55 protein-coding genes (1 of these 55 only partly in view) are annotated in these 55,572 nt (G+C 66.7%); 15 read left to right on the forward strand and 40 right to left on the reverse strand.

Annotated features, from left to right (window positions below):
- From HV786_RS25015 to surE, 5 genes are all read right to left on the reverse strand, one after another.
- On the reverse strand, positions 1-632 hold a 632-nt coding region (locus HV786_RS25015), incomplete at its 3' end, for a hypothetical protein (protein ID WP_254599515.1).
- Between the two features lie 193 nt (positions 633-825).
- Positions 826-1,605 carry a 3'-5' exonuclease gene (locus HV786_RS25020; RefSeq protein ID WP_056317371.1) on the reverse strand — a complete coding sequence of 260 codons (780 nt, stop codon included), beginning with the start codon at positions 1,603-1,605 and terminating at the stop codon, positions 826-828.
- Positions 1,602-2,459, reverse strand: a complete 858-nt coding sequence (locus HV786_RS25025) for a peptidoglycan DD-metalloendopeptidase family protein (protein WP_175211984.1) — start codon at positions 2,457-2,459, stop codon at positions 1,602-1,604. The genes HV786_RS25020 and HV786_RS25025 overlap by 4 nt, the downstream gene beginning before the upstream one ends.
- Positions 2,460-2,475: 16 nt before the next feature.
- Positions 2,476-3,300, reverse strand: coding sequence for a protein-L-isoaspartate(D-aspartate) O-methyltransferase (locus HV786_RS25030; RefSeq protein ID WP_175211985.1), 825 nt, complete (start codon positions 3,298-3,300; stop codon positions 2,476-2,478).
- On the reverse strand, positions 3,285-4,043 hold the full coding sequence (surE, locus tag HV786_RS25035) for a 5'/3'-nucleotidase SurE (RefSeq protein ID WP_062841180.1): 759 nt from the start codon (positions 4,041-4,043) through the stop codon (positions 3,285-3,287). The genes HV786_RS25030 and surE overlap by 16 nt, the downstream gene beginning before the upstream one ends.
- Before the next feature lie 94 nt (positions 4,044-4,137).
- On the opposite strand from surE, the gene plsY reads away from it, so the two are divergent.
- The gene (plsY, locus tag HV786_RS25040) at positions 4,138-4,776 is read left to right on the forward strand and encodes a glycerol-3-phosphate 1-O-acyltransferase PlsY (protein WP_128829437.1); all 639 of its coding nucleotides are present in this window, start codon (positions 4,138-4,140) and stop codon (positions 4,774-4,776) included.
- 51 nt (positions 4,777-4,827) lie between these two features.
- Here plsY and tsaD read toward each other — a convergent pair whose 3' ends face one another.
- Positions 4,828-5,859 carry a tRNA (adenosine(37)-N6)-threonylcarbamoyltransferase complex transferase subunit TsaD gene (tsaD, locus tag HV786_RS25045; protein ID WP_128829438.1) on the reverse strand — a complete coding sequence of 344 codons (1,032 nt, stop codon included), beginning with the start codon at positions 5,857-5,859 and terminating at the stop codon, positions 4,828-4,830.
- A 110-nt stretch (positions 5,860-5,969) separates the two neighbouring features.
- Between tsaD and HV786_RS25050 the strand changes: the two genes are divergently transcribed.
- Positions 5,970-7,262 carry an NCS2 family permease gene (locus HV786_RS25050; protein WP_128829439.1) on the forward strand — a complete coding sequence of 431 codons (1,293 nt, stop codon included), beginning with the start codon at positions 5,970-5,972 and terminating at the stop codon, positions 7,260-7,262.
- 107 nt (positions 7,263-7,369) lie between these two features.
- Here the strand turns inward: HV786_RS25050 and HV786_RS25055 are convergent, their stop codons facing one another.
- Complete coding sequence (locus HV786_RS25055; protein WP_128829440.1) at positions 7,370-7,726, reverse strand: VOC family protein; 357 nt, start codon at positions 7,724-7,726, stop codon at positions 7,370-7,372.
- A 232-nt stretch (positions 7,727-7,958) separates the two neighbouring features.
- Here HV786_RS25055 and HV786_RS25060 point away from each other — a divergent pair, with 232 nt between their 5' ends.
- On the forward strand, positions 7,959-8,981 hold the full coding sequence (locus tag HV786_RS25060; RefSeq protein ID WP_062841184.1) for an LLM class flavin-dependent oxidoreductase: 1,023 nt from the start codon (positions 7,959-7,961) through the stop codon (positions 8,979-8,981).
- Positions 8,982-9,148: 167 nt separating this feature from the next.
- Positions 9,149-9,523 (forward strand): thioredoxin family protein, encoded by a 375-nt coding sequence (locus HV786_RS25065; RefSeq protein ID WP_006388150.1) that lies wholly within the window; start codon positions 9,149-9,151, stop codon positions 9,521-9,523.
- A gap of 108 nt (positions 9,524-9,631) precedes the next feature.
- On the opposite strand, the gene HV786_RS25070 is transcribed toward HV786_RS25065, so the two are convergent.
- The 17 genes from HV786_RS25070 to HV786_RS25150 all read right to left on the reverse strand — a co-directional run bounded on the left by HV786_RS25070 (position 9,632) and on the right by HV786_RS25150 (position 26,198).
- On the reverse strand, positions 9,632-10,219 hold the full coding sequence (locus HV786_RS25070) for an IMPACT family protein (RefSeq protein ID WP_128829441.1): 588 nt from the start codon (positions 10,217-10,219) through the stop codon (positions 9,632-9,634).
- A 77-nt stretch (positions 10,220-10,296) separates the two neighbouring features.
- A complete protein-coding gene (locus HV786_RS25075) occupies positions 10,297-11,127 on the reverse strand; it encodes a transporter substrate-binding domain-containing protein (protein WP_175211986.1) in 831 nt (276 codons plus the stop codon).
- A gap of 16 nt (positions 11,128-11,143) precedes the next feature.
- Positions 11,144-11,917, reverse strand: coding sequence for an ABC transporter permease (locus HV786_RS25080; RefSeq protein ID WP_076521076.1), 774 nt, complete (start codon positions 11,915-11,917; stop codon positions 11,144-11,146).
- Positions 11,914-12,912, reverse strand: a complete 999-nt coding sequence (locus HV786_RS25085) for an ABC transporter substrate-binding protein (RefSeq protein WP_056317339.1) — start codon at positions 12,910-12,912, stop codon at positions 11,914-11,916. Before HV786_RS25085 ends, HV786_RS25080 begins: the two co-directional genes overlap by 4 nt.
- Before the next feature lie 67 nt (positions 12,913-12,979).
- On the reverse strand, positions 12,980-13,750 hold the full coding sequence (locus HV786_RS25090) for an ABC transporter ATP-binding protein (RefSeq protein WP_128829443.1): 771 nt from the start codon (positions 13,748-13,750) through the stop codon (positions 12,980-12,982).
- Between the two features lie 105 nt (positions 13,751-13,855).
- Positions 13,856-15,082: an MFS transporter gene (locus HV786_RS25095; protein ID WP_175211987.1), complete on the reverse strand. Its 1,227-nt coding sequence runs from the start codon at positions 15,080-15,082 to the stop codon at positions 13,856-13,858.
- 189 nt (positions 15,083-15,271) lie between these two features.
- On the reverse strand, positions 15,272-16,876 hold the full coding sequence (locus tag HV786_RS25100) for an ABC-F family ATPase (RefSeq protein WP_056318719.1): 1,605 nt from the start codon (positions 16,874-16,876) through the stop codon (positions 15,272-15,274).
- A 136-nt stretch (positions 16,877-17,012) separates the two neighbouring features.
- On the reverse strand, positions 17,013-18,074 hold the full coding sequence (locus tag HV786_RS25105; RefSeq protein ID WP_128829444.1) for an LD-carboxypeptidase: 1,062 nt from the start codon (positions 18,072-18,074) through the stop codon (positions 17,013-17,015).
- Positions 18,071-18,574: a tRNA adenosine(34) deaminase TadA gene (gene tadA, locus HV786_RS25110; RefSeq protein ID WP_128829497.1), complete on the reverse strand. Its 504-nt coding sequence runs from the start codon at positions 18,572-18,574 to the stop codon at positions 18,071-18,073. The genes HV786_RS25105 and tadA overlap by 4 nt, the downstream gene beginning before the upstream one ends.
- A gap of 7 nt (positions 18,575-18,581) precedes the next feature.
- Positions 18,582-19,430: an HAD family hydrolase gene (locus tag HV786_RS25115; RefSeq protein WP_128829445.1), complete on the reverse strand. Its 849-nt coding sequence runs from the start codon at positions 19,428-19,430 to the stop codon at positions 18,582-18,584.
- Positions 19,431-19,521: 91 nt separating this feature from the next.
- The gene (locus HV786_RS25120; protein WP_158216733.1) at positions 19,522-20,055 is read right to left on the reverse strand and encodes a hypothetical protein; all 534 of its coding nucleotides are present in this window, start codon (positions 20,053-20,055) and stop codon (positions 19,522-19,524) included.
- Between the two features lie 157 nt (positions 20,056-20,212).
- Positions 20,213-20,554: a monovalent cation/H(+) antiporter subunit G gene (mnhG, locus tag HV786_RS25125; protein WP_056317327.1), complete on the reverse strand. Its 342-nt coding sequence runs from the start codon at positions 20,552-20,554 to the stop codon at positions 20,213-20,215.
- Positions 20,551-20,832: a K+/H+ antiporter subunit F gene (locus HV786_RS25130; protein WP_056317324.1), complete on the reverse strand. Its 282-nt coding sequence runs from the start codon at positions 20,830-20,832 to the stop codon at positions 20,551-20,553. The genes mnhG and HV786_RS25130 overlap by 4 nt, the downstream gene beginning before the upstream one ends.
- Positions 20,829-21,311: a Na+/H+ antiporter subunit E gene (locus tag HV786_RS25135; RefSeq protein ID WP_175211988.1), complete on the reverse strand. Its 483-nt coding sequence runs from the start codon at positions 21,309-21,311 to the stop codon at positions 20,829-20,831. The genes HV786_RS25130 and HV786_RS25135 overlap by 4 nt, the downstream gene beginning before the upstream one ends.
- On the reverse strand, positions 21,311-22,942 hold the full coding sequence (locus tag HV786_RS25140) for a monovalent cation/H+ antiporter subunit D (RefSeq protein WP_128829447.1): 1,632 nt from the start codon (positions 22,940-22,942) through the stop codon (positions 21,311-21,313). Before HV786_RS25140 ends, HV786_RS25135 begins: the two co-directional genes overlap by 1 nt.
- Complete coding sequence (locus tag HV786_RS25145; protein WP_056317316.1) at positions 22,939-23,283, reverse strand: Na+/H+ antiporter subunit C; 345 nt, start codon at positions 23,281-23,283, stop codon at positions 22,939-22,941. Before HV786_RS25145 ends, HV786_RS25140 begins: the two co-directional genes overlap by 4 nt.
- Positions 23,283-26,198, reverse strand: coding sequence for a monovalent cation/H+ antiporter subunit A (locus HV786_RS25150; RefSeq protein ID WP_175211989.1), 2,916 nt, complete (start codon positions 26,196-26,198; stop codon positions 23,283-23,285). The genes HV786_RS25145 and HV786_RS25150 overlap by 1 nt, the downstream gene beginning before the upstream one ends.
- Before the next feature lie 557 nt (positions 26,199-26,755).
- Between HV786_RS25150 and HV786_RS25155 the strand changes: the two genes are divergently transcribed.
- Together HV786_RS25155 and HV786_RS25160 are read left to right on the forward strand one after the other, a co-directional pair.
- The gene (locus HV786_RS25155; protein WP_063955899.1) at positions 26,756-27,742 is read left to right on the forward strand and encodes a Bug family tripartite tricarboxylate transporter substrate binding protein; all 987 of its coding nucleotides are present in this window, start codon (positions 26,756-26,758) and stop codon (positions 27,740-27,742) included.
- Between the two features lie 413 nt (positions 27,743-28,155).
- Positions 28,156-29,124, forward strand: a complete 969-nt coding sequence (locus HV786_RS25160) for a hypothetical protein (RefSeq protein WP_254599516.1) — start codon at positions 28,156-28,158, stop codon at positions 29,122-29,124.
- A gap of 27 nt (positions 29,125-29,151) precedes the next feature.
- On the opposite strand, the gene HV786_RS25165 is transcribed toward HV786_RS25160, so the two are convergent.
- The 4 genes from HV786_RS25165 to HV786_RS25180 all read right to left on the reverse strand — a co-directional run bounded on the left by HV786_RS25165 (position 29,152) and on the right by HV786_RS25180 (position 35,730).
- A complete protein-coding gene (locus HV786_RS25165; protein WP_128829951.1) occupies positions 29,152-30,036 on the reverse strand; it encodes a DMT family transporter in 885 nt (294 codons plus the stop codon).
- Positions 30,037-30,498: 462 nt separating this feature from the next.
- The gene (locus tag HV786_RS25170; RefSeq protein WP_175211990.1) at positions 30,499-33,156 is read right to left on the reverse strand and encodes an AAA family ATPase; all 2,658 of its coding nucleotides are present in this window, start codon (positions 33,154-33,156) and stop codon (positions 30,499-30,501) included.
- A complete protein-coding gene (locus HV786_RS25175) occupies positions 33,153-34,298 on the reverse strand; it encodes a metallophosphoesterase family protein (protein WP_128829449.1) in 1,146 nt (381 codons plus the stop codon). Before HV786_RS25175 ends, HV786_RS25170 begins: the two co-directional genes overlap by 4 nt.
- Before the next feature lie 130 nt (positions 34,299-34,428).
- The gene (locus tag HV786_RS25180; protein ID WP_128829450.1) at positions 34,429-35,730 is read right to left on the reverse strand and encodes a D-amino acid dehydrogenase; all 1,302 of its coding nucleotides are present in this window, start codon (positions 35,728-35,730) and stop codon (positions 34,429-34,431) included.
- Positions 35,731-35,865: 135 nt separating this feature from the next.
- Here HV786_RS25180 and HV786_RS25185 point away from each other — a divergent pair, with 135 nt between their 5' ends.
- The 4 genes from HV786_RS25185 (at position 35,866) to HV786_RS25200 (ending at position 38,091) form a co-directional block, all read left to right on the forward strand.
- Positions 35,866-36,333 carry a winged helix-turn-helix transcriptional regulator gene (locus HV786_RS25185; RefSeq protein ID WP_128829451.1) on the forward strand — a complete coding sequence of 156 codons (468 nt, stop codon included), beginning with the start codon at positions 35,866-35,868 and terminating at the stop codon, positions 36,331-36,333.
- Between the two features lie 148 nt (positions 36,334-36,481).
- Positions 36,482-37,201 (forward strand): DUF502 domain-containing protein, encoded by a 720-nt coding sequence (locus HV786_RS25190; RefSeq protein WP_175211991.1) that lies wholly within the window; start codon positions 36,482-36,484, stop codon positions 37,199-37,201.
- A 23-nt stretch (positions 37,202-37,224) separates the two neighbouring features.
- Entirely contained in the window at positions 37,225-37,482 is a 258-nt protein-coding gene (locus HV786_RS25195) for an RNA-binding S4 domain-containing protein (RefSeq protein ID WP_175211992.1), read from the forward strand.
- 33 nt (positions 37,483-37,515) lie between these two features.
- On the forward strand, positions 37,516-38,091 hold the full coding sequence (locus HV786_RS25200) for a restriction endonuclease (RefSeq protein WP_128829452.1): 576 nt from the start codon (positions 37,516-37,518) through the stop codon (positions 38,089-38,091).
- Positions 38,092-38,116: 25 nt separating this feature from the next.
- Here the strand turns inward: HV786_RS25200 and HV786_RS25205 are convergent, their stop codons facing one another.
- Complete coding sequence (locus HV786_RS25205; RefSeq protein WP_128829453.1) at positions 38,117-38,497, reverse strand: nuclear transport factor 2 family protein; 381 nt, start codon at positions 38,495-38,497, stop codon at positions 38,117-38,119.
- 72 nt (positions 38,498-38,569) lie between these two features.
- On the opposite strand from HV786_RS25205, the gene HV786_RS25210 reads away from it, so the two are divergent.
- The gene (locus HV786_RS25210) at positions 38,570-38,962 is read left to right on the forward strand and encodes a DUF2784 domain-containing protein (protein WP_128829454.1); all 393 of its coding nucleotides are present in this window, start codon (positions 38,570-38,572) and stop codon (positions 38,960-38,962) included.
- Between the two features lie 26 nt (positions 38,963-38,988).
- On the opposite strand, the gene HV786_RS25215 is transcribed toward HV786_RS25210, so the two are convergent.
- The 3 genes from HV786_RS25215 to HV786_RS25225 form a co-directional block, all read right to left on the reverse strand.
- On the reverse strand, positions 38,989-40,116 hold the full coding sequence (locus HV786_RS25215; RefSeq protein ID WP_128829455.1) for an acyl-CoA dehydrogenase family protein: 1,128 nt from the start codon (positions 40,114-40,116) through the stop codon (positions 38,989-38,991).
- Positions 40,117-40,230: 114 nt separating this feature from the next.
- Positions 40,231-42,051, reverse strand: a complete 1,821-nt coding sequence (locus HV786_RS25220) for a glycoside hydrolase family 15 protein (RefSeq protein ID WP_128829456.1) — start codon at positions 42,049-42,051, stop codon at positions 40,231-40,233.
- Between the two features lie 8 nt (positions 42,052-42,059).
- Positions 42,060-42,881 carry a glucose 1-dehydrogenase gene (locus tag HV786_RS25225; RefSeq protein ID WP_128829457.1) on the reverse strand — a complete coding sequence of 274 codons (822 nt, stop codon included), beginning with the start codon at positions 42,879-42,881 and terminating at the stop codon, positions 42,060-42,062.
- A 246-nt stretch (positions 42,882-43,127) separates the two neighbouring features.
- Here HV786_RS25225 and HV786_RS25230 point away from each other — a divergent pair, with 246 nt between their 5' ends.
- Positions 43,128-44,024, forward strand: coding sequence for an NAD(P)/FAD-dependent oxidoreductase (locus tag HV786_RS25230; protein ID WP_175211993.1), 897 nt, complete (start codon positions 43,128-43,130; stop codon positions 44,022-44,024).
- Positions 44,025-44,135: 111 nt separating this feature from the next.
- Positions 44,136-45,191: a GGDEF domain-containing protein gene (locus tag HV786_RS25235; RefSeq protein ID WP_252870455.1), complete on the forward strand. Its 1,056-nt coding sequence runs from the start codon at positions 44,136-44,138 to the stop codon at positions 45,189-45,191.
- A 50-nt stretch (positions 45,192-45,241) separates the two neighbouring features.
- Here the strand turns inward: HV786_RS25235 and HV786_RS25240 are convergent, their stop codons facing one another.
- The 7 genes from HV786_RS25240 to HV786_RS25270 form a co-directional block, all read right to left on the reverse strand.
- Complete coding sequence (locus HV786_RS25240) at positions 45,242-46,213, reverse strand: alpha/beta hydrolase family protein (RefSeq protein ID WP_175211994.1); 972 nt, start codon at positions 46,211-46,213, stop codon at positions 45,242-45,244.
- A gap of 145 nt (positions 46,214-46,358) precedes the next feature.
- On the reverse strand, positions 46,359-48,089 hold the full coding sequence (locus HV786_RS25245; protein ID WP_056317266.1) for an ABC transporter substrate-binding protein: 1,731 nt from the start codon (positions 48,087-48,089) through the stop codon (positions 46,359-46,361).
- Positions 48,090-48,208: 119 nt separating this feature from the next.
- Complete coding sequence (locus HV786_RS25250) at positions 48,209-48,517, reverse strand: DUF2160 domain-containing protein (RefSeq protein WP_056317261.1); 309 nt, start codon at positions 48,515-48,517, stop codon at positions 48,209-48,211.
- A gap of 27 nt (positions 48,518-48,544) precedes the next feature.
- Positions 48,545-49,357 carry a carbohydrate ABC transporter permease gene (locus tag HV786_RS25255; protein ID WP_056317259.1) on the reverse strand — a complete coding sequence of 271 codons (813 nt, stop codon included), beginning with the start codon at positions 49,355-49,357 and terminating at the stop codon, positions 48,545-48,547.
- Positions 49,350-50,240: a carbohydrate ABC transporter permease gene (locus tag HV786_RS25260; RefSeq protein ID WP_128829458.1), complete on the reverse strand. Its 891-nt coding sequence runs from the start codon at positions 50,238-50,240 to the stop codon at positions 49,350-49,352. Before HV786_RS25260 ends, HV786_RS25255 begins: the two co-directional genes overlap by 8 nt.
- Positions 50,237-51,325: an ABC transporter ATP-binding protein gene (locus HV786_RS25265; RefSeq protein ID WP_175211995.1), complete on the reverse strand. Its 1,089-nt coding sequence runs from the start codon at positions 51,323-51,325 to the stop codon at positions 50,237-50,239. The genes HV786_RS25260 and HV786_RS25265 overlap by 4 nt, the downstream gene beginning before the upstream one ends.
- Positions 51,325-52,410: an ABC transporter ATP-binding protein gene (locus tag HV786_RS25270; RefSeq protein WP_175211996.1), complete on the reverse strand. Its 1,086-nt coding sequence runs from the start codon at positions 52,408-52,410 to the stop codon at positions 51,325-51,327. The genes HV786_RS25265 and HV786_RS25270 overlap by 1 nt, the downstream gene beginning before the upstream one ends.
- 221 nt (positions 52,411-52,631) lie before the next feature.
- Between HV786_RS25270 and HV786_RS25275 the strand changes: the two genes are divergently transcribed.
- Complete coding sequence (locus HV786_RS25275) at positions 52,632-53,423, forward strand: DeoR/GlpR family DNA-binding transcription regulator (protein WP_056317250.1); 792 nt, start codon at positions 52,632-52,634, stop codon at positions 53,421-53,423.
- A 92-nt stretch (positions 53,424-53,515) separates the two neighbouring features.
- Positions 53,516-55,114, forward strand: a complete 1,599-nt coding sequence (locus HV786_RS25280) for a glycerol-3-phosphate dehydrogenase/oxidase (protein ID WP_175211997.1) — start codon at positions 53,516-53,518, stop codon at positions 55,112-55,114.
- A gap of 4 nt (positions 55,115-55,118) precedes the next feature.
- Here the strand turns inward: HV786_RS25280 and HV786_RS25285 are convergent, their stop codons facing one another.
- Positions 55,119-55,572 carry the 3' portion of an HD-GYP domain-containing protein gene (locus HV786_RS25285; protein ID WP_128829669.1) on the reverse strand. 146 nt of this gene lie beyond the right edge of the window, so 454 of the gene's 600 nt are visible here — the last part of the coding sequence; its start codon lies off the right edge, out of view; the stop codon is at positions 55,119-55,121.

Below are 55,572 nucleotides of genomic sequence, written 5' to 3' on the forward strand. Positions count from 1 at the left end.
GGGACGTCGCCGGCAGCCGGCGGAGGCGGCGGCGTGCCGGGACGGCCGTCGGCGCCGCGCATGCCGGGATGGCCCTTGCCGTCCGCGCGGCCTTCCATCTTGGCGTGGCGTTCGGCCATGCGCGCTTCGCGCTCCTTGACGATCTTGGTCACCTGGGCGCGCTGCGTGTCGTTCAGGCTATCCCATACGGCCAGCCATTGGTCGCGAACCTGCTTGGCCTGCGGCTCGAACGCGTCGCGGCGCTTTTCCGACTGGTCGATGAGGGCGCGAGGATCGAGCTTGCCGCTGTCCAGCTGCGCCTTGAGCAATTCGTGGCGCTTGCCGCCGGCGGCGCGCATGGCTTCGTGCAGGCTGCGCTGGCTGTCCTGGGCGGTCTTGAAGAGAGCCTCCTGCTTGGCGTCGAGTTTCAGCTCGGCAACCTGTGCCTTGGAGACGGGGCCCAGTCCGGGGATGAACAGGCCGTCGCGCATGCCCTTGTGGAAACCACCGCCGCGATGGCCTTCGTGCATGGCGGCCGGTCCGCCGTCAGCGGGCGGAGGCGGCGCAGCCATGGCGGAGCCAGCCGCGAAACCGCTCGACGCGGCGACGATTGCAAGGACGGCCAGATTGGAGCGGATAGCGAATCGGGACATGTAGGTCTCCTGAAAGTGAAGAAAGCGAGGCCATTGTGCGATCCCGCTGGTTTCATCCAGGTTTCGTTTGCGGCCGTCTTGTTTCAGTCGATTGCTTGCCCCGCAGACGCGAGAACGGGGCCCTCGAAGGGCCCCGTCCGCATGCTGTCCCATTCACCGCAATGGGTCGGCATCAGTAAGCTGCTGGCGACGGTCAGCCCGCGTCCCAGGCCGCCATGTATTCCTTCCAGTGCGGGGCGTCGCTAGCGCCGAGCGTATCGCGCACCAGCGCGATTTCGGCCTCGTAGGCCGTGCGGTCCAGTTCGCCACGCAGGAAACGGAACCGGCAGTAGACCAGCCACGTATTGACGACGTCGGTTTCGCAATACGCCCGCACCTCGTCGGCGCGGCCCGTGCTCCAGGCCTCCCACACCTTGCTGCCGTCCATGCCCAGCTTGCCGGGAAAGCCGCACAGCTTGGCCAGTTCATCGAGCGGCGCGTTGGCGCGGCCGTTGTACTTGGCCAGCACGTCCATCAGGTCGACGTGCCGTGTGTGGTAGCGGGAGATGTAGTTGTTGAACTTGAAGTCGCGGTCTTCTTCGCCCATGTCCCAGTAACGCGGCGCGGGCACGCCCTGGATCAGGCTGCGGTAATGCAGCACGGGCAGGTCGAAACCCGAGCCGTTCCAGCTGACCAGGCGAGGCGTGTAGCGCTCGATGGTCTTGAAAAAACCCGCGAGCAGCGCCGCTTCGGGATCGTCCGGCTGGCCCAGCGTCTTGACGCGAAACCCCTGGTCGTCGCGGAACACGCAGCCCACCACCGCGACCTTGTGCAGGTGCAAGGGCAGAAAGTCGTGCCCCACGGCTTCACGCCGCGCCGTCAACGCACGCTCGACCACTTCCTGGTCGGGCACGTCGGCGCCCCAGCCGTTGAGCTTGCGCAGCCCGTCGGCATCGGGGATGGTCTCGAGGTCGAATACCAGGGTAGGCGTCATTTGGGCGGCAGATATTGCATCGGGTCGACCGGCGTACCCTGGCGGCGGATCTCGAAGTGCAGGCGCGGCGAGGTGGTGTCGCTTTGGCCCAGCTCGGCGATCTTGGCGCCGCGCTTGACCGTCTGGCCGGTCTTCACGAGCAGCGAGCGGTTGTGCGCGTACGCCGTGATGAAGCCGTTCTGGTGTTCGACGATGATGAGGTTGCCCAGGCCGCGCACGCCGTTGCCGCTGTACTTGACCAGCCCATCGGCCGCGGCGGTGATCGGGTCGCCCAGCGCGCCGGCGATATCGATGCCCTTGCTGCTGCTGTTAAAGCCCTGCACGATCTGGCCGTTGGCCGGCCAGGCCCAGTTGATGACGCCCGCATCGGCCGCGCGCGGCGCCGGCTTGGTGTCCACGGGCGCCGGAGGCGCGGTGGGGGTGGCGTCGGGCGCGGGCGTGGTGGCCACGGGTGTTTCGGGCTGGTCCAGCGGACGCGGTTGCGGCTTGGCGCCGGAGATCGGCGCGGTTTGCGCGCCACCGGTGGCGCCGCCGGACATGCGCAGCACCTGTCCCACCGAGATCTGGTTGGGATCGCTGATGTTGTTCCAGCGCTTGATGTTTTCGATGTCGACGTTGTTGGCGCGGGCGATCTTGTAGAGCGTGTCGCCCGGCTTGACCACATAGCTGCCGGACGTCGCCGTCGGCGCGGGTTGCCCGCCGGTCATGTCGACCACGGGGGCACGAGTACCTTTGGATGCGCAGCCGGCCAGGATGGCGAGGCTGAGGACCCCCACTGCAAAGAGCGGGCGGCGCAGGCGCGTCATGGACGCGCCCAAATTCATATCGGTCAGTTGCAACTGCCCGTTGAGCATACGTTTCTCCTGTTGCTCAAGATTGTATTCCGGACCGTAGCGGCACAAAGCGCACGGCCTCTAGTTCGGTTCGTTTCCAGCTTGCCGCGCCCGTGCGTTCGATCAGAACCAGGCGCTGGTTCGAGCCCCCTTCGGGAGCGATGAGACGGCCTCCCGGAGCAAGCTGCGTCAGCAGCGCTTGCGGGATGGCCAGACCTGCGGCAGCCACAACGATAGCATCGAACGGCGCCACGCCGGGCAGCCCCAAGGTGCCGTCGCCATAGATGAGACGGATCCTTGTGGTGAGCCGCAAGGCGCGTAAATGCTCGCGCGCCAGCTCGTACAAACCGCGGATGCGTTCGATGGTGTGGACGTCGCGCACGAACTGCGCGAGCACTGCGGCCTGATACCCGCAACCGGCTCCGACCTCGAGCACACGGGTGGGCGCGCGGTCTTCGCAAGCAGCCGCGATCATACGCGCGACGACCCACGGCTGGGAAATGGTTTGCGAGTGGCCGATGGGCAAGGCCGCGTCTTCGTAGGCTCGGCTGGCAAGCGCCTCATCAACGAACAGGTGGCGCGGCACGGCGGCCATGGCGTTCAGGACGCGCTCGTCCGTGATGCCTTGGGTGCGCAGGCGCTGGACCATGGCCTGGCGCAACCGTTCGGAGTTCAGGCCCAGATTGCTGCCCGCCTGCGGCAGCGGCGCCTGCGATTGCCGGGGAAGCGCGGCAGCGGAAATTCGCGTGTTGCTGTTGGCCGGCGTGTAGCCCGGACCGAGCCGGCCGGCGTCGTGGCGGGCCGGGCTGGCGCGGCTGGCCGCGCCGGGGGTGAGGTCCGGCTGGCTTATCCGTTTGCGCATAGCGGCTCCGCCCAGGTGCGGATCTCGTCAAGCTGGCTGTGCTGCGTCAGGTCCAGGCGCAACGGCGTGACCGACACGATGCCCTGCTCGACGGCATGGAAGTCCGTGCCGGGCGTGGCGTCCGCGGCCAGGCCGACCGGTCCGATCCAATAGACCGTGTCGCCGTAGGGCGTGGTCGTGCGCACGACGGGCTGCGACGGATGCCGCTTGCCCAGCCGCGTGACCGCAAAGCCGTGCATGTCTTCGAAGCGGCGGTTGGGGATGTTGACGTTGAGCAGCACCGGCGCCGCGAGGGGCTGGGCCAGATGGCGCTCGACCACCAGGCGGGCCGCGCGCGCGGCCGATTCGATGTGCTCCCAGCCTTTTTCCGCCAGCGAGAACGCGATGGCGGGAATGCCGAACAGATAGCCTTCGCTGGCCGCGGCGACGGTGCCCGAATAGAGGGTGTCGTCGCCCATGTTGGCGCCGTTGTTGATGCCCGACACGACGAGGTCGGGACGCGCGTCCATGAGACCCGTCAGCGCGACGTGGACGCAATCGGACGGCGTGCCGTTGACCGCGATGAAGCCGTTGGAGGCGGTGCGCACCGACAGCGGCCGGTTTAGCGTGAGCGAGTTGGAGGCGCCGCTGTGGTTGGTCTCGGGGGCGACGACGGTCAAATCGCCCAGCCCTTCCAGCGCCGCCACCAGCGCCTCTAGGCCGGGGGCCGAATAGCCATCATCGTTCGAAACCAGAATTCGCATTGTGCATCCGAAAGAAAATAAAACGCGGGTGACGCTGCGGATTGTACCCGCGGTAGAATCCGCAGCCATTACTACAACAACGGACTCCCTTTCCATGGCGATAACCGAACCTTCCCTGGCGTTTTCCATTGCGCTCGTCGTGCTGGCCTACCTGATCGGCTCCGTGCCGTTCGCCGTGGTCGTCAGCAAGCTGATGGGCCTTCAGGACCCGCGCAGCTACGGGTCCAAGAACCCCGGCGCCACCAATGTGCTGCGCACCGGCAACAAGACCGCTGCCGCGCTGACGCTGCTGGGGGACGCCGCCAAGGGATGGTTTGCGATCTGGCTGGCCGAAAAGCTGGCGCCGGGCATCGGTCCCGTCGCCCTGGCCTGCGTGGCGCTGGCGGCCTTCATCGGCCACCTGTATCCGGTGTTCCTGGGGTTCAAGGGCGGCAAGGGCGTGGCCACCGCGCTGGGCGTGCTGGTGGCAATCCAGCCCTGGCTGGCCGTGGCTACCGCCGCGACCTGGCTGATCATCGCCATTTTCTTCCGGTATTCGTCGCTGGCGTCGCTGGTCGCCGCGTTTTTTGCCCCCGTGTACTACGTGTTCGGATCGGGCCTGGCCTGGCAGGCGCAGCCCGCGCTGGGCGTGGCCCTGGCGGTTATCGGCATCCTGCTGTTCTACCGCCATCGCGCCAACATTGCTCGCCTGATCCAGGGGACCGAAAGCCGCATTGGCAGCAAGAAGAAGTAATTCCCCGAACGGAAATTGATAGAACGGGCGGCCTTAGCCGCCCGTTTCATTTCAGGCGATATCGGCCAGATCCCAGCGAGGCTTGACCGTGAAGCTGTGCGCGCTGGCGTCCAGCGTCGCCAATCCGGCCTTTACCCGCTCGGCCGCCGCGAAGGCGATCATCGCGCCGTTGTCGGTGCACAGCTCCAGGGGCGGAAAGTACGCGCGCGCCTTGAGCGGCTTGAGCGCGGCATCCAGCTTGGCGCGCAGGAGCTGGTTGGCCCCCACGCCGCCGGCCACCACCAGCCGCCGCAGGCCGGTCTGCTTCAAGGCGCGGATGGACTTGGCCGCCAGCACTTCCACGATGGCCGCCTGCGTGGCGGCGGCCAGGTCCGCGCGGGTCTGTTCGTCCAGGCCGCCGTTCTGCTCGGCCGCCTTCACTCGAGTCAGGACGGCCGTTTTCAGACCGCTGAAACTGAAATCCAGGTCGCCGCTGTGCAGCATGGGCCGCGGCAGGTCAAAGCGCGACGCATCGCCGCTGGCGGCCAGCCGGGACAGCGCGGGTCCGCCCGGATAGCCCAGACCCATCAGCTTGGCGGATTTGTCGAAGGCCTCGCCCGCGGCGTCGTCCAGCGTTTCGCCCAGGAGTTCGTAGCGACCCACCCCATCGACCCGCATGAGCTGGGTATGCCCGCCGGACACCAGCAAGGCGATGAAGGGAAATTCGGGCCGGGGATCGGCCAGCATCGGCGACAGCAGATGGCCTTCGAGGTGATGGATGCCGATGGCCGGCAGGCCGCGGGACCAGGCGAACGCCTGCGCCACGCTCGCGCCGACCAGCAAGGCGCCGGCCAGGCCGGGGCCGGCCGTATAGGCCACTGCCCCGACATCGGACATCTGAATGCCCGCCTCTTCCAGCACCTGGCGGGTCAGCGGAATCACGCGCCGGATGTGGTCGCGCGAGGCAAGTTCCGGCACCACGCCCCCATATTCCTGGTGCATGGCGATCTGGGTGTGCAGCGCGTGCGCGAGCAGGCCGCGTTCCGTACAGACGGCTGCGACGCCGGTTTCGTCGCAGGAGCTTTCAAAGCCGAGAATGATCATGGCGGCAGAGTTTACAACTGATGCGAAAATACGCCTGTTCTTGAATGGGACGGGGGATGCGCCCCTGCCCGACACAACCTGAAAATCCTGCAAAAACCCTGGGGACTCGAATGCTGGAGAAGCTATTCAAGCTGCGTGAGCACGGCACGACCGCAAGAACGGAAGTCGTTGCCGGCCTGACGACATTCCTGACGATGTCGTACATCATCTTCGTCAATCCGGACATCCTGTCCTCGACCGGCATGGACCGCGACGCCGTGTTCGTGGCCACGTGCCTTGCCGCCGCGCTGGGGTCGCTGGTGATGGCGTTCATCGCCAACTGGCCGATCGGCATGGCCCCCGGCATGGGCCTGAACGCCTTTTTTGCCTTCACCGTGGTCAAGACCATGGGCTACACCTGGGAGCAGGCGCTGGGCGCCGTGTTCATCTCGGGTGTCATCTTCCTTTTCCTGACGATATCCGGCATCCGGGTCTGGCTGGTCAAGGGCATCCCGCATTCACTACGCAGCGCGATTGCCGCCGGCATCGGGTTGTTCCTGGCAATTATCGCGCTATCGAGCGCCGGGATCGTGGTCGCGCATCCGGCCACCAAGGTCACGCTGGGCAACCTCACGGCGCACGGTCCGCTCTTTGCCATCCTGGGCTTTTTCGTGATCGCATCCCTGGACGCGCTACGCGTGCGCGGCGCCATCCTGATCGGCATCATCGTCGTCACCGTGCTGTCGATGGTGCTGGGCTACAACGAGTTCAAGGGCATCTTCTCGGCGCCGCCCAGCCTGTCGCCCACGCTTTTCAAGCTGGACATCATGGGCGCCCTGCACTCCGGGTTCGTGCACGTGATCCTGGTGTTCGTGCTGGTCGAGGTGTTCGATGCGACCGGCACGCTGGTGGGCGTGGCCAAGCGCGCGGGCCTGGTGCCCGAAGACCGGCCCAACCGCCTGGGCCGCGCGCTGTTCGCGGACAGCACGGCCATCGTGGCCGGCTCGATGCTGGGGACCAGCAGCACCACGGCGTATGTCGAGAGCGCGTCCGGCGTGCAGGCTGGCGGCCGCACCGGCATGACCGCGCTGATCGTGGGCCTGCTGTTCCTGGCCGCGCTGTTCATCTCGCCGCTGGCGGGGGCCGTGCCGGCCTACGCCACCGCCCCCGCCCTGCTCTACGTCGCCGGCCTGATGATGCGCGAGCTCATCGACATCGACTGGAATGACGTCTGCGAGGCCACGCCCGCCGCGCTGACCGCGCTGGTCATGCCGTTCACGTATTCCATCGCCAACGGCATCGCCTTCGGTTTCATCAGCTACGTGGTGCTCAAGACCGCCACGGGCAAGATGCGCGACGTGCACCCGGCCACGTGGCTCGTGGCCGTGCTGTTCGTGATCCGCTACGCGTTCTTCCCGGAATAAGCGGAGTCGCTTGGCAAGGTGTCAGACACCCTGGCGGCACCTTGCCAACTTGGCGGTCACGTCTGGCAGGGGGTCAGACACCTTGAGGCCCGCTCTGGCCGGTTTTTTCATTCGGCCGCAGTCCACACCGCCAATTCGTAGCCGTCCAGATCTGTGAAATGGAAGCGGCTGCCGCCCGGAAAAGTGAATTCGTCGCGGCTGATGCGTCCGCCTGCGGTCAAAATGCGCTGCCGGATCGCGGCCAGGTCGTCGCCGTACAGGATGACAAGCGGACCGCCGGGGCGCACCGCTTCGCCGGTCGTGAAGCCGCCCGTCAGACGGCCATCGGAAAACTCGGTGTAGGCGGGACCGTAATCCGTGAAGGTCCAGCCGAAGACGTCGCCATAGAAGCGCTTGCTGCGGGCAATGTCCGCGACGTTGAACTCGATGTTGTCGATCTGATTGTTCTTGCCTCTTGCGCCCATCCGAGCCTCCCTGTGTGGCATGTGACCCAAAACGCGGCCGAAAAGCCGCGTTTTTTCTTTGGCTATTGTAGGGATCGGAAAATTCAATCAACCCGGCCAAGGGCATGGTTGCTGGCAGGCGCCGTTGAATTCGCCGATACACTCCCCATGTAGATCAGCATATGGAGTTCATTTTGCGCCCTTCCCCCTTCCCCGCGCTGCACGCCTGTATTGACTCGGCAAAGGCGCCCGCATGAGCGCCCTGGCAAACGTCCCCTTTTCCGTGTTGGACCTGGCCCCGATTGTGCAGGGCCGCGATGCCGCGGACGCCTTCCGCAATACGGTTGCGCTGGCGCAGCATGTCGAGCAACTGGGCTACAACCGTTTCTGGCTTGCCGAGCACCACAACATCAACGGCGTGGCCAGCAGCGCCACGGCCGTCCTGATCGGACACGTGGCCGGCCACACCCGCACGCTGCGCGTCGGTTCGGGCGGCGTCATGCTGCCCAACCACGCGCCGCTGATCATCGCCGAACAATTCGGCACGCTTGAAACCCTGTACCCCGGACGCATCGACCTGGGTCTGGGCCGCGCGCCCGGCAGCGATGGCGCCACGCAGCAGGCGCTGCGCCGCAGCCCGCGCAGCGGACTGGAGTTTCCCGCGCTGGTCGAGGAACTGCGCGCATTCCTTGCGCCTTCGCGGCCCGGCCAGCCCGTGCGTGCGATTCCCGGCGAAGGCCTGGACATCCCGATCTGGTTGCTCGGGTCGAGCGACTTCAGCGCGCGCATGGCGGCCGAGCTGGGTCTGCCCTTCTCTTTCGCGGGCCATTTCTCGCCGGAAGGCATGGCCGCAATGCGCTTGTACCGTCACTTGTTCAAGCCTTCCAAGACGCTGTCGCGCCCTTACGCCATGATCGGCGTGCCGGTCATTGCCGCGGAATCCGATGAAGCCGCCCGCTTCCAGTCCACCACGCAGCAATTGAAGTTCCTGTCGCTGGTGCGGGGCCATCGTCTGCAGTTGCAGCCGCCGGTCGAAAGCATGGACGGGTTGTGGAACGAATGGGAGCGTGAAGCGGTCAATCAAAGATTGGGCGCTGCGATCGTGGGCGGCCCGGACACCGTCAAGCGCAAACTCGAAGCGCTGGTCGCGGAAACGCAAGCCGACGAGGTAATGATCGTGTCCGACTTCTACGACATCGCAGATCGCCTGCGCTCGTTCGAGATCGTCGCGTCGTTGAAAAACGGCGCGGGCGTTTCGACTCAATCCGCGGCCTGAGGGCCGCAAACCGCGCTTTGCACAGCGCCAACCATTGCGACGCAGCCTTCACCGGTTCTACTATTGCCTATCAAGCACCTGGCAACTACGCGTCGCCGCAATACGCCGGGACGGAAACCCGGCGTTTTCAGCCACTGCTTTTCGCCGCCCCGCGGCAAGGATTCCACATGAGTATTGTTGAACTCACCAAAGACAGCTTCCAGGAAGCCATCACGCCCGACGGCACCCTGATCGTCGATTTCTGGGCGCCCTGGTGCGGCCCGTGCCGCGGCTTTGCCCCGGTCTTCGAACAGGCAGCCACCGAGCATCCGGACGTCACGTTCGCCAAGGTGAACACCGATGTGGAGCAGGAACTGGCCGGCGCGCTGGGCATCCGCTCGATTCCCACGCTGATGGTCTTCCGCGAAAAGGTCCTGCTGTTCTCGCAACCGGGCGCCTTGTCCGGCGGCCAGCTCAATGAGCTGCTCGCAAAGATCAAGGAAGTGGACATGGAAAAGGTCCATCAAGAAATCGCCGCGGCGCAAGACAGCCAGGACGCGTAAACACCAAGGGGCCCTCACCGGGCCCCTTCCTTTTGCACTAGGGCAGTGCAGCCCCACCGTTGCGCAAGCCGTGGCGCATCCCGGCCTGCGCTCACGCGCGCGGCTGGGCTAGGACACCACCTCCCACCCGGACCGGCCACGCGTGATGTTGGCCGCGGTGACTTCCAGGTCCGGCAGGGCCGCGCGCGGCACCGTGAACGTGAGCACGACGCCATCGGCGTTGTAATCTTCCTGCCCGATGGCGGCGCCTGCCTGCGCCAGCCGCGATTTCAGCAGCGCCATGTCCGCAAAGCCGCAGGCACAGCGCACGGTCGCAAGATCGACGATCTCGGTGCGCTCTCCCAACCGCAGGCAATTGGCCGCGCATCCGCCGTAAGCCCGCACCAGTCCGCCCGCACCGAGCTTGATCCCGCCATACCAGCGGACCACCAGCACCGCGACACGATCCATGTCCTGGCCTTCGATGGCCTGCAGGATCGGCCGGCCGGCCGTGCCGCCGGGCTCGCCATCGTCATTGAAGCGGTATTCCTGACCGATGCGGTACGCCCAGCAGTTGTGTGTGGCCTCGGGATCGCTATGCTCGGCAAAGAAGCGCATGGCGTCGTCGATCGTGGCGACCGGCGCGGCATACGCGGCAAAGCGGCTTTTCTTGATGTCTTCCTGGTAGGTGCAGGGAGCGGTCAACGTGTGCGTCATGCCCGGCATTGTAAGTGCGCGGATCGCGTGTCCGCAGCCCGGGCGGCGTGGCCGCGCGCAGAGGCCACGAGGCGGCATCAGCCGTGGCAGTCGGGGACTTCCTGATCCAGATAGACGTCGAAGGCGACGTCGCGCGCCCATTTCGTGGTCATGGCCTTCCACGCGCCGGCGCGGTCCCAGGCGCGCATCTCCTGGCCGAGCCAGGCCCGCGAGGCTTCGTCCCGCGCAGGCACAAGCCACACGCGCTCGTGGCGGGCGCCATCCGCGGCAAGCGTCGAGGAGAATTTCTTCCATTCCGGAAAGCGCATGAGGGGCTCCCACACGGCGTCGTCGACCAGGCCGATGTCGCACTCGCCTTCGCGCACGGCGACGAGCGCGTCCGAGGGCACGCGATAGGTCTTGACGGCCGCGCCCCAGCTTTGCGCCAAGGCTTTGGCCTGCGTGGCCGCTTCTGCCATGCACACGCTGCGGCCCTGCACGTCGGCGGGCTTGCGCAGCCGCGTATCGCTGCGGATCACCGCCTTGGGCCGCGCGGCATAGCCGGTGGCTTGCACCGCGACGGTCTGCGGCTGTCCGTCGGCATTGTCGGCCAGCACCAGATCCACTTCGCCGGCGGCGAGCGCGCGGGCGGCGTCGCGCGCCGAGACCTGCACCAGACGCACGGGCAGTTTCAGGCTTGCGCCCAGCTTTTCGGTGATGGCCGCATCCAGCCCTTCCGGCGTGCGGATCTTGGCGCCCGCGGCGGGCGGCGGGGCCAGGTACGGCACGCCCACGACCAGTTCGCCGCGCGTGCTGGCGGCTGCGAAGACCTTGGGCTGAACCGCGGGCTGCACCGCGGGCTGGGCCTGCGCCAAGCCTGCGGCCAGCAGGCCGGCGGCAAGGACGAGTGGACGGATGCTGGACAACATGACGGGCTTTGCGACCTTAGACGTACTGGTAACGCAGCAGGCGATGCTTGAGGTTTTCAAGCACGAACTGGTCGATCAGGGCGGCCAGCACGGCGATGACGAGGATGTTGGTCATGACCCCCGTCATGTCGGCGATTTCGCCCGAATAAGCCAGCGACCGGCCCAGCCCCTTGCCGAAGCCGATCAGCATTTCAGCCGAGATCAACGCCCGCCAGGCATTGCCGAAAGCCAGTTGCGCGCCGGTGATGAGTTCGGGCATGACCGCAGGCAGATACACCCGCTTGACCAGCCCCCAGCGGGTCGCGCCCATGACGCGCGCCGCCGACACGTGCACGCGCTGCACGGATTCGGTGGCGTTCATCACGCTGAGCGCGGCCGGGAAAAACGCCGACAGCGCCACGACCACGATGATGGGCGTATTGCCAAAGCCCATCACGATGAGAAACAGCGGCACCCACGCGATGGACGGGATCGACTGCAGGATGACGATGGCGCTGCGCAGGACTTCGCGAAAGAAGAACAGCACGGCCGCCACGAGGCCGAAGCCGACACCGGCGGCCAGCGCCAGCCCGTAGCCCGCGCCCAGCCGTCCCAGCGTGCCCATGAGGCTTTGGTGGAACGACTGCTTGCCCAGGTCTTCGAACAGACGTTCGACCACGGCGGGCACGCCCGGCATCAGGAAGTCGGGCAGCGCGAAGGCCGCCAATTGCCAGAGGGCCAGAATGAACAGGACGCCTAAAACGCCCGCAATATGCTTGCGGGCGCCGGTCACTCGGGTAGACGCGCTCAAAGCTTGCGAGCCTCTTGCCAGGACAGGTCGACGATGCTGGAGACGTCGTACGGCTTGCCGTCGCGCGTCTTGAGCGATCCCTGGGCTTGCAGGATGTCAGCGATTTCCTGCATGCGCGCCGTGTCTTTCTCGGTCAGCTTGGGCGTGAACACCTGCGTGCTGATGGCTTCGGAAATGACCGTTTCGCGCGGCAGCTCGCCACGGTTCAGCGTCTTGAGCGTGGGCTCTGCAATGAAGTAGGACGCGATCAGCTTGGAAGCCTGCGCGGGTTCCTTCTGCAGCAGCGTGATGGCCTGGTTCTGCGCGTCCAGCGCCTTCCAGACGTCGTCCTTGCGCTTGGCCAGCGTTTCGCCCGACGTGATCACGACCATGCACGGGAACGGCCACGCCTCGCCCACTTCATAGATCTGCTTGACCGGCGCAATCAGCTGCGCGATGCGGTCGTAGGGTTCGAAAAGGAAGGCGGCGTCCACGCGCTTGCCCACCAGCGACTGCACGGCCACGGCCGGGCTCACGCCCATGACGTTGACGTCGTCGGCCGTCAGGTTGCCCGACTTGAGCACGACGCCCTTGAGCACCACGTCAGCGGTGCTGCCTTCGGCCTGCGAGGCCAGCGTCTTGCCCTTCAGGCCCGCGATGTCCTTGATGCCCGAATCGTCGCGCACGATCAGCGAGTGATAACCCTGCTGCGCGCCGCCCACCACCTTCAGGTCCGCGCCCTTGGAGGCCCAGGCGACCGCGTTGGTAAAGCCCAGCACGCCGATGTCGAGCTGGCCGCCGACGATGGCCTTGATGAGGTCGGTGCCCGATTTGAATTCGATGAGTTCGGAATCCAGGCCGGCCTTTTTGTAATAGCCGCCCTCTTGCGCGACGATGGCCTGCGCGTCATCCATCACGCGCAGGTAACCCACGCGGAACTTCTCGGCGGCCATCGCGGGGGCAGCCGCCAGCAGCGCCGCGGCCAGCGGCAGGGACAACCATTGCTTCAGTTTCATCAGGAGCTCCAGGAAATTCAGGAAGCGGCCGCGCCCGGGCGTGGCCGCAGGATATTGGTATGAAGGATCAAGCCGCCAGCGCGATGTCCGAGTGCGCGTCCGCGCCACCGACCCCGATGCCCAAGAGGCGCAGGATCTCGCGCTTTTCAGCAGCCAGGAAGGACAGGTCGTGCGTCTTGGCGCGATGCGCCAGGTTGAATTCGCGCAGCACCCGCGCCGGGCGCGGGCTGAAGACGACGATTCGGTCGGCCAGGAACAGGGCTTCGTCGACATCGTGGGTCACCAGCAGCACGGTGGGCTTTTCCTGCGCGATGAGCTGGCGCAGCACATCCTGCAGGGCCAGACGGGTCAGCGCGTCCAGCGCGCCGAAGGGTTCATCCATCAGCATGGTCTGCGGTTGCGCGATGAACGCGCGGGCCAGCGCGGCGCGCTGGCGCATGCCGCCGGACACCTGATGGGGATAGTAGTGTTCGAAGCCCGCCAGGCTGACGCGCGCCAGCCACTCGCGCGCAGCCTCGCGGGCGCGCTTCTTGGGTGTGTTCTGGAATTCCAGCGCCAGCGACACGTTGTCTTCCAGGGTCAGCCAGGGATAGAGGGCGTGTTCCTGGAACACCAGCGTGCGGCTGGGATGGGGGCCGGCGACCTTGTTGCCGTCGGCCAGCACGCTGCCCTGCGTGGGCACTTCCAGCCCTGCCGCCAGATGCAGCAAGGTGGACTTGCCGCAACCGGACGGGCCAACCAGCGCGACCAGCTCGCCGGTCTTGAATTCACTGGTGAAGCCGTCGACGACGGGCAAGTCGCCGAACTGCTTGTGGACGTTGTCGAAAATAAGGTTCATGGACGAATCGTCAGGGCGCGAGAAAACGAGCCTCAAATCTAACAATTCGTTATATGAATCCAAACGATCAATATCGAATGTCTTAACTTCTTCCAGTAATAACGATCAGGCTGACGAGGCCGTCGCCTCTGCACGCGTGGCGGCCCGTTGCAATCCGAACGCAATCAGCAAGCCCATCGTGACCGACAGGGAGGCCGCCAGGAAGATCGCCGGATAGCCGAATCCGCTGGAGATGTAGCCGGCGATGGGACCGGTCACGCCCAGGGCGAGATCCAGGAAGGCCGAATAGGCGCCCAATGCGGCGCCGCGGCTGCCGGCCGGCACGCGCGCCACGGCTTCGACGCCGATGGCCGGAAACACCAGCGCAAAGCCGCTGCCGGTAAGCGCGGCGCCCAGCAGCGCCATGCCTGGGTTGGGCGCCAGCCACAGCAGCAACAGTCCGGCGGCCTCCACCACGAACGATACCTGCGCGACCCGGAAGCCGCCAAAACGGGTGATCGTGCCGGCAAACAGCAGCCGCACACCGATGAAGGCGCCGCCGAACGCGCTGAGCGCATTCGCGGCGCCCTCCCAGGAGGCGCTGGCGTAATACAGGGCGACGAATGCCGCCAACGTGCCAAAGCCCACCGACCCCAGTCCCAGCGCCATGCCGTGCGGAAACACCCGCAGCACCACGCTCTTGAAGGCCATCCGGTGGCCGCCCACGATGGCGACGGCGGGACGCACCATGGCCAAGCCCAAACCCGCCAGCCCCAACAGCAGCACCGCGCCGCCCAGCGCGCCCATGCTCCAGTGCTTTTCAAGCTGCACGCCGAGCGGCGCGCCGAGCGCCAGCGCACCATAGGTGGCGATGCCATTCCACGAGATGACGCGTGCCGTGTGCAGCGGTCCTACCCGCGCAATGGCCCAGGTGGCCGAACCGGTGCCCACCCAGCTCTCGCCGAAGCCCAGCGCCAGACGGCTCAGGATGATGGCCGCCAGACTCAGCCAGGCGGTGCGCTCGAAGGCATAAGCCAGCAGCAGGAAGACGCCACTGATCGCGCAGGCGGCCATGCCGATGACGACGGTCTGCTTGGGGCCCACCATGTCGGCCATCCGGCCAGCGTGCGAGCGGCTGAGCAAGGTCGCCACGTACTGCACGCTGATCGCCAGGCCCGCCAGCACGGAGCCATAACCCAGGTCGCCGTGCACGTAGCCCGGCAGCACGGCCAGCGGCAGGCCGATGGCCAGATAGCAGATGAAGGTGAAGAAGGCGATGGCTACGATGCGGGCCGTCAGGGTGAACGTGCCGATCTGCGCGCCATCGGGCGCGGCATGCTTAGAGGGAGACATTTGGGGACAAAGGCAGGCCTGGCCGGACAGGCGCCAGGATCGGGGCGGATGATAGCGCAGCGCGGTTTGCGGCCGGCTGAATGCGCGCGCCGCGGCTGGCGCGCTGGGCCGCAGGCCAGAAGGCAGGCGGGCTCAAATGCAGAAGCGGCGCACGAGTCCGTGCGCCGCTTCTGGCGAACCGTCCGGGAATCAGGCCTCGATGCCGCGCGAGGACAGGTAGTCTTCGTAGCCGCCGCGGTAGTCGACGATCTCGCCCGAAGGCAGGATCTCGATCACGCGCGTGGCCAGGCCCGACACGAATTCGCGGTCATGCGACACGAACACCAGCGTGCCTTCGTACTTTTCCAGCGCGAACTGCAGCGATTCGATCGATTCCATGTCCAGGTGGTTGGTCGGCTCGTCGAGCAGCATGACGTTGTGCCGGCCAAGCATCAGGCGGCCGAAGGTCATGCGGTTCTTTTCGCCGCCGGACAGCACCTTGGGCGCCTTGGGCAGGTCGTCCGCCGAGAACAGCAGGCGGCCCAGCACCGAACGGATCGACTGGTCGTCGTCGCCCGGCTGGCGGTGGTCGCCCATCCAGTCCAGCAGGTTGATGTCGGTCTGCAGGAACTGATCGGAAACGTCCTGGGCCATGTAGCCGAGGTCGGCATTGTCCGACCATTTGACCGTGCCCGAATCGGGCTGCAGGTCCTGCGCCAGCAGACGCAGCAGCGTGGTCTTGCCCACGCCGTTGGCGCCGATGATCGCGATCTTCTCGCCGGCGTCGACCATGGCCGAGAACTTGGTGATGACCGGCGCGTCGTAGGCCTTGGTCAGGTTTTCGACGGTGACGGCCAGGCGGTGCATGACCTTGTTCTGCTCGAAGCGGATGTACGGATTCTGGCGCGACGAGGGCTTGACCACGACCTGATCGGCCTTGATGCGGTCGATCTGCTTCAGGCGCGACGTGGCCTGGCGCGACTTGGACTTGTTGGCCGCAAAGCGGCGCACGAAGTCCTGCAATTCAGCGACGCGTTCCTTGGCCTTGGCGTTGTTGGCGACCAGGCGCTCGCGGGCCTGGGTGGAGGCCAGCATGTAGTCGTCGTAGTTGCCGGCGTAGATGCGGATTTCACCGTAGTCGACGTCGGCCATGTGCGTGCACACCTGGTTCAGGAAGTGACGATCGTGGCTGATGATGATCATCGTGCTCTGGTAGCCGTTGAGCACGTTTTCCAGCCAGCGGATCGTGTTGATGTCCAGGTTGTTGGTGGGTTCGTCCAGCAGCAGGACGTCCGGATTCGAGAACAGCGCCTGCGCCAGCAGCACGCGCAGCTTCCAGCCCGGCGCCACTTCGCGCATCGGCAGGTTGTGCTGGTCGACGGCGATTTCCAGGCCCAGCAGCAGTTCGCCTGCGCGGGCTTCGGCGGTGTAGCCGTCGTACTCGGCGAACTTGGCTTCCAGGTCGGCCGCGCGCATGTAGTCGTCTTCGGTCGCCTCCGGGTTCGCGTAGATCGCGTCGCGCTCGGACATGGCCTGCCACATTTCGGTGTGGCCCATCATCACCACATCAAGCACGCGCACGTCTTCGAAGGCGAACTGGTCCTGGCGCAGCTTGCCCAGGCGCACGCCCGGCTCAAGCGCGACGTTGCCGCCGGAGGGTTCGAGATCGCCGCCGATGATCTTCATGAACGTAGACTTGCCGGACCCATTGGCCCCGATCAGCCCGTAACGGTTGCCTTCCCCGAACTTGACGCTGACGTTCTCGAAAAGGGGCTTGGGACCGAACTGGATGGTGAGATTGGCGGTGGATATCACGGTGTATGTACGTTTGAAGGCGCCCGAAGGCGCATGCGGGAAAACCTGCTAGTGTAGCAAACGTGGTGCGGCCCCTATTTGGGACTTCGGTTGCGACCGAAGGCGGCCGCCGGAGCGCCGGCCGCCGGATCGCGCTTTAGTGATGGTGTTCGTCCAGCACCAGGTGAGCCAGGCCCTTCTCGGTGGCGATCCCGACCTTCTGGCCGATCGGCAACGTGGCCTTGGTGGCGACGTGTCCATACGGCAGCCCGGTAATCACCGGCACCTTGACCGTCTTGCGCAGCCAGGCCACAACCTCGTGCAGATCGTACCCCTTGTCGTGCGGAGCCAGCTTGTATTCGGTAAAACGGCCCAGCACGATCGCCTTCTGGCGCGCCAGGATGCCGGCCTGCCACAGCTGGATCAGCATGCGTTCGACACGGTACGGATGCTCGGCCACGTCTTCAAGGAACAGGATGCCGCCGCGGATCTTCGGCATGTAGGGCGTGCCCAGCAGCGACGTCAGCATGGCCAGGTTGCCGCCCCACAGGATGCCGCGCGCGTCCACCGGGTCGGCGTCCTGTGTTTCGAAGCTGAGGATCTCCAACTCGCCGCGCATCAGTTCGCCGAACAGCGCCTCGGTCAGATCATCGACCTTCTTGCCGCCGAAGTCCTGGACCGCGGTGGCGCCGGTGTAGCTGACTGCCCCGGTCTGCGCCAGGAGGCCCAGGTTGAAGGCGGTGAAATCGCTCATGCCGACAAAACGCTTGCCGCTGTCGGCCATCGCCTTCCAGTCGATGGCGTGCAGCAGCCGGCCCAGGCCGTAACCGCCGCGGGTCACCATGACGATCGGCAGCTTCTGCTTGGCCGCGCGCGTCAGGCTGGCCAGCCGCTGCGCGTCGGTGCCGGCAAACCGCTGATGTTCGGCCAGCGCCGTGCGGTCCAGCGCTGTCTTGAAGCCCTGCTGCTCCAGCCGTTCGCGCGCCAGCGTCACGGTGGCGGGATCGCGCACGGCGGACGACGGGGAAATCAGGTAGATGCCGCGGGCGTCCGGCTGCGGGCCGTGATGGTGGTCGTGGTCGTGATCATGGCCGCATGCGTCGCCGCAGTCCGGGCCGTGATCGTGCGGATGATCGTGGGCCGCGCGGACATCGGCCTTTGCGCGGCGCGCCTTGGTGGTGGGCTTGGCGGCAGGCTTGGCGGCTTTGGGGGTACTCATGCGATGGATTCCTTGGCGCGGCGTTCGCGGAAGAACCGGCGCAGCAGATCGCCGCAGGGTTCGGCCAGCACGCCGCCGGTGACTGAAGTGTGATGATTGAGCTTGGGCACGGATCCGACGTCCAGCACGCTGCCGCAGGCGCCGGTCTTGGGATCGTAGGCGCCGAACACGACACGGGCCAGGCGCGCGTGCAGCATGGCGCCGATGCACATGACGCAGGGCTCGAGCGTGACGTAGACGGTGATGCCGGGCAGCCGGTAGTTTTCAAGCTGGCGGGCGGCGCCGCGCAAGGCGACGATCTCGGCGTGCGCGGTCGGGTCGTGGTCGATGATGGTGCGGTTGTAGCCGCGCCCCAGGATGTCGCCCTGGGCAGAGACGACCAGCGCGCCCACCGGCACCTCGCCGATGTCGTACGCCGCCTGGGCCTGTTCCAGGGCCAGGGTCATGAATCGGGCGTCCTGCTCGGTCCAGGGCGGGACCACCGCGGGCGCGGCCAGCATGGCCGGGTCAGCCACGGTACACCCGCGACTTCAGCGCAATGCGGCCGGCCAGGCTGGTGACGGCCTCTTCGAGCCACTGATAGAGCTCGGCCTGCTCGTCGTAGCGGGCCTGGTTCAGGTTGGACACGCGCCCTTCCTCGATGAAGCCCCAGGCGCGGCTGCGCTTGTCGCGGTGCTTGGGGTCCCAGACCCCGAAAGCGAAGCCGCCGGCGCGGCGGATCAGCGAAAAGCACGGAATGTCCGTGTAGCCATCGCCCACGAAGACCATCTGGTCGAACGGGATGCGCAGCCTGTCCTCGGGAACCTTGCGGTTGACCTCGAACGGCTTGTTGCGGAAATCGCGGCCGATAATGCCCTTCTGGATATGGAAAAGGTAGCGGGTCTTGTCGGTGAAACTGACGACGCGCCGCGGGAACGCAATGCCGCCGTCGTCGCCATAGACGAATTCCGAGGCCCAGATCTCGGTGAACTCATGCGCGATGGGCGTGGCGCGCACCACGTCGCCGATGCCGCTGGAAATCAGGTAGAACTCGAGTTGCACCTGCGGATGCTCGGCGCGCACCGCCGCGCGCAGCCGCTGGAACAGCGTGGATACGCCGTCGTGCAGATCGAGGCGCGCGCCCCAGTCTTTCAGGCGCTGCTGCGTGATGAGCCCGTGCCGTCCCTGGCGGGACAGTTCGATCATCTTGTAGAGATAGGCGGGGACGGGATCCCAGTCCTGCTGGAACAGCAAGGGATCGACCTCTTCCTTCCAGAACGAGGCCGTGTCCACGCCGATGCTGTCCAGAAAGCCGGACGTGCTGTCCGAAGCCAGCGTGTCGTCGAAGTCGAAAATCAGGGCGATGACGTCGGACATGAATATGCGTGAGAAAAGGCGACAGCCGCCATTTTGCCTGATTGCGGCAGCGGCTGCGCCCTCACGCCATGCCCGATATGACGCCGGCGACTTACTGGCGGATCGGCGCGCTCATGGTTCCCGTGCCCGGCGCGGGAGCCATGCCGGGGGCCGGCGCCATGCCCGGGGCGGGAGCCATTCCGGGTGCGGGTGCCATGCCAGGGGCCGGGGCCATGCCCGGGGCGGTGCCTGCGGGCACTTGAATCACGGTTTCGCGCAGCACACCGCCGCCCTGGACGCTACCGCGCACGTTGCTGGGCGAGGTCATCTGGGTGACGCAATTCTGGCGCTGTGCTTCCGGCAGGCGGCTGCAGCGGGCCAGCATGTTCTGCTGAAGTTGTTCAGGGCTGTCGTCCCGCAGATTCTGGCGGTTGCGCTCCTGGCGCGCCGCGCCGGCTTCGCGCAGGCAAGTGTCCAGCGGTTGGCCGGTCGTGCCGCTCTTGCAAGCCGCGACGTCCTGCTGGTAGCGCGACTGCGACGAGTCGGCGTTGCCGGCTTGCGCGTGCGCGGCGCCGGCGGCAAGCATCAGTCCGGTCGTGCACAGCATGGCGGCGAGGCGCTTCGTAGGCAGGGAAACAGAAGTCATGGTCAGCTCCTTTAGAAGAGATTGAACCCGGGCGACTCGGTCTTGCGCCGTGTCGCCCACTGACATCACTATCCCATGACCTGGCGATGGGGGACATAACCAGCGACGTGAATTCGTAAGGTTACGTTTCAACGCCAATCGGGGTCGCCCCCCCAATTCAGCGCGCGTCTTTGTCCGCTTCAGCCTTGGTGAGGCGGTTGCGATAGGTCGCGGCGCGCATCAGCAGCATGGCCGTGACGGGCGACGACACAATCAACAGCAACGTGATGATGACCTCGTGAAACACGGGCCGCGCCGACAACGCCGAGAAGACGAGGATGGAAGACGCCAGCACGCAGGCGCAGCCCATCGTGTTGCCCAGCGTGGGCGCATGGATGCGCGACTGGAACGTGCGAAAGCGCAGCAGGCCGGCCGAACCGGTCACCGCCAGCAGCCCCCCCAGCACCAGCAGGATGCAGGCCGGAATGCCGGCCCACAGCGGGATATCGACGTCCATCATGGCTCGATGACCTCGCCGCGCAGGAGAAAGCGCGCCATTGCGGTGGAGCCCACGAAACCGAACAGCGCGATCAGCAGCGCAATGTCGAAGTACACGGACGTGCCGGACCGGATGCCGAACACCAGCATCGTCAGCATGCCGTTGATGTACAGCGTGTCCAGGGCCAGGACGCGGTCCTGGGCGGTGGGGCCGCGCAACAGGCGGATGGTGGCAAACACCATGCCCAGCGCAAAGCAGAGCAAGGCAAAGGATGCCGCCCAATACAGTACGGAATTCATTCGAACATCTCCATCAACGGGCGCTCATAGCGCTGCTGCACCAGCTCGATCCACTCATGTTCGTGCTGCAGGTCAAGCACATGCAGTTTCAGGCTGTGGTCTTCGGTCAGGTCCACCCAGACGGTGCCGGGCGTATAGGTAACGATGCAGGCCAGCATCGCCAGACCATGCGGGTCGCGCATGGTGAGCGGGATCAGGATGAACCCGGGTGAGAATTCATTGCGGCGCGGATTCAGGATCAGCCGCGCCACCGCGATGTTGGACTTGATGATGTCCAGCGTCACGCGCAGGAAAAGCGGTATCACCTTCCAGAGGCGGCGCGGGCGCGCCCGCAGCGGTCGCAGGCGCGAGGCGGCCCACGTGAACCACAGCGCCAGCGCGATGCCCAGCGCGATCTGCCCCGCGGACATGCTTTCGTTGAGCACCAGCCACAGGACAAACAGCAGCGTGGGCAGGATCAGGAAGTAAAGACGGCGCATCAGCCTCCTCCCTTGACGCCGCGCACGGTCTGCGCGGACATGACGGCGTCGATGTAGGACGCGGGCTGGTCAAGCGAACGGGCCGCGTCGTCCAGGTAGGCGGACACTGGACCGGCGCCCGCGGCCAGGGTCACGCAAAGCAGCACCAGCGCCGCGACCGGACCCGCTTCGATCACGCGAAGGCGCGGCGTGCTGCGGTCGTCGCTGGCCCAGAAAATACGGATGCCGGTGCGGCCCAGGCCGATCAGGCCAGCCAGACCAGACACCAGCACGGCCGCCACGAGAATCCAGGCGTCCATGGGCGGCGCCGATTCGGTGGCCGCCGAGACGGCCGCCGACAACAGCGAGAACTTCGCGACGAAGCCGGACAGCGGCGGCAAGCCGGTCACCAGCAAGGCGCACGAAATGAAGGCCAGGCCCAGGAACGCCATCGCGGCGGGGATCGCCACGCCGACCACGTCGTCGGATCGGTTCACAGAGGTTGGATCATCCAGATCGAAGGCGTCGAGCGTAACCGCGAGCACGTTCGCGCCGAAGCTGCGGGTGCGTTCGATCAGCTCGGCCAAGAGGAAGAACGCGCCCGTCGTCAGCACCGAACTGATCAGGTAGAACAGCGCAGGACCGGTGAGCGTGACGCCCGGCATGCCCAGCGCGGTCAGCAGCGTGCCGGCCGACACGATGACGCAGTAGCCGACCATTTTTTCCAGTTGCTGGGTGGCCAGCAGCCCCAGGGCGCCGAACAGCAGCGTGGCCAGTCCGGCGGCAAACATCCAGTCCAGGCTGAAGGCCGCGGGCGCGCCCGTGGGCAACAGCAGCGAGCCGATGCGCAGCAAGGCGTAGATGCCGACCTTGGTCATGATGGAGAACATCGCCGCGACGGGCGCGCCAGCTGACCCATAGCCCTTGACCAGCCAGAAGTTGAGCGGCCAGGCGCCCGCCTTCACGAGGAACGCCACACCCAGGATGGCGGCGCCCGCTTCGAACAGCATGCGTTCGGCGCCCGTCAGATTGCCCGCGCGCAAGGCCAGGTCAGCCATGTTGAGCGTGCCCGTCACACCGTAGATCAGCGCAATGCTGATGAGCAGCAGGAACGAAGCCACGAGATTCACAGCGATGTACTGCAGGCCGGCGCTGACGCGCGCCACGCCGGACCCATGCAGCAGCAAGCCGTAGGACGCGGCCAGCAGCACCTCGAAGAACACAAACAGGTTGAACAGGTCGCCGGTCAGGAAGGCGCCATTCAGGCCCATCAGCAGGAACTGGAAGAGCGAGTGGAAATGCACGCCCGCGCGGTCCCACCGCGCCAGCGCGTAGACCAGCGTGGCCAGCCCCAGCACCGCCGTCAGCGTCAGCATGACCGCGGCCAGGCGATCAACCACCAGCACGATGCCGAACGGCGCCGGCCAATCGCCCACCAGGTAGGCCCCTACGCCGTTTTCCCAGACGCCGGGCACGCCCCCGCCTGCGACGAACAACAGGGAAATCGCGGCCGCCAATTGGGCAAGCGTGGACACAAGCGCGATGCCGCCGCGCGCGTAGCGGCTGGTGTCGGCGAGCAGCAGCATCGCCGCGCCCGCGACCAGCGGAATGATGATAGGCAGAACCGGAAGATGTTGAAGCCAGAAACTCAAGATTGGGACTCCCGTCCATCAACGTGGTCGGTACCCGTAAGGCCCCGCGAGGCGAGCAGCACAACCAGGAACAGCGCGGTGGTGGCAAAACCGATGACGATGGCGGTCAGCACCAGCGCCTGCGGCAGCGGATCCGCATACCAGGAAGGATCATGCGCCATGGCGGGATCCACCACCGGCGGCTTGCCGGAGGTGAGCCGGCCCATGCCGAAAATGAAAAGGTTGACCGCGTAGGAGACCAGCGACAGGCCCATGATGAACTGGAACGTCCGGGGCCGCAGCAGCAGCCACACGCCCGAGCCCGCCAGCACGCCGATCGCGGCTGCGTATATCAATTCCATCAGGCTTCTCCTGTTTGAGCGGCGGCCGCCTGGAGTTCGGCGGCGGCCTTGCGTTGCGCGCGCAGCGATTGGTGGGCAAGCGCCACCAGCACCAGCACGGTGGATCCCACGACCAGCATGTAGACGCCCAGGTCGAACAGCAGCACGCTGGACACGTGAACATGGCCGATCAACGGCAGCGCGACATCCCAGGCCAGCGCGGCGAGGAACGGCTTGTAGGCCAGCCACGCGCTCACCGCGGCGACGCCTGCAGACAGCAGCCCGATGCCGATCCAGTTCTGGGGATTCAGGCGGCTGCGGGATTCGACCCAGTACACCCCGCCCACCATGTATTGCAGGATGACGGAGGTGGCGAAGATGAGGCCGCCGACGAAGCCGCCGCCCGGCTGATTGTGGCCGCGCAAGAGGAAGTACACGGAAATCAGCGCGGCAACCGGCAGCAGCAGGCGCACCAGCACGGCCGGCACCATCATCGAGCCCGCGGGCACCACCGACTTGATGTCGGGCGCGTCGGGGATGCCGCCGTCCTGGTCCATCTGCTGGCGCGGAATGTCCGCGCTCTCGGCGGCCGGGCGGAACCGGCGCAGCAGCGCGTAGACAGTCAGCGCCACGATGCCCAGCACGGTGATTTCGCCAAACGTATCGAAACCGCGGAAGTCCACGAGGATCACGTTGACCACGTTGGTGCCGCCGCCGTCGGGCAGCGCCCTGTCCACGAAGTAGGACGAAATGGGATTGGTCTGGGGCCGCGCCAGCACCGAATAGGCCAGCGCCGACATGCCCGTGCCGGCCGCCACCGCCAGCAGCAGGTCGCGCAGGCGGCGCCCGCGCGCCAGCACCGTGGCCTTCAGGCTTTCTTCGTCGTCCCGCACGATGCGCCGCGGCAGCCAGCGCAAGCCCAGGAGCAGCAGCACCACCGTCACGACTTCGACGGACAACTGGGTCAGGGCCAGATCGGGCGCGGAGAACCAGACAAAGGTCAGGCAGGTGATGAGCCCTGCCCCGCCGGCCAGCGCCAGCGAGGCCAGGCGGTGGTACTTGGCCTGGAACGCGGCGGCGAGCGCGCAGGTGCCGCCTACGATCCACAGCAGCGCGAACACCGGATCGACGGGCGTCAGGCGCACCGCGCCGTCCAGCCAGCCGCCCGCGCGCAGCGGCAGCCACGCGACGAACAGCGTGCCGACCACGATCAGCACCATCTGCACCTGCAGGCGCGTGGACGACACCCACCGCAACAGCCAAGCGGCGGCAACGCTGGAACCGTCCAGCAGCGCCTCGAACGTGCGGCGGCCATCCAGGCGGTAGATGAACGGCACGCGGCCCGGATTGGCGCGCTGATGGGCACGCAGGGCCAGGTAAAGCAACACGCCGGCCGTGGTGGCGACCAGGCTCATGGCGAGCGGCAGATTGAAGCCATGCCAGACGGCCAGGCTGTAATCGGGCATGTTCTCGCCCAGGATGCTTTGCGCCGCGGTGGCCAGGAACGGACCCACGGTCAGGCTGGGGACGATGCCGACCAGCAGGCACATGAGGACCAGCAGCGCGCTGGGCAGCAGCATCCAGCGCGGCGGTTCGTGCGGTTCGCGAGGCAGGTCGGTGGCCGGCGGGCCGAAGAACACCTGCAGGATGAAGCGCAGCGAGTACGCCACGCTGAACGCGCCGGCAATCGTGGCCAAGAGCGGCAGGCCAAGCTGCACGTAGCGGTCGGCGCTGACGAAGGTGGTTTCGGCAAAGAACATTTCCTTGGACAGGAAGCCGTTCAACAGCGGCACGCCCGCCATCGAGGCGGCGGCCACCATCGCCAGCGTGGCGGTGATGGGCATCGCCTTGTACAGGCCGGACAGCCTGCCCAGGTCGCGGGTGCCGGTTTCGTGGTCGACCACGCCCGCCGCCATGAAGAGCGAGGCCTTGAACGTGGCGTGGTTGATCATGTGGAAGATGGCCGCCACCAGCGCCAGGGTGCTGTTCAGGCCCAGCAGCAACGTGATGAGCCCCAGGTGGCTGATCGTGGAGTAGGCCAGCACCCCTTTCATGTCCTGCTGGAAAATGGCTGCGTAAGCGCCCAGCACCAGGGTGATGAGCCCAAGGCCGCCGATGATCCAGAACCATTCGTCCGTGCCCGACAGCACGGGCCAGAAGCGCGCCAGCAGGAAGACGCCCGCTTTGACCATCGTTGCCGAATGCAGGTAGGCCGACACCGGCGTGGGCGCGGCCATGGCATTGGGCAGCCAGAAATGGAATGGGAACTGCGCGCTTTTGGTCAGCGCGCCCAGCGCCACCAGCACCAGCACGGCCGGATACCAGGGGTCGGCCCGGACCAGGTCGCCCGACGCCAGGACGCGATCCAGGTCATAGCTGCCGACGATGTGGCCCAGGATCAGCACCCCGGCCAGCAGACAGAGACCGCCCGCCCCGGTGACCGTTAGCGCCATGCGGGCGCCCCGGCGCGCGTCCAGGCGATGGTGCCAGTAGGCGATCAGCATGAAGGACGCCAGGCTGGTCATTTCCCAGAACAGCACGAGCTGGATCAGGTTGCCCGAGAGCACCACGCCCAGCATGGCGGCCATGAAGGCTTGAAAGAAGGAGAAGAAGCGCGGCACCGGGTCTTCGGGCGACATGTAATAGCGCGCATACAGCACTACCAGCGCGCCCATGCCCGAGACGATCAGCGCGAACAGCCAGGCGTAGCCGTCCATGCGCAGGGTGAATTGCAGTCCGAGGGCGGGCGCCCAAGGAATGTCGGCCCGTATGACGCCGCCGTTGGCGACGTCGGGATACAGGGTCGCGATCAGAACCACGCAGACGAGGGCGATGAGGCCAGCCAGCCACGCCTCGGCGTTGCGGGCGTTGGAAGGCAGCAGCGCGGCGCACAGGCTGCCGGCGAACGGCAGAGCGAGGATCAGGATCAGCGACATGGCGTTCCGAAAATGTCCGGGCCCCCTCCCGCCAGCGCAAGGCAGCGAGAGACGAAACAGACCGGGGATTGAAAAACGGACGGAACCCTGGCCCGGTGCGTCGCTGCACTACACGTTGCCCCGTGGGGACATCAACCAACGCCAATTGAACGGCGCAGACAGAAACAAACGCAATAGCTTTCTTGCAAGACCGGGCAAGAATCTCATCCGAAAAATATCAGATTCTTGTAAGTTATGCAGAGATTTATGTGAGTAATCAGCTAATGACAGCAAGATGACTGCGCAGCATTTGCGCACTGAAAGCGTATCGAAAGGCGCTCAACTGGCTGTCAGACACACTTTTTCCTGTAACTTCATCCATCTTCGCGGAAATGGAAAACGTCTGAAAATTTTTGCCTTTCATCATGACAGGGACAATCCCAAGTTGACCGTGGGGACATACCTGTGTGGAATTGCGGCCACGAGGCGTGGGCTTGCCGGCACCCCCCGGCATGCGCGCTTCACCGAAGCCGGTCCAAGAAGCCGGCCGGCTCGGAACAACAATATGGAGAAGACTCTTGAACGTGTTGTCACATGCCAAAGCCGCCCTGGCCCTTGCCATCGCCGGCGTCTGCTTGACCTCCGCCGCTCAGGCCGCCGATCCCTACCCCAATAAACCCATCCGGCTGATCGTTCCGTTCGCCGCGGGCGGCACGACCGATATCGTGGCCCGCGTGGTGGCTGAAGGCCTGGGCCGTGAGCTCGGCCAGCCCGTGGTCGTTGAAAACCGGGGCGGCGGTGGCGGCTCCATCGGCGCCGACGCCGTGGTGCGCTCCGCGCCCGACGGCTACACGCTGGGCGTGGCCACGGTGAGCACCATGGCCACCAATCCGGCCACCAATCCCAAGAACCCGTACAACCCGCTCAAGGACTTTGCGCCGATCACCAACATGGTGAACGTGCCCAACGTCATGACGGTCAACCCCAGCGTGCCCGCCAAGACGCTGGCTGAATTCATCACCCTCCTGAAAAACAACCCCGGCAAGTACAGCTATGCCTCGTCGGGCGCGGGCGGCATCAGCCACCTGGACGGCGAACTGTTCAAGTCGCTGACCAAGACCGACATGGTCCACGTGCCCTACCGCGGATCGGGCCCGGCGCTGAACGACGTCATCGCCGGCCAGGTCAATGTGCAGTTCGACAACCTGCCCTCCTCGATGCCGCACATCCAGGCGGGCAAGCTGCGCGCGCTGGCCGTGGCGGCACCCAAGCGCCTGCCCGCCCTGCCCGACGTGCCGACGTTCGCCGAAGGCGGCCTGCCCGACATGGACAACATGGCGTGGTACGGCCTGGTGGCGCCCGCCGGCACGCCGCAAGCGGTGATCGACCGCGTCCACGCCGCGGCGGTCAAGGCGCTGAAGGATCCGAAGATCGCCCAGCGCCTGGCCGACGGCGGCTCGCTGGTGGACGGCAACACGCCGGCCGAATACGCCGCGCAGATCAAGCGCGAACTTGAACTGCGCCAGCGCATCGCCAAGGACCGCAACATCGTCCTGACGAACTGATAACCCAGTTCGACATGAAGGGCGCCAACGCCGCTTGGCGCCCTTTTTCGCATCCTGCGCCGCTTGACGGCAATTGCCCGGGTGGTAGCATCTGCCCCGTGCAATCCGACATATCCTCCCTCCCCTGCGTCACCTGCGCCCTCTGCGCCCTGCGCTCAACGCTGTTGAGTTCGCAGGAGGTCGCCGCGCGTTCCGCTTACGCGCGGTCCAAGCCCGGCTAATCGCCCGCCTTTCCCCTTTCTGATTTCCTTGCTCCGGCCCGTTGCCGGCTGCCTGCGCACATCCACGCGCGCCGCAGCCTGAAACCGGCCGGCGGGCGCACTGCCGCGTGGCGGGCGCCCGTCCCCATTTCGCCTGCGCACGCCTTCACGAGAGCTGGCGCGGCGGCCACGCACCGTCTTCGATTCAGCGCCATGCAACTCACCAAGAAATTCGTCAAAGCCAAGAACCCCTGCGCGGGCGGCTACAAATGGTTCCTTCGCGACCACAACGGCCAGGGGGATTACCAGGCCGTGCTCGACGCGCTCGTCGCCGACGGCCGCGTCGGCGATGCCTGCTGGCTGCTGGATCAGTTCGGCCCGACCGACGCCGTGCTGCGCCTGGACACGCTGGACGCGAACGCCATCGTGTTCGCGGGGACGCTGGAAGTGCGAATGGGCATCAACGTGGATACGGTGGTGCGCGCCGGCCGCAGCATTGTCACGGGCGGCGGCATCCGGGCGGGCGAATCGATCGTCGCGGGCGAGAACATCACGGCCGGCGGCAACATCGCCAGCGCAGGCAACCTGCGGGCGGGCGGCGACGTGGCAGCCGACTGGGGCATCGAGACAGCCACCCGCCTGGACTGCGCCGGCAACCTGCGCGCCAAGTGGGACATCTGCGCAGGCCAGGATCTGGCCGTGACCGGCCACCTGCACGCCGGCCAGGACATCAGCGCGCAAGGCGCCATCAAATGCGGGCAAGGCATCAAGGCGGGCGGCAGCGTCCGCGCGGATCAGGAAATCCAAGCTGCCTGCGGAATACAGGCAGGCGGATCCATCCAGTGCGGCGATCATCTTGCCTGCGGGTGGGGCTTGATCGCCGGCGAGGACATCCGCGCCGAAGGCGCCATCCGGGCGGGTGAAGGCGTGCACGCGGCGGGCATCATCGAGGCCGGCCCGGGACACGGCGTCTATGCCGGCCTGAGCGTGCGGCTGGACGCGTGGGACCTGTGCGCGCGGGTCGTGGCGCAGACGCGGCCTGCTCAGCTCGTGAGCGGTCATTGGGCGGGGCCGGACGGCGCGCTTGACGCGCCCGCGACGGACACCGCACCGCCTTGGAACGGCTGGATGGACGTCGGCGCGGCAAACGGCACGGTTCCGGGCGGCGGCCCGCGCGCCTGAAAGCCGTGCCAGCGCCTGCCGAGGGTGCTATCGCTGCTGCCCCTGATCGTTCCCCGACGCCGGATGGCGCAGGACGAGCATCAGCCCCGCCAGGATCGCGGCCATGCCCGCCATGCTGAGCGCCGGCAGGCGATTGCCCAGGATCAGGTAGTCCAGCGCGGCCGTGCCCACCGGCACCAGGTAGAACAGGCTGGTCACGTTGACGAGGTTGCCCGCCTGGATCATGCGGTAAAAAAGCAGCGTGGCGCCCACCGAGATCACAAGGCCCATCCAGATCAGCGGCACGATAAAGCCGACGCTCCAATCGGCGTGCAGCGGCTGGAAAGGCGCAAACAGCAGGCACAGCACGAGGCTGACCGCGTACTGCAATGGCATCACCTCCATTGGCGCCTGCCGGACGCGCTTTTGCAGCAAGGCGCCGCCCGTCATGCTGGCCAGCGCGGCGCAGGCGTAGGCGATGCCTGCCACGGACAAGCGTGTCAGCGCGATGCTTTGATACACCACCAGCACCAACCCGGCCAGCGCCAGGCAAAGCCCTGCCAGACGCGCCGGGGCATAGCGGCGCTCGGTCAGCGCCAGCGTCAGGATGGGTTGCGCGCCAAGCAACGTGGCCAGCACGCCCGGCGTCACGCCGTGATCCAGCGCGAGCAAATAGCAGATGGAGTAACTGCCGATCAGCAGCGCGCCCGTCGCGGCCACCTGAATTCGCGTGCCGCGCTGGGGCAGCCATCGCCGGCGGGGTGCGCAGATCAGGAGCAGCGCCACCAACGCAAGCAGGAAGCGGCACAACAGGAATCCAAAGGCGGAGGCGTGCGACAGCCCCCATTTTGCGAAGATCGCGCCGCCGCTCCACAGCAGCACGAACAAGGTGGTGGACGCGCGGGCAGTCCACACGCTTCGGTTGATGGACATGAGAAATCACCTGTCTGAATGGCAACAGACTCCAGCCCGGCGCGCGATGACACGCGCTCTCGGGCGCGCGCTGCTCAGACGGCAGACGTCATGCGGCTTGCGGCGCGGCGCGAGGGGTCAGGCGGGAGAAGGGAAAGCGGCAGGTCAGCCGACGACGGCCGACACGGGGCCGTGCACAGCCAACCCTGGCGGGCACACGCCCGACACGACACCGCTGGGCGGCGAGGCGGGCGGCGGCGGCGCCGCGTTCTTGACAGGAGAGACTGCCGGGGGAGAACCGGCAGAGAAGAAAGCCGGCACGCGTGCGCAGGCAAGACCGGCGCGGACGGCGCGGGCAAGCATGGCGAGAGGCGTGTGATCAGGCATCGGGGCAGCCTACCGGCCGCGGCCCGAAGCGTCAAGCGTTGGCGTGGGTCTTGGCGTAAGCGTTGGCGTTGGAATCAACGCCAACGCGCCCCGCCGCTATCCGATCCGGCGCTGCTCCACGCCCATGTCCCGCCATGCCTCGCCGTGGCAGGTGAACATGAGGATCTGGTGCCGGGTGGCGGCGTCAAAGAGCGCCCGCTTCATGAAGTCGCGACGCGCGTCGTCGGTGTGCACCAGCGCATCGTCCAGCAGCAGCAACGTGGGCCGGCCGGCCTCGCGCAGCAGATCCGCGTAGGCAAAGCGCGCCAGGATGCCAAGTTGCTCGCGCGTGCCGAAGCTGAGCGCCTCCAGCAGATCCTCGCCGTCGCCGCGGCGCAGCGCCGTGGGCAACAGCGCATCGTCCAGTCGCAGCGCGGCGTCGGGAAAGAGCAGCGCCAGATAGTGGTTGAGCCGCCGGGCAAGCGGCGCCTGCAGGCGCTGCGTGGCCGCGGCGCGTTTGTCGGCCAGCAGCTTTTGCAGCAGGTCCAGCGCGGCGGCGCGCCGCGCGAACTCGTCGCGGCGCCGTTGCAGGCGCTCGCAGGCCGCCTGCATTTCGGACAGGCGTTCGCCCAGTCCCTGCGCCCCGGCCTGATCCAGCTTGCCCTGCAACTGCAGGATGTCGCCGTGGCGCTTGTGCTGCGCATCGCGTTCAATGGCGGCGGATTTCTCGAACCGCTGCACGTCCTGCTCGGCCAGTTCGGGCCGGTGTTCGGCCAGCGCGGCACGGGCCTCGCGCACGCGCGCATCGAGCTGGTCGTGGGCGCTACGCACTTCAGCGAGCCGGCCGGCGCGCGCCTGCCGTTGGGCCACGCGTTCAGCGGACTGCAATTCGGCGCCCCGGGCAGTCGCCTGCCCTTCCAGCAACTGGGCGCGGGCCGTGTCGGCGTCCAGCGCGCGCTGCGCATCGGCAACCGCCTTTTCTGCCTGGGCCGCGACGGCTTCGGCTTCGCGCAGCGCCTGAATGGCGTCCGGCAGGCCATCATCGTCTGCGCCGGCAGTACCGATCAGAGCGCCATCGTCCAGATCCTGTGCGGGCGGCAGCTTGGACAGCCGTTCCTGCAACTGCGCCAGACGCGCCAGCGCTTCGTCGCGCTGCGTGCGCAGCGCATCCACGCCGCGCGGCGCGTGAATGCTCAGGGTTTTGCGCATGCCGTCCAGCTCGCGCTGCAACGCGGTGTAGCGGGCGTGGCGTTGCTCGGCGTCAGTCAGCGTGTCGACGCCCACCCGCTTGAGCAACACGGCACATGCCGACTCCGCGCGCGCCAGGTCACGCTGCAGGGCCGGCAGATCCTGCCCGCCGGGTTCGATCTGCAGGCGGCCCACGCCGGGCAGGTCGAGTTCGGCCGCGGCTGTCAGCAGGACCTCGCCCGAGCCGCTGACCGCCTTGCCATCGAGCAAAGCTTGCGCGCCGGCATCGAGCCGATAGCGCAGGCGGGTGGCCACGGCCTGTTGCTGCAATTGCAGATTGCCCAGTTCGCGGCTGGCCTTGCGCAGGGCTTCGATTTCGGCGTCGGAGATCTCCAGGCGCACGGTCTCGGTCTTGAGCGCGGATCCTTGTTCGATGAGGTGGGTGACCGCGATCAGGGCGGTGTCCAGGCGTTCGATCTCGGGCGTGAGCTGCGCCAGCTGGCGGTCCAGATCCCGGCGGTCGGCTTGCGCCTGAAGCTGCGCCACGCGACGGCGCGCGGCCTCCAGGGCGGCCGCATGCGACTGCCGCTGCTGCTGGGCGCGCACCAGCGGCTCCTGCATTGCCTGTACATGGGCGTGCGCGGCGCGCGCATCGCGCAGCAGCGACTGGTAGTCGGCTTCGTCCTGCTGATCGCGCCGGACCTGGTCCTGCAGCAGCGCAAGCGTCTGCGCTGCCTGCGCCTGCTCGCGTTGCAACCCGTCGAAGGCTTCACGCTCCTTGGCCAGCGCGGCCAGCCGTGCGCGGGCCTGCACAGCCTTGGTCTCGAAATCCTTCCAGGGCTGCTCGGCCTGCGCGCGTTCATGATCCCGCCGCAACTCGGCCAGGCGGTCGACGTCGGCGTTCAGTTGCGCCATGGCCTGCGCGCACGCATCGCGATCGGACGTGGCGCGCGCAAGCGCGTCCTCGGCTTCCTTGTAGCTGCCCTTGGGCCGGCCGTTGCGCGCGTCCAGCAACGCGGCGCGCTCAGCCGAGACGCGGTCGAACAGACGATCGCCGTCGCTGGAGGCCAGCTCGCCGGAGAGCTGCGTCAAGGCATCGCGCAGATGCGAGCCGGCGTAGCCCGCAGCTTCGTGCAGGTTCTGGCCGTCGCCCTGGCGTATCCAGAGCAGGCCCGGCACGCCGGCCAGGTCGGGTTTGCTCTGGCCGCGTCCGGGCAGTTCAAAGCCCAGCAAGACCGCCAGCGCGTTTTCGGCCTCTTCGCCGTCCAGCCGCTGCGCGCCGTCGTCGACGACGAGTTCGCAGCGGGCCTTGGACAGGAACTGCTTTTTCAGTACATAGGCGTGATCCGCGTGCGTGAAGGCCAGCTCCACGCTGGGGCGCGCGCCCGACTCGCCGTGCGGCGCCAAGTCGGCGACCTTGCTGGTGCTGTAGCGTTCAAGGAACGCGGCACGGATGGCGGCGGCAATCGTGCTCTTGCCGGCCTCGTTGGGGCCGACAAAGAGGTTCAGGCCGTCTTGCAGATTGTCCAGCGACAACGGCTGGCGGAACTTGCGGAATTCTTCGAGGGCGATGCGGGAGATCTTCATTTGGCGGCTCCCGGCGCAGCGGTTTCACGCTGGAAGCGCAGCAGCAGGCGCAAGGCCTCGCTGGCGACGGCGGACTGGTCGTCTTCGGCCTGCGTTGCCTGTGTTGCCTGCAGCGCCTGCAGTTGCGCGGCGACCTCGCCCACATAGCCGCTGGCGCGCAATTGCGCCAGGTCGGCCTCGTCGGGTTCGAGCCGCACGCCCGACAGATCCGGCAGCAAGGCCCGCACCTGCGCGGCGGCTTCGCCTACCGCCTTTTGCAGCGCGTCCCAGGTTTCAAGGTTGACGTGGCCCTGCACATCCAGGCGCAACACATCGTCGGCGCGCAGCGCCGCCATGCGCTCGGCCAGCGCTTGCGCGTCCGACGAGAGGCTGAGCGTTTCGGTCCAGGCCGACCAGCGGTACCGGCCCGTGGCGATGCGTTCAACCAAGGGCGCCATGCCGGGCGCGCCGATCTGCACGTCAAGCACGTAGCCGGGCTCGTTGCCCCTGAAACGGTCCTGTTCGGGCGTGCCGGCATACCAGGTACGGGCGTCGATGGACAGGCAACCGTGCCAATCGCCCAGCGCCAGGTAATCCAGACTGGCGCGGTCCGCGCGATCGGGCGCGATGGGGTTGGTGGCGTCGATCGTGTCGGGCAGGCGGCCGGCAACGCTGCCGTGCGCCAGGCCCACGCGGATGCGCCCGGCTGGCGTTTCCAGCGTGTCGAAGGCCTGCGTGACGTCGTCGTAGGTATGGCGCTGCGTGAGCGGGGCCGCAAGCACGGCGAGGTTGGCCTGCGGCAGATCCACGACGCTGGTGACAAGCGGGACATGCACGTTGGCGGGAATGCAGCCCAGCTGCATGGCGCGGCTCCAGACGCTGTCGGCCAGCGCGGCATCGTGGTTGCCCGCGATCATGACCCACGGCCCTGTGTAGGCAGACATGGCGGTAAAAAGCCGGCGAATGGTGCGATCCGAGACCGCTTGCGTGTCGAAGACGTCTCCGGCGACCAGCACGGCGTCCACACGGCGCTCGGCGGCCAGGGTGGCGATGCGGGCCACGACCTCGAAGCGGGCCTCGGCCAGCATGGCGGCATCGTCGGTTTCAAACTGGCCGTACTGACGGCCGATCTGCCAATCGGCAGTGTGCAGGAAATGGGTCATGCGGCGATTTTGGCATAAAGCGGCGGGCCTTCCTGGCCCTCGCCGTGCTCAATTCAGCACACACAAAAAGACGCGGGCCGCATCGAAGCGGCCCGTCGGGGTGTGCGCCGCCAGCGGCGCGGTGGGCGGATCAGGCGCCCTTGCCGTCCAGCACCAGTTGCTGACGGGAAGCGGCGCGCCGGTCGTAGCGCGACAGGCCAAGCCCGTCGGTGCTGATCGCGGGACGCTGGCCCATGACGAGGTCGGCGACCAGCTTGCCGGAACCGCAAGCCATGGTCCAACCCAGGGTGCCGTGGCCCGTGTTCAGATAGAGGTTGCCGTAGCGCGTGGCGCCGACAACCGGCGTGCTGTCCGGCGTCATGGGACGCAGGCCCGTCCAGAACTCGGCCTGGGCCACGTGACCGCTGCCCGGGAAAAGGTCGTTGACGACCAGTTCCAGCGTCTTGCGGCGGGCGTCCTTCAGGCGCAGGTCAAAGCCGGACAGTTCCGCCATGCCGCCCACGCGGATCCGCTGGTCAAAGCGCGTGACGGCGACCTTGTAGGTCTCGTCCAGAACGGTCGACACCGGCGCGGCGGCCTCGTCCTTCATGGGGATGGTCAGTGAATAGCCCTTGACCGGATACACCGGCAGGTCCAGTCCCAGGGGTTCCAGGAAACCGCGGGTGTAGCTGCCGAAGGCCGCCACGTAGCGGTCGGCCGTCAGGACCTCGTTGCCCACGCGCACGCCGGTGATCTGGCCGCCGGCCGTGTTCAGCCCCGTGACGCTTTGCCCAAAGCGGAATTCCACGCCCAGCTCGGCCGCCATGTCGGCCAGCCGGCGGGTGAAGAGCTGGCAGTCGCCGGTTTCGTCGTTGGGCAGGCGCAGACCGCCGGAAAGCTTGTGGGCGGAATTGGCCAGCGCGGGTTCGGCCGTCACGAGGCGGTGGCGGTCCAGGAGTTCGTAGGGGACGCCCACCTCTTCGAGCACGGCGATGTCGCGGCGCGCGGCCTCCATCTGGGCGTCGGTACGAAACAGCTGCAGCGTGCCCCGGGCGCGTTCTTCATAGTGGATGCCGGTGGAAGCGCGCAATTCGCGCAGGCAGTCGCGGCTGTACTCGGACAGGCGCAGCATGCGTTCCTTGTTGACGGCATAGCGGTCGGCCGAGCAGTTGGCCAGCATGGCGGCCATCCACTTCAGCTGATACAGGCTGCCGTCCAGGCGGATCGCCAAGGGCGCGTGCTTTTGAAACAGCCATTTGATCGCCTTGAGCGGAATGCCGGGCGCTGCCCACGGGGTGGAATAGCCGGGCGAGACCTGTCCGGCATTGGCGTAGCTCGTTTCCTGCGCAGCCGCGGGCTGGCGGTCCAGCACGGTCACTTTGGCGCCCTGCCGGGCCAGGTAATAGGCAGTGGTGGTGCCGATGACGCCGCTGCCAAGGACGATCACATGCATGATTCTTTCCGATAGTTGGTTTTGCCTGGGAATTTCGGTAGTCTATGACCCCTTCGACAGTGAAAAACACTGAAGATTTTGCTTTACCAGTGCTTTTTCTCGGGCCACCCCCTTTTTTTGACCCGCAAAAGTGAAATGCGCGACCTCGACCGAATAGACCTCAAAATCCTCGATATCCTGCAGCGCGAAGGCCGGATTTCGGTCACCGAATTGGCAGAGCGCGTCAGCCTGTCGGCCACCCCCTGCTCCGACCGCGTCAAGCGCATGGAGCGCGAGGGCGTCATCACGGGTTACCATGCGCGCGTCAATCCGGCGGCGCTAGGCAAGAACCTGCTCGTCTTCCTGGAGATCAAGCTGTCGGCCAAGTCGGGCGACGTCTTCGACAAGGTCAAGCAAGAGCTGCTGTACGTACCGGAAGTCATGGAGTGCCACCTGGTGTCGGGCGACTTCGACTATCTGGTCAAGGCCCGCCTGACCGAAATGAACGAGTACCGCCGTCTTTTGGGCGAAATCCTCAAGCGTCTGCCCGCCTCCGCCGAATCGCACAGCTACATCGTGATGGAGGAGATCAAGGAGACGCTCTTTCTGCCGGTGGACCGCTAGGGCCTGTTCACACTAAAAGATGGGATGCGCCCTGCCCCGGCCACCTGCGGCCGCCGGGTTGTTACCGAAAAAACCGTTGGCGGCTGCTATGCTGCGGCCCTCCCGGCGAACCAATGCGTTCGTCCGCCCCCTTTTTTTGCTCTTGCCTATGACCCGTCTTTATAAATACTTCTTTCGCGGCCTGATCACCGTCCTGCCGCTGGCGCTGACGATCTACCTGCTGTATCTCTTTCTGGCCTGGACGGAAGGCGTGGCGCTGACCTTCCTGCGTCCCTTCATCGGCGGCTTCTACGTGCCGGGCATGGGGCTGGCGCTGGGGATCCTGGGCATCCTGGCCATCGGCTATCTCGTGTCCAAGCAGCGCGTGCAGCGCGTTTTGACGCTGGTCGAGATGCCGTTCACCAACCTGCCGGTGGTCAAGAGCATCTATTCGTCGCTCAAGAGCTTTGCCGACTACTTTTCGCCCAGTTCCAAAAACACCGCCCAGCAGGTCGTCGTCCTGCGCATCCCGGGCCAGCAACTGGAGTTGGTGGGCCTGGTGACCCGCCGCGGCACGGACGGCCTGCCCGAAGGGTTCACGCAGGGCGACCGCGTCGCGGTCTACCTGCCGATGGGCTACATGATCGGGGGCTACACCGTCTTCGTGCCGCAGGAATGGGTGCAGCCCATCCAGATGTCCGTCGAGGAAGCCATGCGCTCGTCGCTGATCGCCTGGATGGCGCGCGCCGAAACCGGCAACAACCGCCCCGTGCCTCCCGCCGGCCCGCAGGCGCCCGCGCAGGCCCCGGGCGCTGCCCCGGCCGCCACTTCGGCAGCCAACCCCGCCGCCCCGGCCAATCCCGGCAACCCCGGCAACGGCCCGGCCTGACCCCGCCGCTTCGAAACCCCATCATGTCCATCATCGAATTCACGCTCGCCGAAGGCAGCCCCTATATCGAGATCAACCAGCTGCTGAAGGCGACCGGCCTGTGCGACAGCGGCGGCGCCGGCAAGATGCTGGTGGCGGACGGCCAGGTCAGCGTCGGCGGCGTGATCGAAACACGCAAGACGGCCAAGATCCGCGATGGCCAGATCGTGACCTGCGGCGGCGTGCGCATCGTGGTCCGCGCCTATGCCGGCCAGCATGACGACGCCGACGACAGCGCCTGATTTCCTGTTGACACCCATTCGCCGCGAGCCCTCATGAAACTGAAGATGTCCCAGAACTCCATTTTTGCCGTGCTGCTGCGCTCGCCGTGGTGGATGAGCGCCGGCGTGGCCGTGCTGCTCAGCGCCGGCGGCTTTGCCGCGCTGCCGCTGGAGTATGCCGCGATGGGCGTCTTTGCCGCGGTGCCGTTCGCCGTGATTTCCCTGATGGCGGCCTACAAGCAACTGCGCGCCCCGTCCGGCGCGCGTGTGCAGGCGGTCACCGAAGCGGTTGCCGCGATGTCGTGGGCCGACTTTTCAAGGACCGTTGAAGCTGGGTTCCGGCGCGACGGCTGCGAGGTCGAGCGCCTGCAAACGCCCGGCGCCGATTTCGCGCTGACCAAGGACGGCCACGTGGCGATCGTCAGCGCCAAACGCTGGAAGGCCGCCAGGAACGGCGTGGAGCCGCTGCGCGAACTGCAGGCCGTGCGCGAAAAGCGCGGCGCGCGCGAAGCCATCTACATCGCGCTGGGCGACGTATCCGACAACGCGCTGCAATACGCGAAGGCGCAGGGCGTCTCCCTGATGACGGCGCCGGAACTGTCCAAGCTGCTGCGCGACCTGAAAGCCTGAAAACCCGAATGCCGCCCGGCGCGGCCTACACCACCATTACCGACGTGGCCGCCACGACGCGCCACGCGCCCGATGCCAAATCGGGCGCCCAGGTCCGCATGAAGCGAAACGTGCCGTTGGCCGGGATCCCGTTGTAGCTGCCCGAGATGCGAGCCAGCACCGACACCACCGCGTAATCGCTTCGCGGCAGGATGCACTGCTCGGACAGATCCAACGCGTGAATCTTGAGTAGTCCGCCGCGGTGCGCGTCCAGGTCGTCCTTGCGCGTGACCGTCCAGCCCATGTGATTGACGAACAGCAGCTCCGGATCCAGCAGCGCCTCGAGCGCGGCAATGTCCGAGGACAGCATGGCCTGGCGCAGCCGTTCCTCGGCGGCCTGGATTGCGGCGGTGATCGAAGCGTGCATGGCGTGGGTTCCGGGAGTATCTTGGGGTGAAAACACGATTTTCGGCCCGAACTATACCTACGATTTTTCAAGATGACCTATCGCCTGCTTGCCGACCTCGTGCTGCTCATCCACGGACTGTTCGTCGCGTTCGTGGTCTTTGGCGGCCTTCTGACGTTGTGGAAACCGCGCATGGCGTTCTGGCATCTGCCAGCGCTGGCCTGGGGCGCGCTGGTGATCGGCATGGGCTGGATCTGCCCGCTGACGCCGCTGGAGGTGTCGCTGCGCGAACGGGCCGGCCAGGAGGGCTACGCGGGCGGCTTCATCGAACACTACATCCTGGGCATCATCTACCCTGAAGGCATCACCCGGACCACGCAGATGCTGCTGGCGGCGCTGCTCATCGTGGGCAACCTTGTCATCTACACCGTGTGGGCGCGGCGCCGGGCAGGTGCGCGGCGTGAGGCCGCGGCGGCCTGCAGATAAGGGGCGCCGCGGCGCTTCCCGTTGCGCTACAGGCTACGCGCGATCACCAGGCGCTGGATGTCGCTGGTGCCTTCGTAGATCTGGCAGACGCGCACGTCGCGATAGATGCGCTCGACGGGAAAATCCTTCAGGTAGCCATAGCCGCCCAGCGTCTGGATCGCCGCCGAGCAGACCTTCTCGGCCATCTCGGACGCAAACAGCTTGGCCATGGAGGCCTCGGTCAGCGCCGGCCGGCCCGCTTCGCGCAAGGCCGCGGCGTGCAGCACCATCTGGCGCGCGGCGTGGATCTGGGTCGCCATGTCCGCCAGCCGGAACGACACGGCCTGGTGTTCGATGATCGGTTTGCCGAAGGCCTGGCGGTCGCGGGCGTAGTCGCGCGCGCATTCGAAGGCGGCGCGCGCCATGCCGACCGATTGCGCCGCGATGCCGATGCGGCCGCCCTCCAGATTGGACAGGGCGATCTTGTAGCCCTCGCCTTCCTCGCCCAGCCGCCAGGCGGCCGGAATGCGCATGTCCTCAAAGGCAATCTGGCAGGTGTCGGACGCGTGCTGCCCGAGCTTGTCTTCCACCCGCAGCACTTTGTAGCCGGGCGTGCTGGTGGGCACGATGAACGCGGAGATGCCGCGCTTGCCCGCGTCCGGGTCGGTGACCGCGAACACGATGACGGTCTGCCCGTTGCGGCCCGACGTGATGAACTGCTTGGCGCCATTCAGGATGTAGTCGCCGCCGTCGCGCCGCGCGCGGGTATGCAGGCTGCTGGCGTCGGACCCGGCCTGCGGCTCGGTCAGCGCGAACGCGCCGATGTGTTCGCCGCGCGCCAGCGGACGCAGGAACTGCGCCTTCTGTTCGTCGTTGCCGAACTTCAGAATGGGCATGCAGCCGACCGAGTTGTGCACGCTCATGATGGTGGAGCAGGCGCCGCTGCCCGCGGCGATTTCCTCCAGCGCCACCGCGTACGCGATGTAGCCGCTGTCGTTGCCATCCCACGCTTCCGGCACCAGCATGCCGAAAAATCCCAGTTGCGCCATCTCGGCGATGGCATCGGCGGGATAGTGATGCTCGCGATCCCAACGCTCGGCGTTGGGCGCCAGGCGCTCCTGGGCAAACCGGCGCGCCATCTCCTGGACGCTTTGCTGTTCGTCGGTCAAAAGCATGCTTGTCTCTCCTGCGGCAGCCGGCGGGCAAGCCGCGGCGCGCGATTCTTGTGGTGTGCACGCGCGGCGCATGACGGAACGCGCCGCGTGATTGCGAGAATACACCGGCGCAGGCTAGGCCCGGGGCGCATCCTGTTCCGCGCGCTGCTGCGCCGGCCCCATCGCGCGGCTCAGGTTGTAGGCCGTGTTCACCAGCCCGATGTGCGAGAACCCCTGCGGAAAATTGCCCACCAGCCGGCGCCGCACCACGTCGTATTCCTCGGACAGCAGCCCCAGGTCGTTGCGCAGCGACAGCAGGCGGTCGAAAAGCCGCTGCGCATCGCCCAGCCGCCCTTGCATCACGTAGGCATCCGCCAGCCAGAAGCTGCAGGCCAGGAACACGCCCTCCTCGCCTTCCAGGCCATCGTCGGTGTCCTGGACGGCGTATCGGCGCACCAGCCCGCCGTGCATGAGCTCACGCTCGATCGCGTGCACAGTGCCCGTCACGCGCGGGTCGTTGGGCGGCAGAAAGCCCACCTGCGGGATCAGCAGCAGGCTGGCGTCCAGCGCTCGCGAGCCGTAGCTCTGCACGAAGCAGCCGCGCGTGCGGTCGTAACCGTTCTCGCAGATGTCCTTGTGGATGCGTTCGCGAATCCGGCGCCAGACATCCACCGGCCCCTTCAATCCCCAGCGCTCGCAGGCCTTGACCGCCCGGTCGAACGCCACCCAGCACATCACCCGCGAATGCGTGAAGGCGCGGCGTTCGCCCCGCACCTCCCAGATGCCGTGGTCCAGTTCGCGCCAACGCTGCTCCAGCGGCTTGAGCAGCACGTTCTGCAGGCGCCAGGCCTCGGCCAGCGGCGCCAGGTCGGCAACGCGGGCCGCATACAAGGTGTCGATGAGCTCACCATAGATGTCGAGCTGACTCTGCCCGGCCGCACCATTGCCCCGGCGTACGGGCCGGCTGCCCTCGTAGCCGGGCAGCCAGGGGATTTCCAGCTCCGGCAGCCAGCGGTCTCCGGCGATGCCGTACATGATCTGCAACTGGTCGGGGTGCCCGGCCACCGCGCGCAGCAGCCATTGCCGCCATGCCTCGGCTTCCTCGCGATACCCGGCGTTGAGCAAGGCGTACAGCGTCAGCGCCGAGTCGCGCAGCCAGCAATGCCGGTAATCCCAATTGCGGCCGCCGCCCAGCTGTTCGGGCAGCGAGGTGGTCGGCGCGGCGATGATCCCGCCGGTGGGCTGGAACGTCAGCAACTTCAGCGTGATCAGCGAGCGCACCACCGCGTCGCGGGTGCCGTCGCCCGGTCCGTCCCAATGGCAGCGCTTGGACCACTCCTGCCACCACGAGACGGTGCGGTCCATGCTTTCGACCCGGTCGGGCACGAACCGGGGCGTGCGGTGCGAGCGGTGATACGACAGGGTGAACGGCACGACGCGCCCGGGATGCACCGCAAAGCGCGCGGTCGTCTTCATGTCGTGGCCTTCCAGCTCGATGGGCGTGTGCAGCTCGACCGCGTCCGGCCCGGCGATGGCGTTGAGCCCGTAATCGCGCCGCCGCACCCACGGCACGCTCTGGCCGTAGTTAAAGCGCAGGATCAGCTCCATGTCCATCTGCACGTGGCCGGACTCGCCGCGCACGATGCGCACGACATCCACCCGCTCGTCGTCGTCGCTGAGCGGCATGAAGTCTTGCACCAGCACGGACCCCGTGCGGGTCTCGAAACGGGTTTCCAGCACCGCGGTGTCGGGCACGTAGCGGCGCGACGTCGCGCGGACCTTGCCGTGCGGCGCAATGAGCCAGCGCCCATGGCTCTGGTCGCCCAGCAACGCGGCAAAGCACGCGGGCGAATCGAAGTGCGGCAGGCACAACCAGTCGATCGAGCCGTCCCGCGCGACCAGCGCCGCGGACAGCATGTTGCCGATGAGGCCGTAATCCTCGAGCGGTTTGGACATGCCGTTCCTCAACCCGCGCCGCGGAATTCGGGATACAGCGTCATGCCGCCATCCACGAAGAGCGTGGTGCCGGTGACGTAATCCGACGCATCGCCCGCCAGCCACACGGCGGCCTGTGCAATGTCCTCGGGCTCGCCGATCCGGCCGTAGGGGATGAGTTCCAGCAGCTTGGCCAGCGCCTGCGGCGTGTCCCACGCCGGCTGGTTGATCGCGGTGCGAATGGCGCCGGGCGCAATGGAGTTGACCCGGATCCGATCCGGCGCCAGTTCCTGGGCCAGCGATTTCATCAGCAGCGAAATGCCGCCCTTGGAGGCCGCGTAGTTCACCTGAAACGCCCACGGGATCACTTCGTGGACCGAACTGATGAACAGGATGTTGCCCACAGAGCGCTTTTGGCGGGCGGGATCCGGGGCCTGCGACTTGAAGGCCCGGGCCGCCGCCCGGGCGCAGAGGAAGTGCCCGGTCAGATTGACGTCGATCACCCGCTGCCAGTCCGCGAGCGTCATGTCGGCGATGGGCGACGGGTGCTCGACGCCCGCGTTGTTGACCAGGATATCCACCCGGCCGAAATGCTGCACGGCCTGCTCGAACAGATGATCGACGTCGGCTTCGCGGCTGATGTCGGCGGCCGCCGCCACCGCCGTGCCGCCGCTGCGCTGGATCGATTCCACCACCGCCGCGCCGCGGGCCTGCGAATCGCCACCAGCCCGGTGGTTCACCACCACCCGCGCACCCGCTTGCGCCAGGCCGATTGCCACGGCGCGCCCGATACCGGAAGACGCGCCCGTCACCACGGCCACGCGGCCGTCCAGGTCAGTCGTGTGCTGCATGCCAGTCTCCTTGGCGGTCGGCATGGGCCGGCCGCCGGTGTAGAGGAATCCAGGGTAGTCCCGCGCAAGGGGCCGGCGCAACCCGGCCGTTTCGGGACGACGGACAGCAAGCGGCATTCCTCAAGGCAACGCTTAATGCAACACCATAAGTTGCATAACAAGCCGACGGCTTCTATCATGCAACTTTCAAAGTATCGAAACCTCGAATCTCAGCCCCTGAGTTCAGTCCGTTCCGGAGGATCCTTCATGCACTACGACGTCATCATCATCGGCGGCAGCTTTGCCGGCCTGTCCGCCGCCATGCAATTGGCGCGAGCCCGCCGGCAGGTACTGCTGGTCGATGCCGCCCGGCCCCGCAACCGCTACGCCGCGCACGCACACGGATTTCTGGGCCAAGACGGCGTGCCGCCGCAGGAGATCGTGGCCAACGCCCGCGCGCAGCTTGCGCGGTATCCAACGGTGTCGTTCCTGGACGGCGAAGCGATTCAGGCGCTGGCGCAGGACGGCGGTTTTGCCGTCGTCATGGCCGGCGGCGAGCAGGTGCGCGGCGCGCGCCTGATCCTGGCGACCGGCATGCGCGACGAACTGCCGCCACTGCCCGGATTGCAGGCGCGCTGGGGCCAGACCGTGCTGCACTGCCCGTACTGCCACGGCTTCGAGGTGGCGGGCGAACCGCTGGGCGTGCTGGCCGCGCATCCGATGTCGGTTCACCAGGCGATGTTGCTGCCCGATTGGGGCCCGACAACCTACTTCACGCAGGGCCAGTTCGAACCGTCGCCCGAGGACGCGCGCCATCTTGCCGCGCGCGGCGTCCGCGTGGAACGCACGCCCGTCGTGGCGCTGCGGGGCGACGCGCCAGCCCTGACCGGCGTGGTGCTGGCCGACGGCCGCGAGGTGCCGCTACGCGCGCTGTTTGTCGCCAGCCGCGTCCACATGGCCAGCCCGCTGGCGGGACAGCTGGGCTGCGAATTCGACGAGGGGCCGCTGGGGCCAGTCATTCGTGTGGACGACATGAAGCAGACGACCGTGCCCGGCGTGTTCGCCGCGGGCGACGCGTCGACCCCGATGTCCAACGCCACGCTGGCCAGCGCCTCGGGCGTCATGGCGGGCGTGTGCGCGCACCGCTCGCTGGTCATGTCATGACGTCATGCAGGCGGGGCCCTGGCCCGTGCATAATGGCGGGATTGCCGGCCCGCTCTCCGCATGGAGCACGGGCCGCATGTTCATCCGACCATGCATCCAGGAGCAGCCGTGCTGGATCCCATCCTCGCCGAACTTTCCACTACCCTGCCCGCCGCCAAGTCGGTCGAGCAGTTGACGCGCCCGCTGCTGGACATGCTGGGCGCTGTAACCGGGCTTGAATCGACGTACCTCACCTCGGTCGACCTGAAGGCCGAGCTGCAACACGTGCGCTACGCGCGCAACGTGGGACACCTGCAGATCCCGGAAGGCCTGTCAGTGCCCTGGGACGACACGCTGTGCAAGCGCGCGCTGGACGAAGGCCGCATGAGCACCAGCAACGTCGCGCAGTGCTGGCCCGACTCGGCCGCGGCCCGGCAATTGGGCATACAGACCTACGTCAGCACGCCGGTGCGCGCCGACGATGGCGCCTTGTACGGAACGCTGTGCGCCGCCAGCGCCCGCCGCCACGACATCAGTCCCGAGGCCGAAGCGGTGCTGAAACTGTTTTCCAGCGTGATCGCCAGTTTCATCGAGCGCGAAATGCTGGTTGAGCAACTGCATGCCGCCAACGTGCAGCTCATGTCGTATGCGCTGACCGACACGCTGACGGGCCTGCCCAACCGGCGCGCGCTTTACGAAGCGCTGGACCGCCTGTTGGCGCGGGCCGTGCGCGAACACGGCAGCGTGCTGGTCGGCGTCATCGACCTGGATGGGTTCAAGAGCATCAACGATACGTACGGCCACCAGGCGGGCGACACCTTTCTGCAGGAAGTTTCGCGGCGCATGGCCGCGGCGCTGCGCGGATCGGACATGCTGGGACGCGTGGGCGGTGACGAGTTCGTTCTGATCGGCCCCGGCCCCGCGCTGATCCGCAAACTGTCCGACGCGGGCGGCGTGGCGCAACAGGCCGAAGCCGAAGACGCGGCGCGCGCCATGGAAGAACGCGTACTGGCTGCCACGATGGGTCGCTATCCGCTGGGCGAAACCACGGTGGCCTATGAGGGCGCCAGCGCCGGCGTAGTGGCGCTGGACCCCACCGGACTGGACGCCGAAGCGGCCGTCCGGCTGGCCGATTCGCGGATGTATGAAATCAAGCAGGCGCGCCGCGCGGCGCGCACCATTCACTGATTGGCCGCGCGCCGCATCGGCCTTCGATGCGCCGGCGCGCGGGCGCGCGCCTATTGCAGCTGCGCTTTAAAGAACGCCGTCACGCGGGCGTTCAGGTCCCGGTGGAATGCGGTGCGGTCAAAGCCTGCCTCATCGCGGCAGATGCCGGGCGATGCCTCGGCCTGTTCGGCGCCGCACGGCGCAAGAAACGCGAAATGTCCGGCGCCGGCGGCCACCTGGTAATCCGGCGCGGCGCCCAGGCCCTCGCGCACCGCTTGCACGCTGGCGGGGCTGACGCCATCGCCGCCCTGCGCCGACGCCCAGAGCTGAATCGGCAGCGACACGCGCTTGAGCGCATCTTCCGGAAAGACGTTGAGCGGATCGGCAATGACCGCCGCCTTGATGCGCGCGTCCTGCGGATACGGTTGCTGCGGCACCCGGCCCGCCGCGATGTCGCGGCACATGGGCAGCGATGCCTGGCCGTCACAGATTGCCAGCCCCGACGCCAGGTCCGGCACCGCACCCGCCAGCACCAGGCCTGTGTAACCGCCCCGTGAAAAACCAAAGAAGCCGATCTTGTCGGGATCCAGCCTTGCCTTGTCGGCCCACGTGCCGGTCATGTAGTCGATCAGACGGCGCACTTCGCGCGGCCGGGTGGAAAAAATGGACAGATAGCCCTGGCGCGACTTGTCCTGCGCGTTGTCGCCCACGTGATTGATCGCCGCCACCACGAAGCCCGCATCGGCGAGCGCGGCGGCGGTGTCATGGTGACTGAGGTACGAGCCCGCCGAGCCGTGCGACATAACGATGAGCGGGTAGCGGCCTTCGGGCAGCTTGCAGCCCTGCACGCCCTGGATGGTGACGCGGCCCACCTTGATCTCGCCGGCCGGTTCGGCGCAGGGCGTCCAGATCGCGCCTTGCAGGCCAGGACCGTTCTGGTCCATGGGCAGGTTCAGGCGTTGAAAACCGGCGGCGTGCGCAATGCCGGCGGACAGGGCCAGCGCAGCAGAAACCAGGGAGACGGCGAGCTTGGAGACGGGCATGCAGGACAGGATTCGTAGAGGGGCGCGGCGCGCGGATGGCGCGATTGTGACATGCGCGATCCCCCGGCGGCGCGAGGCCCGGACGTGCAAAAAAGAACGCCACAGGCAGCCTGTGGCGTTCATGCGTTGACGGCAGGTCAGGCGCTTACCGCACCTTCCCCGCCTTCCACGCCGACAGCAACTGGTCGTACGGGATCGTTTCGCCCTTGGGCTTTTCATTGGCCAGCTTCTTCCACGGCGCGTGCTGGTCGGACAGCCACTTGCTGGGATCGCTCTTGGGATTGAGCTTGGGCGCGCATTGAGCCATCCCGGCCCGTTCAAGCCGCGCCATCACCTGATCCATTTCGTTCGCCAGATTGTCCATGGCCGCCTGCGGGGTCTTTTCGCCCGTGACCGCGGTGGCGACGTTCTTCCACCACAGCTGCGCCAGCTTCGGATAATCCGGCACGTTGGTGCCGGTCGGCGTCCACGCCACGCGCGCCGGGCTGCGGTAGAACTCGATCAGACCGCCGTAGTTGGCCGCGTTCTTGGTGAAGAATTCGCTATTGATGTCGCTGTCGCGGATGAAGGTCAGGCCCGTGATCGACTTTTTCAGCGACACCGACTTGGACGTGACGAACTGCGCATACAGCCACGCGGCCGCCATCTTGTCGGGGTTGGTGGACTTGAAGAACGTCCACGATCCCACGTCCTGGTAGCCGTTCTGCATGCCGTCCTTCCAGTACGGACCATAGGGCGACGGGGCCATGCGCCACTTCGGCGTGCCGTCGTCGTTCACGACCGGCAGGCCCTTCTTAGTCATATCGGCGGTAAAGGCCGTGTACCAGAAGATCTGCTGCGCGATCTGGCCCTGCGCCGGCACGGGCCCCGCCTCCGAGAAGGTCATGCCCATGGCCTGCTGCGGCGCGAACTTCTTCATCCAGTCGATGTACTTGGTCAGCGCGTACACGGCGGCCGGACTGTTGGTGGCCCCGCCTCGCGAGACCGACGCGCCGACCGGCGTGCATTTGTCGTCCGCGACGCGGATGCCCCACTCGTCCACCGGCATGCCGTTGGGCAGACCCTTGTCGGCCGCTCCCGCCATGGACAGCCACGCATCGGTGAAGCGCCAGCCCAGCGACGGGTCTTTCTTGCCGTAGTCCATGTGGCCGTAGACGCGCTTGCCATCGATCTCCTTGACGTCGTTGGAGAAGAACGTGGCGATGTCTTCGTACGCGGACCAGTTGGTGGGCACGCCCAGTTCATAACCGTACTTGGCCTTGAATTTTTCCTTCAGATCCGGGCGGGCGAACCAGTCGGCGCGGAACCAGTAGACGTTGGCGAATTGCTGGTCCGGCAACTGATACAGCTTGCCGTCGGGCGCCGTCGTGAACTTGGTGCCGATGAAGTCCTTCAGATCCAATCCGGGATTGGTCCATTCCTTGCCCGCCCCGGCCATGTAGTCGGACAGCGGCAGGATGGCGCCATAGCGGTAGTGGGTGCCGATCAGGTCGGAATCGGAGATCCAGCCGTCGTAGATGGACTTGCCCGATTGCATGGACGTCTGCAGCTTTTCGACGACGTCGCCTTCCTGGATAAGGTCGTGGTTGACCTTGATGCCGGTGATCTCGGCAAAAGCCTTGGCCAGCACCTTGGATTCGTACTCGTGCGTGGTGATGGTTTCGGACACCACGCTGACCTCATTGATGCCCTTGGCCTTGAGCTTGGCCGCGGCATCGATGAACCATTTCATTTCGGCCATCTGCTGTTCCTTGGACAGCGACGACGGCTGGAACTCCGAATCGACCCACTTCTTCGCCTCCGGCTCGCCGGCCCAAGCCCCTGACGTTCCGATCAGGGCGATAGCGGCCGCCATGGCGTGCATGCGCAATTTCATGACCTGTCTCCTCGATAAGTCTTCCCCTATCGTGCTGCGGACCGCTGGCCGGGGAAGACGCTGGCCGATAGTCCTTTTCCTGACTGCCCGAAACCGACGAAGGGTCTGGCTCCCTTCTCTCACCCTTTTTTCATGATGAAGGCCAGCAGCAGCATGGACAGCACGAAGCTGATCCACACCGACGGCGGCTGATCCAGTGAAAACCACTCGACCGCTTTCTGGCCAAACCCCAGGAACGCCAGGTTCAGCCACGCCGCGGCCATCAGGCCGATGAACAGCCGGTCGCCGCGCGTGGTGCGCAGGGGCAAAAAGCCCTTTCGCTCCTGCGTGGGCGACTTCAGCTCCCAAATCGTCATGCCGACCAGCATCAGGACGATGCAGCTGAAGAACACGGCGACCGGGGTGGTCCACACCATCCAGCTGAACATGGCTGCGCCCTCCTGTTGTCCAGATGCCTACACGCGGCCCATCGCGAAGCCCTTCGCGATGTAGTGCCGCACGAACCAGATGACGATGCCGCCCGGCACGATGGTCAGCACGCCCGCCGCGGCCAGGACGCCCCAATCCATGCCGGAGGCCGACACGGTGCGCGTCATGGTCGCGACAATGGGCTTGGCATTGACCGAGGTCAGCGTGCGCGCCAGCAGCAATTCCACCCAGCTGAACATGAAGCAGAAGAACGCCGCCACGCCGACGCCCGACTTGATGAGCGGCAGGAATATCGTCAGGAAAAAGCGCGGGAACGAATAGCCGTCCACGTAGGCGGTCTCGTCGATCTCGCGCGGCACGCCCGACATGAAGCCTTCCAGGATCCACACCGCCAGCGGCACGTTGAACACCAGGTGCGCCAACGCCACGGCCAGGTGCGTGTCCATGAGGCCGAACGAGCTGTAGAGCTGAAAGAACGGCAAGAGGAACACGGCGGGCGGCGTCATGCGGTTGGTGAGCAGCCAGAAGAACACGTGCTTGTCGCCGATGAAGCGGTAGCGCGAAAACGCGTAGGCGGCCGGCAGCGCCACGCCCAGCGAGACGACCGTGTTGATGACGACGTAGATCAGCGAATTGATGTAGCCCGAATACCAGGCCGGGTCCGTGAAGATGGTGCGGTAGTGCTCGAAGGTGAAGTCACGCGGCCAGAGCGTCAGCGTGCTGACGATCTCGGTGTTGGACTTGAACGACATGTTCAGCATCCAGTACAGCGGCAGGATCGCGAACACCAGGTACAGCGTCAGGAAGGCGCCGCGCCACCAGGAGGATTTCTCACGCATTTGCCCGCTCCTCGTCGAAGCCGCCCGTGGTGCCCGCGCGCTGCATCCAGTTGTAGAGGATGAAGCACAGCAGCAGGATGATCAGGAAATAGATGATCGAGAACGCCGCCGCGGGGCCCAGGTCGAACTGTCCCACGGCCTTCTGCGTCAGGTATTGCGACAGGAAGGTGGTGGCGTTGCCCGGGCCGCCGCCGGTCAGCACGAAGGGCTCGGTGTAGATCATGAAGCTGTCCATGAAGCGCAGCAGCACCGCGATCATCAGCACGCCACGCATCTTGGGCAACTGGATATAGCGGAAGACGGCAAAGCGCGAGGCGCCGTCGATCCGCGCGGCCTGGTAGTACGCATCGGGGATGGCGCGCAGCCCCGCGTAGCACAGCAGCGCCACCAGTGGCGTCCAGTGCCACACGTCCATTACCAGCACGGTAAGCCAGGCGTCGACGTCGTTGCCCGTGTAGTTGTAGTCCACGCCCAGCCACGACAGCGTGGCGCCCAGCAGGCCGATGTCGGTGCGGCCGAACACCTGCCAGATCGTGCCGACGACATTCCACGGAATCAGCAACGACAGCGCGATGATCACCAGCACGGCCGACGCGCGCCAGCCGCTGGCGGGCATCGACAGCGCCAGCAGGATGCCCAGCGGGATCTGGATCAGCAGCACCGCGAACGAGAACCCGATCTGCCGAAAGAGCGCGCCGTGCAGCTCCTCGTCCTGCAGCACCGCGGCGAACCACTCGGTGCCGACGAAGACGCGGCGCTCCGGCGAGATGATGTCCTGCACCGAATAGTTGACGATGGTCATCAGCGGCAGAATGGCCGAGAACGCCACGCACAGCACGACCGGCATGACCAGGAACCAGGCCCGGTGATCGGTGGGTTTCATGGGATCAGCACCTCGTCGCGGTAGAAGCAGGTATGCGGGTTGAGCACGGACAGCCAAACCGTGCCGCCCTTGCCTTCGGTGACGATGTTGCTGCCCAGCCGGGCGCGCACTGCCGTGCCCTCGAAGTCGGCGACCAGCAGCGTGTAGGTGCCCACGTCCTGCACGCGCTCCACGCGCATCGGCACGGCGCCGGGCGCCCCGGCCTCGGCCAGCCGCAGGTATTCGGGCCGCACACCCAGCTTGACCGGCCCCGCGTCCCGCAGCTTGGCGGCCACGGCCTCGGGCACGCCGTCCAGGTGGCGCTGCCCCACCATCAGCGCGCTATCGCGCCACTGCGCGGGCAGAAAGTTCATGCCGGGCGAGCCGATGAAATGGCCGACGAAGGTGTGCGCGGGCCGCTCAAAGAGGTCGTCCGCGCTGCCCACCTGCACCGCGCGGCCCCGCGCCATGACCATCACCTGGTCGGCAAACGTCAGCGCCTCGGTCTGGTCGTGGGTCACGTAGATCAGCGTCAGCTTGAATTCGTGGTGAATTTCCTTGAGCTTGCGCCGCAGCTCCCACTTGAGCTGCGGGTCGATGACGGTAAGCGGTTCGTCGAACAGGATGGCCGACACGTCGCTGCGCACCAGCCCGCGGCCCAGCGAAATCTTCTGCTTGGCGTCCGCCGTCAGGCCGCTGGCGCGGCGATCCAGGACGTTGGACATTTCCAGCATTTCGGCGATGCGGCCCACGCGCTCGCGGATGCGCTCGGGCGGCACGCCGCGGTTGCGCAGCGGAAACGCCAGGTTTTCGGCGACCGTCATGGTGTCGTACACCACAGGAAACTGGAACACCTGGGCGATGTTGCGCGCCTGCGGGGTCTTGTCGGTGACGTCCTGGCCGTCGAACAGAATGCGCCCGTGCGACGGCCGCAGCAGGCCCGACACGCAATTGAGCAGCGTGGTCTTGCCGCAGCCCGAGGGCCCCAGCAACGCATAGGCGCCGCCGTCGCGAAAAGTGAATTGCAGCGGCAACAGCGCGTAGTCGTCATCGGACTGGGGATGGGCGACGTAGGAATGGGACAGGTCCAGCTCGATCTGCGCCATCAGGCCACCTCCCCCGCGCCGGCCGGCTGGCGCGGTGCGGCCAGAAGTGCGCCGTCCGCGCCGAAGGCATAGGTCTGGGCCGGATCGAAGTACAGCTGCACCCGCTCGTCCAGCTTGTAGCGGTGCACGCCGGGCAGCTGGGCCACGACGTCGCCCGCGGCCGTCTCGGCGTGCACGAAGGTATCGGAACCCGAGATTTCGGCCAGCGTCACCCGGCCGGGCAGCGCCACGTGGCCGGGCCGGGCCTCCACATCCAGCGCCCCGGCCCGCAGGCCGGCCGTAATGCCGGCCTCGGCGCCCGGCGGCAGCGCGCGCGCCACCGCCACGTCGCCCTGAAGCACGAAGCCGCCGTTGTCGCGGCGGGCGGCGAACAAGTTCATCGGCGGATCGCTGAACGCGCGCGCCACGCGGATCGAATTGGGCCGGTGAAAGACGTCGGCCGTGGGGCCGTACTGCAGCAGTTCGCCCGCGTCGAGCACGGCGGTGTGGCCGCCCAGCAACAGCGCCTCGCCGGGTTCGGTCGTGGCGTAGACCACGGTCGAGCGCCCCTGCGCAAACAATTCCGACAGTTCGTCGCGCAATTCCTCGCGCAGCTTGTAGTCCAGGTTGACCAGCGGCTCGTCCAGCAGGATCAGCGGGGCGTCCTTGGCCAGCGCCCGGGCCAGCGCCACCCGCTGCTGCTGGCCGCCCGACAGCTCGGATGGGTAGCGGTCCAGCAGATGATCGATGTGCAGGCGCGCCGCCATCGCGTGGACTTTTTCGCGCGTATTGGCCTCGCCGCGCAGCTTGAGCGGCGAGGCGATGTTGTCGTAGACCGACATGGACGGATAGTTGATGAACTGCTGGTACACCATGGCCACGTTGCGCTGGCGGACCGGCACGCCGGTGACATCGGCGCCGTCAACTCGCACGCGGCCTTCGGTGGGCCGGTCCAGGCCGGCCATGATGCGCATCAGGGAGGTCTTGCCGGCCAGAGTGGCCCCCAGCAGGACGGTCATGGCGCCGGGAACCGGGGCCAGGCTCATGGGATACAGGTGCGTCTGCGAGCCGGCCCGCAAAGCTATCCCGTCCAAGGTCAGCTGCATCTAGTCTCCTCAACCTACTTATACGTCCCTGTTTTCTACGGACTTCGGTATTCGGCACAGCGTCCCGCCCGTTGCGGCGGCGCGATCACGCGCCGAGGCAACAGGATGAGCATACTCTTTCAGATGGCTTTCGTTTTTTGTGCGTTTTACCGAAGAAGCGAACAAAAAACAATCTTGCAGTGCGACATTATTTTTCGCTTTTGTTGTTTTATCATTCGAATATGACACTGAATCCACGACAGAGCGCGCTGATCGAAATGGTGCGGGCCCAGGGCTCGGCCTCGATCGAAGAGCTCGCCAAACGCTTCGACGTGACGCTGCAGACCGTGCGGCGGGACGTCAACATCCTTTCCGAAGCCGGCCTCTTGTCGCGCTTTCATGGCGGCGTCCGCATCGAAGCGTCCACCATCGAGAACATTGCGTACCGCAAGCGCCAAGGCCTGCATGCCGCAGGCAAGCAACGCATCGCCGAGGCCGTGGCCCGCGCGGTGCCGGATGGCTGTTCGCTGATTCTGAACATCGGCACCACCACCGAAGCCATTGCGCGCGCGCTGCTGCGCCATCGCGGGCTGCGCGTCATCACCAACAACCTGCACGTGGCCGACATCCTGTCCGACAACCCGGATTGCGAAGTCATCGTGGCCGGCGGCGTGGTGCGTTCGCGCGACCGCGGCATCGTGGGCGAAGCCACGATGGATTTCATCCGCCAGTTCAAGGTCGACATCGGACTGATCGGCATCTCGGGCATCGAGGCCGACGGCACGCTGCGCGATTACGACTTTCGCGAAGTGCGCGTGGCCCGCACGATCATCGAACAATCGCGTGAAGTCTGGCTGGCCGCCGATAGCAGCAAGTTCAAGCGCCAGGCCATGGTGGAACTGGCGCATATCTCGCAGATCGACCGGTTCTTCACGGACGCGCATCCTCAGGAGCCGCTGGCGCAAGTGTTGCTGGATTCGGGCGTGCGCTGTGACGTCGCCGCGGCGCCGAACCTGCCCAAACCGACACCCTGACCCGTGCGCCGCAGTGGGCCCACTCCCCGCTTGCGCGCTGCCGGCACAAATATCGAAGCATTCACCTCGCGGCCACGCCGCCCCCAAAGAACATGAACCAACCCCTCGCCTCCGTCACCCCGCCCGAACGCAGCCGCCTTCTGAACACGCTGGACAACACGCATTCCTGGGACGTCATCGTCATCGGCGGCGGTGCGACCGGCCTGGGCACGGCGGTGGATGCCGCCGCGCGCGGCTACCGGACGCTGCTGATCGAAGGCGCCGACTTTGCCAAGGGCACGTCCAGCAAGGCCACCAAGCTCGTCCACGGCGGCGTGCGCTACCTGGCGCAAGGCAATGTCAGCCTGGTGCGCGAAGCCCTGCACGAGCGCGGCCTGCTCAATCGCAACGCCCCGCATCTGGTCTGGCCTCTGGGTTTCGTGGTGCCGGCCTACACGATGATGGACCAGCCCTTCTACGGCATCGGCCTGAAGATGTACGACATGCTGGCGGGCAAGCTGAACCTGTCGCCCAGCCGCTGGCTGTCGCGCCGCGAGACGCTGGCCAACGCCCCCACCCTGGCCGAGACCGTCAACGGACGCAGCCTGAAGGGCGGCGTCCTGTACTACGACGGCCAGTTCGACGACGCGCGCCTGGCGATCAGCCTGATGCGCACGCTCTTTGATCTGGGCGGCACGGCGGTGAACTACGTGCGCGCCACCGGACTGACCATGACCAATGGCAAGGTGGACGGCGTCACGGCCAAGGATGTGATCGGCGGATCGACCTTCACGTTGCGCGCGCGCTGCGTCGTCAACGCCACCGGCGTGTGGGTCGATGCGGTGCGCCGCATGGAGGACAAGAACGCGCAGACCATGGTGGCGCCCAGCCAGGGCGTGCACCTGACGCTGCCGCGCGACTTCCTGCCCGGCAAGCGCGCCGTCCTCATCCCGAAGACCGACGACGGCCGTGTGCTGTTCGTGGTGCCGTGGAACGGCCACACCATCGTCGGCACCACCGACACGCCGCGCCAGGATCTGCCGCTGGATCCCGACGCGGGCGCGCAAGACATCGATTTCATCCTGAACACGGCGGCGCGGTACCTGAGCCGCAAGCCGACGCGCGACGATGTGACCAGCGTCTGGGCCGGCCTGCGCCCGCTGGTCAAGGCGACCGGCGAAGCCTCCACCAAGAAGCTGTCGCGCGAGCACACGATCCTGGTGTCCAAGGCCGGCCTGGTGACGGTGACGGGCGGCAAATGGACGACGTACCGGCGCATGGCGCAGGACGTGGTGGACACCGCGATCCAGCACCAGCTGCTGACGCAGGCCTCGTGCCGCACCGAGTCGCTGCCGCTGCACGGCGCCGGCGGCCTGGCGCCGTCGCAGGAACACGCCGGCACGCCTGACAGCTACTACGGCAACGATCTGGCGACCCTGCAAGCCCTGCCCGGCGCCGGGCGCATGCTGGTCAAGGCCAGCGGCCTGTCCGAGGCGCATGTGCGCTTTGCCGCCCGCTACGAATTGGCGCGCAGCGCGGAAGACGTGTTGGCGCGCCGCAACCGCGCGCTGTTCCTGGACGCCGAGGCCGCCATGCTGGCCGCGCCCGAGGTCGCGCGCATCCTGGCCGAGGAACTGGGCCACGACGCGGCCTGGCAGCAGCGCACGCTGCAGGACCTGGCCACCGTCGCGGCGAACTACCGCTTGAAGTAAACCGCTACGGCACGCGCAGCGGGCTGCCCCCGATCATCGATTCGAAGACGCGCAGCAGGTCGGGATCGCATTTCGATCCCGCCTCCTGGTTCAGGATCCGCATGATCTGCGTGTGGGTGCGCGCCGGATGGTAAGGCCGCGCATCGCCCAGCGCGTCGTAGGAATCGGCGACCGAAATGATGCGCGCATGCAGCGGAATGGCGTGGCCCGACAGGCCATCCGGATAACCGGATCCGTCGAAGTGTTCGTGGTGGTGGCGCACCGCCAGCGCAATGGCTTCGCGCTGCGGCATCGCGGTCTGCAGGATGATGAAGGCGCCCGCCGCGGCGTGCGCCTTCATGATTTCCCAGTCTTCCTTTTCCAGCCGCTGCGGGCTATGCAGCACGCGGTCTGGCGTGCCGATCTTGCCCACGTCGTGCAGCCGCGCCGCCACGGAGACGACGTCCAGTTCATCCTGC

Source organism: Achromobacter mucicolens (assembly GCF_902859725.1).
In the GTDB taxonomy this organism is placed as follows: domain Bacteria; phylum Pseudomonadota; class Gammaproteobacteria; order Burkholderiales; family Burkholderiaceae_B; genus Achromobacter; species Achromobacter mucicolens.

Excerpts from the sequence above, each read along its gene's own strand:
- HV786_RS25020 (WP_056317371.1), bottom strand. The coding sequence starts at position 1,605 with ATGACGCCTACCCTGGTATTCGACCTCGAGACCATCCCCGATGCCGAC.
- HV786_RS25025 (WP_175211984.1), bottom strand. The coding sequence starts at position 2,459 with ATGCTCAACGGGCAGTTGCAACTGACCGATATGAATTTGGGCGCGTCC.
- HV786_RS25030 (WP_175211985.1), bottom strand. The coding sequence starts at position 3,300 with ATGCGCAAACGGATAAGCCAGCCGGACCTCACCCCCGGCGCGGCCAGC.
- surE (WP_062841180.1), bottom strand. The coding sequence starts at position 4,043 with ATGCGAATTCTGGTTTCGAACGATGATGGCTATTCGGCCCCCGGCCTA.
- plsY (WP_128829437.1), top strand. The coding sequence starts at position 4,138 with ATGGCGATAACCGAACCTTCCCTGGCGTTTTCCATTGCGCTCGTCGTG.
- tsaD (WP_128829438.1), bottom strand. The coding sequence starts at position 5,859 with ATGATCATTCTCGGCTTTGAAAGCTCCTGCGACGAAACCGGCGTCGCA.
- HV786_RS25050 (WP_128829439.1), top strand. The coding sequence starts at position 5,970 with ATGCTGGAGAAGCTATTCAAGCTGCGTGAGCACGGCACGACCGCAAGA.
- HV786_RS25055 (WP_128829440.1), bottom strand. The coding sequence starts at position 7,726 with ATGGGCGCAAGAGGCAAGAACAATCAGATCGACAACATCGAGTTCAAC.
- HV786_RS25060 (WP_062841184.1), top strand. The coding sequence starts at position 7,959 with ATGAGCGCCCTGGCAAACGTCCCCTTTTCCGTGTTGGACCTGGCCCCG.
- HV786_RS25065 (WP_006388150.1), top strand. The coding sequence starts at position 9,149 with ATGAGTATTGTTGAACTCACCAAAGACAGCTTCCAGGAAGCCATCACG.
- HV786_RS25070 (WP_128829441.1), bottom strand. The coding sequence starts at position 10,219 with ATGACGCACACGTTGACCGCTCCCTGCACCTACCAGGAAGACATCAAG.
- HV786_RS25075 (WP_175211986.1), bottom strand. The coding sequence starts at position 11,127 with ATGTTGTCCAGCATCCGTCCACTCGTCCTTGCCGCCGGCCTGCTGGCC.
- HV786_RS25085 (WP_056317339.1), bottom strand. The coding sequence starts at position 12,912 with ATGAAACTGAAGCAATGGTTGTCCCTGCCGCTGGCCGCGGCGCTGCTG.
- HV786_RS25090 (WP_128829443.1), bottom strand. The coding sequence starts at position 13,750 with ATGAACCTTATTTTCGACAACGTCCACAAGCAGTTCGGCGACTTGCCC.
- HV786_RS25095 (WP_175211987.1), bottom strand. The coding sequence starts at position 15,082 with ATGTCTCCCTCTAAGCATGCCGCGCCCGATGGCGCGCAGATCGGCACG.
- HV786_RS25105 (WP_128829444.1), bottom strand. The coding sequence starts at position 18,074 with ATGAGTACCCCCAAAGCCGCCAAGCCTGCCGCCAAGCCCACCACCAAG.
- tadA (WP_128829497.1), bottom strand. The coding sequence starts at position 18,574 with ATGCTGGCCGCGCCCGCGGTGGTCCCGCCCTGGACCGAGCAGGACGCC.
- HV786_RS25115 (WP_128829445.1), bottom strand. The coding sequence starts at position 19,430 with ATGTCCGACGTCATCGCCCTGATTTTCGACTTCGACGACACGCTGGCT.
- HV786_RS25120 (WP_158216733.1), bottom strand. The coding sequence starts at position 20,055 with ATGACTTCTGTTTCCCTGCCTACGAAGCGCCTCGCCGCCATGCTGTGC.
- mnhG (WP_056317327.1), bottom strand. The coding sequence starts at position 20,554 with ATGATGGACGTCGATATCCCGCTGTGGGCCGGCATTCCGGCCTGCATC.
- HV786_RS25130 (WP_056317324.1), bottom strand. The coding sequence starts at position 20,832 with ATGAATTCCGTACTGTATTGGGCGGCATCCTTTGCCTTGCTCTGCTTT.
- HV786_RS25135 (WP_175211988.1), bottom strand. The coding sequence starts at position 21,311 with ATGCGCCGTCTTTACTTCCTGATCCTGCCCACGCTGCTGTTTGTCCTG.
- HV786_RS25145 (WP_056317316.1), bottom strand. The coding sequence starts at position 23,283 with ATGGAATTGATATACGCAGCCGCGATCGGCGTGCTGGCGGGCTCGGGC.
- HV786_RS25150 (WP_175211989.1), bottom strand. The coding sequence starts at position 26,198 with ATGTCGCTGATCCTGATCCTCGCTCTGCCGTTCGCCGGCAGCCTGTGC.
- HV786_RS25160 (WP_254599516.1), top strand. The coding sequence starts at position 28,156 with ATGCAACTCACCAAGAAATTCGTCAAAGCCAAGAACCCCTGCGCGGGC.
- HV786_RS25165 (WP_128829951.1), bottom strand. The coding sequence starts at position 30,036 with ATGTCCATCAACCGAAGCGTGTGGACTGCCCGCGCGTCCACCACCTTG.
- HV786_RS25170 (WP_175211990.1), bottom strand. The coding sequence starts at position 33,156 with ATGAAGATCTCCCGCATCGCCCTCGAAGAATTCCGCAAGTTCCGCCAG.
- HV786_RS25175 (WP_128829449.1), bottom strand. The coding sequence starts at position 34,298 with ATGACCCATTTCCTGCACACTGCCGATTGGCAGATCGGCCGTCAGTAC.
- HV786_RS25180 (WP_128829450.1), bottom strand. The coding sequence starts at position 35,730 with ATGCATGTGATCGTCCTTGGCAGCGGCGTCATCGGCACCACCACTGCC.
- HV786_RS25185 (WP_128829451.1), top strand. The coding sequence starts at position 35,866 with ATGCGCGACCTCGACCGAATAGACCTCAAAATCCTCGATATCCTGCAG.
- HV786_RS25190 (WP_175211991.1), top strand. The coding sequence starts at position 36,482 with ATGACCCGTCTTTATAAATACTTCTTTCGCGGCCTGATCACCGTCCTG.
- HV786_RS25195 (WP_175211992.1), top strand. The coding sequence starts at position 37,225 with ATGTCCATCATCGAATTCACGCTCGCCGAAGGCAGCCCCTATATCGAG.
- HV786_RS25200 (WP_128829452.1), top strand. The coding sequence starts at position 37,516 with ATGAAACTGAAGATGTCCCAGAACTCCATTTTTGCCGTGCTGCTGCGC.
- HV786_RS25205 (WP_128829453.1), bottom strand. The coding sequence starts at position 38,497 with ATGCACGCTTCGATCACCGCCGCAATCCAGGCCGCCGAGGAACGGCTG.
- HV786_RS25210 (WP_128829454.1), top strand. The coding sequence starts at position 38,570 with ATGACCTATCGCCTGCTTGCCGACCTCGTGCTGCTCATCCACGGACTG.
- HV786_RS25215 (WP_128829455.1), bottom strand. The coding sequence starts at position 40,116 with ATGCTTTTGACCGACGAACAGCAAAGCGTCCAGGAGATGGCGCGCCGG.
- HV786_RS25220 (WP_128829456.1), bottom strand. The coding sequence starts at position 42,051 with ATGTCCAAACCGCTCGAGGATTACGGCCTCATCGGCAACATGCTGTCC.
- HV786_RS25225 (WP_128829457.1), bottom strand. The coding sequence starts at position 42,881 with ATGCAGCACACGACTGACCTGGACGGCCGCGTGGCCGTGGTGACGGGC.
- HV786_RS25230 (WP_175211993.1), top strand. The coding sequence starts at position 43,128 with ATGCACTACGACGTCATCATCATCGGCGGCAGCTTTGCCGGCCTGTCC.
- HV786_RS25240 (WP_175211994.1), bottom strand. The coding sequence starts at position 46,213 with ATGCCCGTCTCCAAGCTCGCCGTCTCCCTGGTTTCTGCTGCGCTGGCC.
- HV786_RS25245 (WP_056317266.1), bottom strand. The coding sequence starts at position 48,089 with ATGAAATTGCGCATGCACGCCATGGCGGCCGCTATCGCCCTGATCGGA.
- HV786_RS25250 (WP_056317261.1), bottom strand. The coding sequence starts at position 48,517 with ATGTTCAGCTGGATGGTGTGGACCACCCCGGTCGCCGTGTTCTTCAGC.
- HV786_RS25255 (WP_056317259.1), bottom strand. The coding sequence starts at position 49,357 with ATGCGTGAGAAATCCTCCTGGTGGCGCGGCGCCTTCCTGACGCTGTAC.
- HV786_RS25260 (WP_128829458.1), bottom strand. The coding sequence starts at position 50,240 with ATGAAACCCACCGATCACCGGGCCTGGTTCCTGGTCATGCCGGTCGTG.
- HV786_RS25265 (WP_175211995.1), bottom strand. The coding sequence starts at position 51,325 with ATGGCGCAGATCGAGCTGGACCTGTCCCATTCCTACGTCGCCCATCCC.
- HV786_RS25270 (WP_175211996.1), bottom strand. The coding sequence starts at position 52,410 with ATGCAGCTGACCTTGGACGGGATAGCTTTGCGGGCCGGCTCGCAGACG.
- HV786_RS25275 (WP_056317250.1), top strand. The coding sequence starts at position 52,632 with ATGACACTGAATCCACGACAGAGCGCGCTGATCGAAATGGTGCGGGCC.
- HV786_RS25280 (WP_175211997.1), top strand. The coding sequence starts at position 53,516 with ATGAACCAACCCCTCGCCTCCGTCACCCCGCCCGAACGCAGCCGCCTT.